Origin of the sequence: Microbacterium terrae (genome assembly GCF_017831975.1) — a bacterium.
GTDB classification, from domain to species: Bacteria; Actinomycetota; Actinomycetes; order Actinomycetales; family Microbacteriaceae; genus Microbacterium; species Microbacterium terrae.
Map to the genome: position 1 here is coordinate 622381 of NZ_JAFDSS010000001.1, position 56310 is coordinate 678690.

54 protein-coding genes, 3 tRNA genes and 1 riboswitch (2 of these 58 cut by a window edge) are annotated in these 56310 nt (G+C 70.2%); of the genes, 35 read left to right on the top strand and 22 right to left on the bottom strand.

All coding sequences use genetic code 11. From position 1 onward, the window contains the following. Positions 1 to 2045: the 3' portion of a glycoside hydrolase family 65 protein gene (locus JOD63_RS02840; protein ID WP_045277363.1), read on the top strand. Its footprint begins 487 nt before the window's first position; the window shows 2045 of its 2532 coding nt (coding positions 488-2532); its start codon lies beyond the left edge, outside the window; the stop codon is at positions 2043 to 2045. A 27-nt stretch (positions 2046 to 2072) separates the two neighbouring features. Here JOD63_RS02840 and thiE read toward each other — a convergent pair whose 3' ends face one another. Further along, on the bottom strand, positions 2073 to 2750 hold the full coding sequence (thiE, locus tag JOD63_RS02845; protein ID WP_045277364.1) for a thiamine phosphate synthase: 678 nt from the start codon (positions 2748 to 2750) through the stop codon (positions 2073 to 2075). After that, entirely contained in the window at positions 2747 to 3649 is a 903-nt protein-coding gene (gene thiM / locus JOD63_RS02850; RefSeq protein ID WP_084613801.1) for a hydroxyethylthiazole kinase, read from the bottom strand. Before thiM ends, thiE begins: the two co-directional genes overlap by 4 nt. Beyond that, positions 3640 to 3734: riboswitch (TPP riboswitch) on the bottom strand. Its footprint overlaps the gene before it by 10 nt. Before the next feature lie 79 nt (positions 3735 to 3813). Here thiM and JOD63_RS02855 point away from each other — a divergent pair. The 3 genes from JOD63_RS02855 to JOD63_RS02865 all read left to right on the top strand — a co-directional run bounded on the left by JOD63_RS02855 (position 3814) and on the right by JOD63_RS02865 (position 7866). Continuing rightward, positions 3814 to 6204, top strand: coding sequence for a DNA polymerase III subunit gamma and tau (locus tag JOD63_RS02855; RefSeq protein WP_045277365.1), 2391 nt, complete (start codon positions 3814 to 3816; stop codon positions 6202 to 6204). A 14-nt stretch (positions 6205 to 6218) separates the two neighbouring features. Further along, positions 6219 to 6812, top strand: coding sequence for a recombination mediator RecR (gene recR / locus JOD63_RS02860; protein WP_045277366.1), 594 nt, complete (start codon positions 6219 to 6221; stop codon positions 6810 to 6812). Between the two features lie 118 nt (positions 6813 to 6930). Continuing rightward, positions 6931 to 7866: a DMT family transporter gene (locus JOD63_RS02865; protein ID WP_045277367.1), complete on the top strand. Its 936-nt coding sequence runs from the start codon at positions 6931 to 6933 to the stop codon at positions 7864 to 7866. Between the two features lie 22 nt (positions 7867 to 7888). Here the strand turns inward: JOD63_RS02865 and JOD63_RS02870 are convergent, their stop codons facing one another. Next, positions 7889 to 9286: a threonine/serine exporter family protein gene (locus JOD63_RS02870; protein WP_045277368.1), complete on the bottom strand. Its 1398-nt coding sequence runs from the start codon at positions 9284 to 9286 to the stop codon at positions 7889 to 7891. Positions 9287 to 9473: 187 nt separating this feature from the next. Here JOD63_RS02870 and JOD63_RS02875 point away from each other — a divergent pair, with 187 nt between their 5' ends. From JOD63_RS02875 to JOD63_RS02890, 4 genes are all read left to right on the top strand, one after another. Further along, positions 9474 to 10760, top strand: a complete 1287-nt coding sequence (locus tag JOD63_RS02875; protein WP_045277369.1) for an aspartate kinase — start codon at positions 9474 to 9476, stop codon at positions 10758 to 10760. 136 nt (positions 10761 to 10896) lie between these two features. Continuing rightward, positions 10897 to 11967, top strand: coding sequence for an aspartate-semialdehyde dehydrogenase (locus tag JOD63_RS02880; protein ID WP_045277370.1), 1071 nt, complete (start codon positions 10897 to 10899; stop codon positions 11965 to 11967). Between the two features lie 142 nt (positions 11968 to 12109). After that, positions 12110 to 13627 carry a malate:quinone oxidoreductase gene (locus JOD63_RS02885; protein ID WP_084613803.1) on the top strand — a complete coding sequence of 506 codons (1518 nt, stop codon included), beginning with the start codon at positions 12110 to 12112 and terminating at the stop codon, positions 13625 to 13627. Between the two features lie 76 nt (positions 13628 to 13703). Beyond that, positions 13704 to 14345, top strand: coding sequence for a thymidine kinase (locus JOD63_RS02890; protein WP_211088032.1), 642 nt, complete (start codon positions 13704 to 13706; stop codon positions 14343 to 14345). Between the two features lie 3 nt (positions 14346 to 14348). On the opposite strand, the gene JOD63_RS02895 is transcribed toward JOD63_RS02890, so the two are convergent. After that, positions 14349 to 15200 (bottom strand): DUF1295 domain-containing protein, encoded by an 852-nt coding sequence (locus JOD63_RS02895; protein WP_045277372.1) that lies wholly within the window; start codon positions 15198 to 15200, stop codon positions 14349 to 14351. A 118-nt stretch (positions 15201 to 15318) separates the two neighbouring features. Here JOD63_RS02895 and JOD63_RS02900 point away from each other — a divergent pair, with 118 nt between their 5' ends. Together JOD63_RS02900 and JOD63_RS02905 are read left to right on the top strand one after the other, a co-directional pair. Continuing rightward, a complete protein-coding gene (locus JOD63_RS02900) occupies positions 15319 to 16032 on the top strand; it encodes a FadR/GntR family transcriptional regulator (RefSeq protein ID WP_045277373.1) in 714 nt (237 codons plus the stop codon). A gap of 23 nt (positions 16033 to 16055) precedes the next feature. After that, positions 16056 to 17348, top strand: coding sequence for an alpha-hydroxy acid oxidase (locus JOD63_RS02905; protein WP_045277374.1), 1293 nt, complete (start codon positions 16056 to 16058; stop codon positions 17346 to 17348). A gap of 166 nt (positions 17349 to 17514) precedes the next feature. On the opposite strand, the gene JOD63_RS02910 is transcribed toward JOD63_RS02905, so the two are convergent. The 4 genes from JOD63_RS02910 to JOD63_RS02925 form a co-directional block, all read right to left on the bottom strand. Then, positions 17515 to 18291, bottom strand: coding sequence for an HAD-IIB family hydrolase (locus JOD63_RS02910; RefSeq protein WP_045277375.1), 777 nt, complete (start codon positions 18289 to 18291; stop codon positions 17515 to 17517). Positions 18292 to 18359: 68 nt separating this feature from the next. After that, a tRNA-Pro gene (locus JOD63_RS02915) sits at positions 18360 to 18433 on the bottom strand. A gap of 63 nt (positions 18434 to 18496) precedes the next feature. Further along, complete coding sequence (locus JOD63_RS02920; protein WP_045277376.1) at positions 18497 to 19435, bottom strand: metallophosphoesterase; 939 nt, start codon at positions 19433 to 19435, stop codon at positions 18497 to 18499. After that, positions 19435 to 22272: a transglycosylase domain-containing protein gene (locus JOD63_RS02925; protein ID WP_045277377.1), complete on the bottom strand. Its 2838-nt coding sequence runs from the start codon at positions 22270 to 22272 to the stop codon at positions 19435 to 19437. The genes JOD63_RS02920 and JOD63_RS02925 overlap by 1 nt, the downstream gene beginning before the upstream one ends. A 109-nt stretch (positions 22273 to 22381) precedes the next feature. Between JOD63_RS02925 and JOD63_RS02930 the strand changes: the two genes are divergently transcribed. Further along, on the top strand, positions 22382 to 22606 hold the full coding sequence (locus tag JOD63_RS02930) for a hypothetical protein (RefSeq protein WP_045277378.1): 225 nt from the start codon (positions 22382 to 22384) through the stop codon (positions 22604 to 22606). Position 22607: 1 nt separating this feature from the next. Next, complete coding sequence (locus JOD63_RS02935) at positions 22608 to 23075, top strand: RidA family protein (protein ID WP_045277379.1); 468 nt, start codon at positions 22608 to 22610, stop codon at positions 23073 to 23075. Positions 23076 to 23144: 69 nt separating this feature from the next. Here JOD63_RS02935 and acs read toward each other — a convergent pair whose 3' ends face one another. Next, a complete protein-coding gene (gene acs, locus JOD63_RS02940) occupies positions 23145 to 25124 on the bottom strand; it encodes an acetate--CoA ligase (protein ID WP_045277380.1) in 1980 nt (659 codons plus the stop codon). A gap of 432 nt (positions 25125 to 25556) precedes the next feature. On the opposite strand from acs, the gene JOD63_RS02945 reads away from it, so the two are divergent. The 9 genes from JOD63_RS02945 (at position 25557) to JOD63_RS02985 (ending at position 35124) form a co-directional block, all read left to right on the top strand. Next, positions 25557 to 26768, top strand: coding sequence for a TadA family conjugal transfer-associated ATPase (locus tag JOD63_RS02945; RefSeq protein WP_084613805.1), 1212 nt, complete (start codon positions 25557 to 25559; stop codon positions 26766 to 26768). Then, positions 26753 to 27721 (top strand): type II secretion system F family protein, encoded by a 969-nt coding sequence (locus tag JOD63_RS02950; RefSeq protein WP_271180705.1) that lies wholly within the window; start codon positions 26753 to 26755, stop codon positions 27719 to 27721. Before JOD63_RS02945 ends, JOD63_RS02950 begins: the two co-directional genes overlap by 16 nt. 114 nt (positions 27722 to 27835) lie before the next feature. Next, the gene (locus JOD63_RS02955; protein ID WP_045274021.1) at positions 27836 to 28069 is read left to right on the top strand and encodes a DUF4244 domain-containing protein; all 234 of its coding nucleotides are present in this window, start codon (positions 27836 to 27838) and stop codon (positions 28067 to 28069) included. Then, positions 28069 to 28437 (top strand): TadE family type IV pilus minor pilin, encoded by a 369-nt coding sequence (locus JOD63_RS02960; RefSeq protein WP_084613289.1) that lies wholly within the window; start codon positions 28069 to 28071, stop codon positions 28435 to 28437. Before JOD63_RS02955 ends, JOD63_RS02960 begins: the two co-directional genes overlap by 1 nt. A gap of 82 nt (positions 28438 to 28519) precedes the next feature. Then, on the top strand, positions 28520 to 28849 hold the full coding sequence (locus JOD63_RS02965) for an Rv3654c family TadE-like protein (protein WP_211088033.1): 330 nt from the start codon (positions 28520 to 28522) through the stop codon (positions 28847 to 28849). A 102-nt stretch (positions 28850 to 28951) separates the two neighbouring features. Beyond that, positions 28952 to 31657: a type I DNA topoisomerase gene (topA, locus tag JOD63_RS02970; protein WP_045275221.1), complete on the top strand. Its 2706-nt coding sequence runs from the start codon at positions 28952 to 28954 to the stop codon at positions 31655 to 31657. After that, the gene (tmk, locus tag JOD63_RS02975) at positions 31654 to 32313 is read left to right on the top strand and encodes a dTMP kinase (protein ID WP_045275220.1); all 660 of its coding nucleotides are present in this window, start codon (positions 31654 to 31656) and stop codon (positions 32311 to 32313) included. The genes topA and tmk overlap by 4 nt, the downstream gene beginning before the upstream one ends. Before the next feature lie 103 nt (positions 32314 to 32416). Further along, a complete protein-coding gene (locus JOD63_RS02980) occupies positions 32417 to 33574 on the top strand; it encodes a DNA polymerase III subunit delta' (protein ID WP_045275219.1) in 1158 nt (385 codons plus the stop codon). 44 nt (positions 33575 to 33618) lie between these two features. Further along, on the top strand, positions 33619 to 35124 hold the full coding sequence (locus JOD63_RS02985) for an alpha/beta hydrolase (RefSeq protein ID WP_211088165.1): 1506 nt from the start codon (positions 33619 to 33621) through the stop codon (positions 35122 to 35124). 21 nt (positions 35125 to 35145) lie between these two features. Here JOD63_RS02985 and JOD63_RS02990 read toward each other — a convergent pair whose 3' ends face one another. The 3 genes from JOD63_RS02990 to JOD63_RS03000 all read right to left on the bottom strand — a co-directional run bounded on the left by JOD63_RS02990 (position 35146) and on the right by JOD63_RS03000 (position 37789). Continuing rightward, positions 35146 to 35805, bottom strand: a complete 660-nt coding sequence (locus JOD63_RS02990) for an ABC transporter permease subunit (protein ID WP_084613451.1) — start codon at positions 35803 to 35805, stop codon at positions 35146 to 35148. Next, complete coding sequence (locus JOD63_RS02995) at positions 35798 to 36832, bottom strand: methionine ABC transporter ATP-binding protein (RefSeq protein ID WP_045275217.1); 1035 nt, start codon at positions 36830 to 36832, stop codon at positions 35798 to 35800. Before JOD63_RS02995 ends, JOD63_RS02990 begins: the two co-directional genes overlap by 8 nt. A gap of 66 nt (positions 36833 to 36898) precedes the next feature. Beyond that, on the bottom strand, positions 36899 to 37789 hold the full coding sequence (locus JOD63_RS03000) for a MetQ/NlpA family ABC transporter substrate-binding protein (protein ID WP_045275216.1): 891 nt from the start codon (positions 37787 to 37789) through the stop codon (positions 36899 to 36901). Between the two features lie 231 nt (positions 37790 to 38020). Between JOD63_RS03000 and JOD63_RS03005 the strand changes: the two genes are divergently transcribed. Together JOD63_RS03005 and JOD63_RS03010 are read left to right on the top strand one after the other, a co-directional pair. Continuing rightward, positions 38021 to 38093: transfer RNA gene (locus tag JOD63_RS03005), tRNA-Thr, on the top strand. A 76-nt stretch (positions 38094 to 38169) separates the two neighbouring features. Next, complete coding sequence (locus JOD63_RS03010; RefSeq protein WP_045275215.1) at positions 38170 to 38568, top strand: hypothetical protein; 399 nt, start codon at positions 38170 to 38172, stop codon at positions 38566 to 38568. A gap of 31 nt (positions 38569 to 38599) precedes the next feature. Here JOD63_RS03010 and JOD63_RS18155 read toward each other — a convergent pair whose 3' ends face one another. Further along, the gene (locus JOD63_RS18155) at positions 38600 to 39553 is read right to left on the bottom strand and encodes an EamA family transporter (RefSeq protein ID WP_045275236.1); all 954 of its coding nucleotides are present in this window, start codon (positions 39551 to 39553) and stop codon (positions 38600 to 38602) included. Positions 39554 to 39607: 54 nt separating this feature from the next. Here JOD63_RS18155 and JOD63_RS03020 point away from each other — a divergent pair, with 54 nt between their 5' ends. Genes JOD63_RS03020 through JOD63_RS03030 form a run of 3 tightly spaced genes read left to right on the top strand, consistent with a single transcriptional unit; the run spans position 39608 to position 43084 of the window. Continuing rightward, complete coding sequence (locus JOD63_RS03020; RefSeq protein ID WP_045275214.1) at positions 39608 to 41980, top strand: MMPL family transporter; 2373 nt, start codon at positions 39608 to 39610, stop codon at positions 41978 to 41980. Then, positions 41977 to 42558: an isochorismatase family protein gene (locus tag JOD63_RS03025; RefSeq protein WP_045275213.1), complete on the top strand. Its 582-nt coding sequence runs from the start codon at positions 41977 to 41979 to the stop codon at positions 42556 to 42558. The genes JOD63_RS03020 and JOD63_RS03025 overlap by 4 nt, the downstream gene beginning before the upstream one ends. Further along, positions 42551 to 43084 (top strand): GNAT family N-acetyltransferase, encoded by a 534-nt coding sequence (locus JOD63_RS03030; RefSeq protein ID WP_045275212.1) that lies wholly within the window; start codon positions 42551 to 42553, stop codon positions 43082 to 43084. Before JOD63_RS03025 ends, JOD63_RS03030 begins: the two co-directional genes overlap by 8 nt. Before the next feature lie 115 nt (positions 43085 to 43199). Here JOD63_RS03030 and JOD63_RS03035 read toward each other — a convergent pair whose 3' ends face one another. The 3 genes from JOD63_RS03035 to JOD63_RS03045 all read right to left on the bottom strand — a co-directional run bounded on the left by JOD63_RS03035 (position 43200) and on the right by JOD63_RS03045 (position 44907). Continuing rightward, a complete protein-coding gene (locus tag JOD63_RS03035) occupies positions 43200 to 43568 on the bottom strand; it encodes a DUF1801 domain-containing protein (protein WP_045275211.1) in 369 nt (122 codons plus the stop codon). Positions 43569 to 43637: 69 nt separating this feature from the next. Continuing rightward, positions 43638 to 43943: a hypothetical protein gene (locus JOD63_RS03040; protein WP_045275210.1), complete on the bottom strand. Its 306-nt coding sequence runs from the start codon at positions 43941 to 43943 to the stop codon at positions 43638 to 43640. 154 nt (positions 43944 to 44097) lie between these two features. Then, the gene (locus JOD63_RS03045) at positions 44098 to 44907 is read right to left on the bottom strand and encodes an alpha/beta fold hydrolase (protein WP_245617958.1); all 810 of its coding nucleotides are present in this window, start codon (positions 44905 to 44907) and stop codon (positions 44098 to 44100) included. Between the two features lie 333 nt (positions 44908 to 45240). On the opposite strand from JOD63_RS03045, the gene JOD63_RS03050 reads away from it, so the two are divergent. Then, positions 45241 to 45447 carry a PLDc N-terminal domain-containing protein gene (locus JOD63_RS03050; protein WP_045275235.1) on the top strand — a complete coding sequence of 69 codons (207 nt, stop codon included), beginning with the start codon at positions 45241 to 45243 and terminating at the stop codon, positions 45445 to 45447. Positions 45448 to 45549: 102 nt separating this feature from the next. Here JOD63_RS03050 and JOD63_RS03055 read toward each other — a convergent pair. Continuing rightward, positions 45550 to 45622 (bottom strand) — tRNA-Lys (locus JOD63_RS03055). Positions 45623 to 45716: 94 nt separating this feature from the next. Continuing rightward, positions 45717 to 46382, bottom strand: coding sequence for a fasciclin domain-containing protein (locus JOD63_RS03060; RefSeq protein ID WP_045275208.1), 666 nt, complete (start codon positions 46380 to 46382; stop codon positions 45717 to 45719). Positions 46383 to 46583: 201 nt separating this feature from the next. Between JOD63_RS03060 and JOD63_RS03065 the strand changes: the two genes are divergently transcribed. From JOD63_RS03065 to JOD63_RS03095, 7 genes are all read left to right on the top strand, one after another. Beyond that, positions 46584 to 48311, top strand: a complete 1728-nt coding sequence (locus JOD63_RS03065) for a cytochrome c biogenesis protein DipZ (RefSeq protein WP_045275207.1) — start codon at positions 46584 to 46586, stop codon at positions 48309 to 48311. 53 nt (positions 48312 to 48364) lie between these two features. Then, entirely contained in the window at positions 48365 to 48967 is a 603-nt protein-coding gene (gene sigK, locus JOD63_RS03070) for an ECF RNA polymerase sigma factor SigK (RefSeq protein WP_211088034.1), read from the top strand. Beyond that, on the top strand, positions 48964 to 49821 hold the full coding sequence (locus tag JOD63_RS03075) for an anti-sigma factor (protein WP_045275206.1): 858 nt from the start codon (positions 48964 to 48966) through the stop codon (positions 49819 to 49821). Before sigK ends, JOD63_RS03075 begins: the two co-directional genes overlap by 4 nt. Positions 49822 to 49954: 133 nt before the next feature. After that, the gene (locus JOD63_RS03080) at positions 49955 to 50302 is read left to right on the top strand and encodes a helix-turn-helix transcriptional regulator (RefSeq protein ID WP_045275233.1); all 348 of its coding nucleotides are present in this window, start codon (positions 49955 to 49957) and stop codon (positions 50300 to 50302) included. An 80-nt stretch (positions 50303 to 50382) separates the two neighbouring features. Beyond that, the gene (locus JOD63_RS03085; protein ID WP_045275232.1) at positions 50383 to 50790 is read left to right on the top strand and encodes a VOC family protein; all 408 of its coding nucleotides are present in this window, start codon (positions 50383 to 50385) and stop codon (positions 50788 to 50790) included. Positions 50791 to 50875: 85 nt separating this feature from the next. Further along, the gene (locus JOD63_RS03090; RefSeq protein WP_045275231.1) at positions 50876 to 51514 is read left to right on the top strand and encodes a hypothetical protein; all 639 of its coding nucleotides are present in this window, start codon (positions 50876 to 50878) and stop codon (positions 51512 to 51514) included. Positions 51515 to 51694: 180 nt separating this feature from the next. Next, positions 51695 to 52582: an aminodeoxychorismate lyase gene (locus JOD63_RS03095; RefSeq protein WP_045275205.1), complete on the top strand. Its 888-nt coding sequence runs from the start codon at positions 51695 to 51697 to the stop codon at positions 52580 to 52582. Between the two features lie 21 nt (positions 52583 to 52603). On the opposite strand, the gene JOD63_RS03100 is transcribed toward JOD63_RS03095, so the two are convergent. Beyond that, entirely contained in the window at positions 52604 to 53053 is a 450-nt protein-coding gene (locus JOD63_RS03100) for a hypothetical protein (RefSeq protein WP_045275204.1), read from the bottom strand. Positions 53054 to 53123: 70 nt separating this feature from the next. On the opposite strand from JOD63_RS03100, the gene JOD63_RS03105 reads away from it, so the two are divergent. Continuing rightward, positions 53124 to 53687 (top strand): TetR/AcrR family transcriptional regulator, encoded by a 564-nt coding sequence (locus tag JOD63_RS03105; RefSeq protein WP_052682468.1) that lies wholly within the window; start codon positions 53124 to 53126, stop codon positions 53685 to 53687. Here the strand turns inward: JOD63_RS03105 and pstB are convergent. The 3 genes in view from pstB to pstC are tightly spaced (at most 40 nt apart) and all read right to left on the bottom strand, a layout consistent with a single transcriptional unit that may run on beyond the window. Then, positions 53663 to 54442, bottom strand: coding sequence for a phosphate ABC transporter ATP-binding protein PstB (pstB, locus tag JOD63_RS03110; RefSeq protein ID WP_045275202.1), 780 nt, complete (start codon positions 54440 to 54442; stop codon positions 53663 to 53665). The genes JOD63_RS03105 and pstB overlap by 25 nt on opposite strands. 40 nt (positions 54443 to 54482) lie before the next feature. Beyond that, positions 54483 to 55589, bottom strand: coding sequence for a phosphate ABC transporter permease PstA (gene pstA / locus JOD63_RS03115; protein ID WP_084613447.1), 1107 nt, complete (start codon positions 55587 to 55589; stop codon positions 54483 to 54485). Between the two features lies 1 nt (position 55590). Next, positions 55591 to 56310, bottom strand: partial view of a phosphate ABC transporter permease subunit PstC gene (gene pstC, locus JOD63_RS03120; RefSeq protein ID WP_045275201.1) — the 3' portion only. Its footprint extends 222 nt past the window's final position; the window shows 720 of its 942 coding nt (coding positions 223-942); its start codon lies off the right edge, out of view — the gene reads right to left on this strand; its stop codon occupies positions 55591 to 55593.

The following is a 56310-nucleotide window of genomic DNA, read 5'->3' on the forward strand; positions in this document are numbered from 1 at the left end:
CACCCGTGACGGTGAGCTGCCAGCTGCTCAACCGGCAGGACGGCGAAGACGTCTACGGCGGCACGCCCACCGCTCCCAAGAAGGCCGGGTTCGATCCGCGCAAGACCGACAAGCTGGCCGAGCGCGTGCTCCAGCCCGAGGAGTACTGGCAGGACGGCCTGCGCTCGGCGCTGTCGTACCGGGTGAACGCGTCGGGCATGACGATCGCTGTCGTCGCCGATCACATCATCGAGACCGACAACGCCTACACGGCGCGGGCGCTCATCGAGCCCGACATCGCCAAGAACGTGTTCCGCGTGCAGGCGAAGGCCGGCGTGCCGATCTCGGTCACCAAGGTCGTGAGCTACCACACGTCGCGGGGCGTCCCCGCCCGTGAGCTGGTCGACCGCTGCCGCCGCACCCTCGACCGTTCGCTCAGCGAGGGCATCGACGCGATCTACCGCACGCAGCGTGCCTGGCTCGACGACTTCTGGGCACGCTCCGACGTGCGCATCGGGGGACACGACGACCTGCAGCAGGCGACCCGCTGGTGCCTGTTCCAGCTCGCGCAGGCGTCGGCCCGCGCCGACGGCCAGGGCGTCCCCGCGAAGGGCATGACCGGGTCGGGCTACAGCGGGCACTACTTCTGGGACACCGAGATCTACGTGCTGCCGTTCCTGGCGTACACGACCCCGCTCTGGGCCCGAAACGCGCTGCGCATGCGGTACCTCATGCTCCCCGCCGCCCGGCGGCGCGCCTTCCAGCTGAACGAGAACGGTGCGCTGTTCCCGTGGCGCACCATCAACGGTGAGGAGGCGTCGGCGTATTACGCGGCCGGCACCGCGCAGTTCCACATCAACGCAGACGTGTCGTTCGCGCTCGCGAAGTACGTGCGCGCCACGGGCGACACCGAGTTCCTCCACCGCGAGGGCGTCGACATCGCGGTCGAGACCGCGCGGCTGTGGACGACGCTCGGCTTCTGGCGCTCGCTCGACGGCGATCGTGACGGCGAGATCGACGGCGAGACGTTCCACATCCACGGCGTGACCGGACCCGACGAGTACACCACCGTCGTCAACGACAACCTCTTCACCAACGTGATGGCGCGCTTCAACCTGCGCTTCGCGGCCCGCACGATCCGTGACATGGCCGAGCTCGACGGCGAGGTGTACCGCAAGATGGTCGACCGCCTCGGGCTCGAGGAGGGAGAGCCCGAGGCCTGGGAGCGCGCGGCGGAGGCGATGCACATCCCGTTCAGCCCGAGCCTCGGCATCCACCCGCAGGATCACGTCTTCCTCGAGCGCGAGATCTGGGACCTCGAGAACACGCCGGCCGACCGCCGGCCGCTGCTGCTGCACTTCCACCCGCTCGTGATCTACCGCTACCAGGTGCTCAAGCAGGCGGATGTCGTGCTCGCGCTCTTCCTGCAGGGCAACCACTTCTCCGATGAGGACAAGCTCGCCGATTTCGAGTACTACGACCCGCTGACCACGGGCGACTCGACGCTGTCGGCGGTGGTGCAGGCGATCCTCGCCGCCGAGGTCGGGTATCAGGACCTCGCGCTGGAGTACTTCCGCCAGTCGATCTTCGTCGACCTCGCCGACCTGCACCACAATGCCGCCGACGGCGTGCACGTCGCCTCGGCGGGCGGCGTGTGGACGGCGCTCGTCTGCGGATTCGGCGGCATGCGCGATCACTTCGGCGAGCTTTCGTTCGACCCGAGGCTTCCGGCCGACTGGCCCGAGATCTCGTTCGTGCTGCACTGGCACGGCACGCGTCTCGAGGTGTCGATCACACGCGATGAACTGCGCGTCGTGGCGGGCGACGGCGACCCGGTCGGGTTCAGCGTGCGGGGCACCGGGTACGTCGTCGGCGCGGGCGAAGAGGTCGTCGTCGCGCTCGCCGACCAGGGACCCGTGCGCGCCGGCCGGCCGACGCTGCGGCAGTTCGCCGACCAGCGCCGCGAAGACGGCTCGCTCCTGTCGGCGTCGGTTCCGACGGTCACGACGTCGATCCCGATCGTCGCGGGATCGGGTGCCGACGTGGAGCACGGCGCGGACGCCTGACCCGCTCGTACGCCGTGCCCGGCTGGCTCAGACGCTGACGGGAGACACTGCGCTGTGCCCGGCATCCGTCCATGCCGAACGGAACGCGCGGGCGGCGGCTTCGGGGTCGGCCGCTCCGCACACCGCCGACACCACGGCCAGCCCGGCCGCCCCCGCGGAGCGGAGCGGTGCGGCATCGGCGACCCCGACTCCGCCGATCGCGACGCACGGCAGCGGGGTGGCGGAGGCGAGCGCGGCGAAGCCGTCGTAGCCGAGCGGCTCGGGGTGGTCGGCCTTCGTCGCGGTCGGCCGGATGACCCCGACACCGATATAGTCGAGCGTGCGCATCGGCATCGCCGCCGCGGAAGCCAGGTGGGCGGGGGTGTTCGCCGTCCACCCGATCAGGGCCTGGGCGCCGAGCAGACGGCGCGCCGTCTCCGGTGGCACGTCGCTCTGCCCGAGGTGCACGCCGTCGACACACGCGCCGGCGTCGCGCGCGGCCAGAACCACGTCGAGCCGGTCGTCGACGATGAGCGCCGCCCGACCGCCGACGACGGCCGACAGGGCGACCGCCTGCGCGATCAGCTCGCGTGCCGAGACGTGCTTCGCGCGGAGCTGCACGACTCCCACGCCTCCGGCTGCGGCGGCGTCGACCACCCCGACGAGTCGCTCGAACGGCAGCCGCTCGTCGGTGACGAGGTGCAGCGACAGATCGTGAACCGTCATCGGATCGCGGCCTCGAGGTCCGCGTGGTCATCGGCGCTCTCGCCGGCCTCGTCGGTCCCGCGATCCACCGGGTATTCGACGACCCGCCCCTCGAGATCCGCCGGCTCGACCGCATCGAGCGCGTCGATGAACGCGACCGCGAACGAACCGGGGGAGCGCGAGACGGATGCCGCACGTTCGGCGGCCGCCGAATGCACGGCGCATCCGGTGACCGCCGCGGTGAACGGATCGGTCACGGCGAGGAAGGCCGCGATCGTCGCTCCCAGCGAGCATCCGCCGCCGGTGACGCGCGTCAGGAGGACGTCGCCGCCGTGCACGCGGGCGACCAGCGCGCCGTCGGTGACGAGGTCGACCTCCCCGGTCACGACCACGACGCCGCCGGTGCGCAGGGCGAGGGCGCGCGCCGCGTCGATCGCGTCGTCGGGGGAGTCGGTCGCATCGACGCCGCGCCCGCCGCGCGAGAGCCCGGCGACGGCGAGGATCTCGGAGGCGTTGCCGCGCACGATCGCTGGGCGATGGTGGAGGAGCTCCTCGGCGAGAGCCGTGCGCACCGGCAGAGCACCGACGGCGACCGGGTCGAGCACCCAGGGCGTGCCCGCCCGCACCGCTTCGCGGGCGGCGTCGCGCTGCTCGGAACGGGGTGTGCCGAGGTTCACGAGCACGCCCCCGGCGACACCGGCGAACATGCCGGCCTCGCCTGGGATGTCGCACATCGCCGGCGAAGCGCCGAGTGCGAGGAGCACGTTGGCGGTGAAGTTCGTCACCACCGCGTTCGTGATGCACTGCACCAGGGGGTTCGCGGCGCGCAGCGCGTCGAGGGCCTCGCCGGGCGTCGCCGGGCCGGCTGCCCGCGCGGAACCGGAGGTGGACAGGGGGTTTTCAGACGTGCCGATGCTCATTGCGACATCCCTTCGCCAGTACGAACTAGATCAGGTTCGACGGGTGTGATCTCAGCCCGCGCGGCGGGCACCCCGTGTCACTCGGGCATGACGCTAGCAGCGGCCGGGTGGGCCGGGCGAATCGCGCCTGCCTCGATGTCGCACGCACGCCGTAGGGTGGACGGGTGACCACCGCTCTGTACCGCCGCTACCGGCCCGAGTCCTTCGCGGAGATGATCGGGCAGTCCCAGGTCACCGAGCCCCTGATGACGGCGCTGCGCGGCGACCGCGTCGGCCACGCCTACCTCTTCTCGGGTCCGCGCGGCTGCGGCAAGACCACATCGGCGCGCATCCTCGCCCGCTGCCTCAACTGCGCACAGGGGCCGACCGACACTCCGTGCGGCACCTGCGACAGCTGCGTCGAGCTCGGTCGCGGCGGCGGCGGCTCGCTCGACGTCGTCGAGATCGACGCAGCCAGCCACAACGGCGTCGACGATGCGCGCGACCTGCGCGAGCGCGCGGTGTTCGCCCCGGCGCGCGACCGCTTCAAGATCTTCATCCTCGACGAGGCGCACATGGTGACGCCGCAGGGGTTCAACGCGCTCCTCAAGCTCGTCGAAGAGCCGCCCGAGCACGTCAAGTTCATCTTCGCGACGACCGAGCCCGAGAAGGTCATCGGCACGATCCGTTCGCGCACCCACCACTACCCGTTCCGGCTCGTCCCGCCGGGCGCGATGCTCGAGTACGTCGAACAGCTGTGCGGGCAGGAGGGCGTCGAGGTCGAGCAGGGCGTGCTCCCGCTCGTCGTGCGGGCGGGTGGCGGTTCGCCGCGCGACACGCTGTCGCTGCTCGACCAGCTCATCGCGGGCTCCGAAGAGGGTGCCGTGCGCTACGAGCGCGCCGTGGCCCTTCTCGGCTACACGCACGCCGAGCTGCTCGACGAGGTCGTCGGCGCGTTCGCCGGCGATGACGCGGCGGCGGCGTTCGCCGCGATCGACCGCGTGGTGCAGACGGGGCAGGATCCGCGCCGCTTCGTCGACGATCTGCTCGAGCGACTGCGCGACCTCATCGTCGTCGCGGCGACCGGGGCGCAGGCTTCGGCGGTGCTGCGCGGGGTCTCGAGCGATGACCTCGCCCGCATGCAGGCCCAGGCCTCCGCCATCGGCGCCGCCCGGCTCTCGCGCATCGCCGACATCGTGATCGCCACGCTCGACGACATGACCGGCGCCACCTCGCCGCGGCTGCAGCTCGAGCTCATGGTCGCCCGTGTGCTCGCGCGCGGCGCGGGCGGCGCGGCTGCCGTGCAGGCTCCGGTCACGGCTGCCGCGGCCGTACCGGCACCGGCCGCGGCTCCCGCTCCCGCCGCGCCGGCAGCCGCTCCCGCTGCGACTCCGGTCGTCGGCGCAGCGCCCGTCACGGCGCCGCCCGCCTCCGCTCCCGAGGTCGCTCCCGCGCGCGCGGAGTCTGCTGCGCAGCCGCCCGCTGCGCCGGCGGCGCCGCCGGCTGCCGAAACCTCGGCGGCTGCGCCCGTCGCCGTTCCGGCCGGACCCGTCACATTCGAGACGCTGCGGGCGGCATGGCCTGCAGTTCTGGCGAGCCTCGAGACCATCAGCCGCTCGTCGTGGATGCTGGCATCGGGGGCGACGGCAGCCGCGTTCGCCGACGACGTGCTCACGCTGACCTTCGCCAGCCAGTCCGACGTCGCGAAGTTCAAGCACCTCGCCGCGGGCAAGGGGCCGAGCGAAGACCTGCGCCAGGCGATCCTCGGCGTGCTCGGCGTGCGCGTCAAGTACATCGCGCGGCACGACCCGTCGCGTGGCGGCAGCGCACGCGAAGGATCGGGCGCGGGCGATGCGGGCGGTGGTTCCGGGGCCTCCGGCACGCCTCGCGCAGCGTCGTCCGACGCGTCCGACGGTCCACGAGCCGCGGCGGGCGCCCCGCCCACCGCTCCGTCCTCCGGCGCACCCCGCGCCGGATCGCCAGACGCCCCGCCGACTGTCGTCGGCTCCGCGCCTGCGCAGGCCTCGCCGCGGCCCTCGACCCCGGCTCCGGCCGGTCGGGGTCCACAGGCGCCGGCGTCTGCCGAGCGTGCACCGGCTCGTTCCGGTGATCGCGCCGCCCCCCGTGCGTCGGCTCCGGCCGCTGCCGCGCCGGTGACCGAGTGGGCGGTCGCAGCGATCCCGTCCGACGACGACGCACCGCCTCCCGGCCCGCCCGAGTCGACATCGTCGCCGCAGCCGTTCGCCGTCGACGACGAGCCGGAAGACGCCGAGCGCGAGGCGATGCACGCCCGCGTCGCCACGGTCGCCCCGCCCCGCGAGGGCGACGTGCTCCCGGCGCGCGAGACCGCGTCGTCGGCCGCGCCCGACGACGACGGCGATGACGCCGACGAGTACCCCGACACGGATGCGGTCGCCGGCGACCTGGCACCGCCGACCGTCGCACCGTCCCTGGCCCCCGCGGTGACGACCCGCAACGACGGTGTTCAGCGCTACGGCGAAGCCGTGGTGCGGCAGGTGCTCGGCGCCACCTTCGTTCGCGAAGAGCCCCACCAGCAGCCCACCCGGTTCAACTAGGAATCCCGACTGGCATGTACGACGGCATCGTCCAAGACCTCATCGACGAATTCGGCCGCCTCCCCGGCATCGGCCCGAAATCCGCACAGCGGATCACATTCCACATCCTGCAGTCGCCGAACTTCGACGTCTCGCACCTCGCCGAACTCCTCGCCGTCGTGCGCGAGAAGGTGCGCTTCTGCGAGGTGTGCGGCAACGTCTCGGAGCAGGAGCGCTGCAGCATCTGCCGCGACCCGCGTCGCAACGTCTCGCTGATCTGCGTGGTCGAAGACGCCAAAGACGTCGCGGCCATCGAGCGCACGCGCGAGTTCCGCGGGCTCTACCACGTGCTCGGCGGCGCGATCAGCCCGATCGCCGGCGTCGGACCCGACGATCTGCGCATCACGCAACTCATGCAGCGACTCGCCGACGGCACCGTGCAGGAGGTCATCCTCGCCACGAACCCCAACCTCGAAGGCGAGGCCACGGCGACCTACCTCAGCCGGCTGCTCCACTCGCTCGAGATCTCGGTGACGCGTCTCGCCTCCGGGCTCCCCGTGGGCGGCGACCTGGAGTACGCCGACGAGGTCACCCTCGGACGCGCGTTCGAGGGCCGCCGCTCGATCTGACGGCGGGGATGTCCGACGTCCGCCGTACATTGGCGGAGTACGCACTCGCCGGCTCGCACGGTGCACGCGAGCATGGACGACGGCGGGATCCGGCATCCCGAGAACAGGGCGGGTCCGCATGAACGACGCACAGCGCTTCGACGCCCGTGCCTGGGTTCTCTTCGCGATCATGGCGGTCCTATGGGGCGTGCCGTACCTGTTCATCAGCATCGCCGTCGAGTCGTACTCCCCGGCAGCCGTCGTCGCCGGGCGCACCCTGCTCGGCGCGCTCCTGCTCCTTCCGTTCGCGCTGCGGCAGCGGGCGCTTCGCCCCGCGTTCGCGAAGATCGGGTGGGTGCTGCTGTTCGGGGCGATCGAGATGGCCGGGCCCTTCCTCCTGCTGGGCCACGCCGAGCAGACGCTCCCCTCGGGCCTCACCGGACTCCTCGTCGCGACCGTGCCGCTGTTCGCGGCGATCATCGCGTTCGGCGGAGGCGACCGCAGCGTTCTCAGCCCCGCCCGCATCATCGGGCTGTGCGTCGGCTTCGCCGGCGTCTTCGTCATCGTGGCCGGGCCGGGCCTCGCGGTGCCCGGCGGGGGCGGACTCCTCGCCGTCGGCGAGGTGCTCCTGGTCGCCGTCCTGTACTCGATCGCACCGTTCGTGATCGCCACGAAGCTCCGCGACGTGCCGTCGCTCGGCACCATCACCCTCGCGCTCTTCGCGGTCGGGCTGTTCTACACGCCGATCGCCTTCCTCACCCAGCACGAGGTGCCGACCGTGCCGAGCACTGTCGCGTTGGTCGCACTCGCAGTGCTCTGCACCGCGCTCGCGTTCATCGTCTTCTTCGCCCTCATCGCCCGGGTCGGTCCGGTCCGGGCACCGCTGTTCACCTACGTCAACCCGGTCGTCGCGATCGCGCTCGGGGCGATCGTGCTGGGAGAGGCGCTCACGACGGGCCTGCTGATCGGATTTCCGCTCGTGATCCTCGGGTGCTGGCTGGCAGCCACCGGCGGCAGGTTCCGGGTGCCGCGCGGCGACCTCGTCGCCGAGCTTCCGGCAGACACCCAGCGCTGATCCGCCGCGGCTGCGCGCGCCGTCATCCTCGCTGGCGCGCGCGGGAGCGGGCCACGCTGTACAGCGACGCGCGCACCGGCTGCCCGAGATAGATGCCGAGCGACGCGCCGACGGCGAGGCTCACGCCGACGATCGCGGCGCTCACGAGGGTCCCGAACCCCAGCAGCAGCTGTGTCGCGCTGTCACCGGACTCGACCACCGTGAGGAGACCGCGGAAGACGGCGGCGCCCGGCACCATGGGAAGGATCGCCGCCGTCGTGATCGCGATCGACGGCACGTGCAGGCGGTAGGCGAGCACGATTCCGACGAAGCTGCCGATGAACGCGCCGAGACCGCTCGCCGCAGCGGCTTCGAAGCCGAGGGTGGAGGCGCCGAGATACCCGACCCACGCCACGAGGCTCAGCAGGATGCTCACGAGCACGATCCGCAGACCCGCTCCGTTGTAGACAGCGACGGCGATCGCGATGAGCGCAGCGCCGACGAGCTGCAGCGGCACCGGGCCGAGCGGCAGAGCGTCGTCGGGGGCGTCGACGCGCAGGCCGATCACGCGCGCCGTCTCGAGCCCGGCGAGGATGCCGAGCACGACGCCGAGCGTGTGGGTGGTGAGCTCGAGGATGCGTCCGCCCGCAGTGAGCGCGAAGCCGTCGATGGCGTCCTGCGCCGCGCCGACCACGGTGAGGCCGGCGAGCATGAGCACGATGCCCGAGGCGACGATCACCGACGGGCGCAGGGTGGCGGCATCCGTGATCCCGACGTACGCGAGCAGCGGCGCCATCGCGGCGACGAGGGTCAGCACGAAGGCGCCCGCGATCTGGCTGAAAAAGAACGGCACGCGGGCGCGTGCGAGCCCGAGCTGCGTGAGGGCGGCGAGGGCGGCCGCCACGAAGGCCAGTGCCGTGACGAGCCAGCTGCTCCCGAACATCACCGCGACACCGACGGCGAGCAGTGCCTGGGCGAGCACGACCACCGTCGGGCGATAGCGGAACGGTGTGCGCCGCAGTACGCGATACCGCGCGACCGCAGCATCGAGGTCGAGTCCGTCCGTGATCGCGGCGACGAGCGCCTGCACACCCTGGAGCTTCTCGTGATCGGGTGCGGCGCCCTTCACGACGCGCAGCAGGGTGATGGGTCTCGGCGCGCCGCTGCGGTAGTACGCGGCGGTGATCGAGTTGTAGGTGACGTCGACCTGCACCGGCTCGAGCCCGTACACCGCCGCCACCCGCACGATCGTGAGCGTCACCTCGCTCGCAGCCGCGCCGGTCACGAGCATCGTCTCGCCGATGCGCACCGCGAGCTCGAGCACGCGCACGGCCACGGCGTCATCGATCACCGGCAGCGCCTGGGTCTCGGTGAGGCCGCCGTCGCCGGAGTGGACCAGGCCGCTCAACGAGCTGAACAGCTTCCGGCGTCGTGCTGCCATGCGACGGCTCACCTTCCCGCGCCCGTGTCGGCGCACTCGGCCGCGCGCGACGCCTCGATCCTAACGGCGGGGTGTCACATGACCCGGCGGCAGGGCGCGGCATCCGTAAGATTGGTGCTCGGGCGCGGCATCCGTCCGCCCCGCATCCACATCCGTGCCGCCCAGGCGGCACCTCCGGGAGTTCCACGTGGCGCTGATCGTCCAGAAGTACGGCGGGTCGTCCGTCGCCGATGCCGAGAGCATCAAGCGCGTCGCCAAGCGCATCGTCGCCAACCGTCGTGCCGGGCACGACGTGGTGGTCGCGGTCAGCGCGATGGGCGACACGACCGACGAGCTGCTCGACCTCGCCGGCCAGGTCGCTCCGATCCCGGCGCCCCGCGAGCTCGACATGCTGCTCTCGAGCGGTGAGCGCATCTCGATGGCGCTGCTCGCGATGGCCATCCACTCGATGGGCTTCGAGGCGCGCTCGTTCACCGGCAGCCAGGCGGGCATGATCACGGATGCCACGCACGGCGCTGCCCGCATCGTCGACGTGACGCCGGTGCGGCTGCGCGAGGCGCTCGATGACGGCGCGATCGTCATCGTCGCCGGCTTCCAGGGGTTCAACCGCGACACGCGCGACATCACCACGCTCGGTCGCGGCGGCTCCGACACCACCGCCGTCGCGCTCGCCGCCGCGCTCGAGGCAGACGTATGCGAGATCTACAGCGACGTCGACGGCATCTACACCGCAGACCCGCGCGTCGTGCCGAAGGCCCGCAAGCTCGGCACCGTCTCGTCGGAGGAGATGCTCGAACTCGCCGCCAACGGAGCCAAGGTGCTCTACATCCGCGCGGTCGAGTACGCGCGGCGCCACGGCGTGCTGATCCACTCGCGCTCGACGTTCTCGTCGGGTGTCGGAACCTACGTGCTCGGCCCGGGGATGAGCGTCCCCGACGGCCAACAGGGAGAGAACATGGAAGAGCCCATCGTCGCCGGCGTGGCCACCGACCTCGGCCAGGCGAAGATCACCGTCATCGGCGTGCCGGATGTCCCCGGCAAGGCAGCCGAGATCTTCAAGGTCGTCGCGAAGTCGGGTGCGAACGTCGACATGATCGTGCAGAACGTGTCGGCGGCCGCCACGGGCCGCACCGACATCTCGTTCACGCTTCCGAAGACGGATGCCGCGACCGCGCTCAAGGCGCTCGCCGGAGACCAGGCCGACATCGGGTTCGAGAGCCTCGTGCACGACGACCAGATCGGCAAGCTCTCGGTCGTCGGCGCCGGCATGCGCACCCACTCGGGCGTCTCCGCGACGCTGTTCGAGGCGCTTTCGGTGGCGGGCATCAACATCGAGATGATCTCGACCTCCGAGATCCGCATCTCCGTGGTCGTGCGCGGCGACGACCTGGCCGCGGCGGCACGGGTCGTGCACACCGCCTACGGGCTCGACGGCGACGACGACGCCGTGGTGCACGCCGGCACCGGCCGCTGACCCCGGGCCCCCTTCACCCCGATCACCGACGCCGCGCGTAACGCCGGGGCGGAGCATCCTTCCCGGGCGGTAGAATCGGGCAACCCCGCGCACCGATGGCGTCTGCGCGCCCGCCTGCAGCACCGAGGACACCGTCATGACCCGCATCTCCGATTCAGGACTCTCCGTCGCCGTCGTCGGCGCCACCGGCCAGGTCGGCACGGTCATGCGCGAGATTCTCGCGGAGCGGAACTTCCCGATCCGCGAGCTGCGCCTGTTCGCCACCGCCCGCTCCGCCGGGACCGCCGTCGAGTTCGCCGGCGAGACGGTGATCATCGAGGATGTCGCCACCGCCGATCCTGCCGGCATCGACGTCGCGCTGTTCTCGGCCGGTGCCACAGGCTCGCGCGCGCATGCCCCCCGCTTCGCCGAGGCCGGCGCCGTCGTCATCGACAACTCCAGCGCGTGGCGCATGGACCCCGACGTTCCGCTCGTGGTGAGTGAGGTCAACCCGCACGCGATCGCGAACCCGCCCAAGGGCATCATCGCGAACCCCAACTGCACGACCATGGCGGCGATGCCGATCCTCAAGCCGCTCGACACCGAGGCCGGCCTCGAGAGGCTGATCGTCTCGACGTACCAGGCCGTCTCCGGCTCCGGGCTCGCCGGCGCGCAGGAACTCCTCGGTCAGATCGAGGCAGTCGTCGCCCAGCCGAACGCCATCGACCTCGTGCACGACGGCTCGGCGGTGGACTTCCCGCAGCCCGAGAAGTACGTCGCACCGATCGCGTTCGACGTCATCCCGCTCGCCGGAAACCTCGTCGACGACGGGCTCAACGAGACCGACGAGGAGAAGAAGCTTCGCAACGAGAGCCGCAAGATCCTCGAGCTGCCCGACCTCCGCGTCGCGGGCACCTGCGTGCGCGTGCCCGTCTTCACCGGACACTCCCTGTCGATCCACGCGGAGTTCGCACGCGACATCACGCCCGAGCGGGCCCGCGAGGTGCTCGCATCGGCGCCGGGCGTCGTCCTCGAGGAGGTCCCGACGCCCCTGCAGGCGGCCGGAAGCGACCCGAGCTACGTCGGCCGCATCCGCGCCGACCAGTCCGCGCCCGAGGGCAAGGGGCTCGTGCTCTTCATCTCGAACGACAACCTGCGCAAGGGCGCGGCCCTCAACGCCGTGCAGATCGCCGAGGTCGTCGCGGCGAACCTGGGCGTCAGCGTCTGACCGCGACCTCCGCGATCACAGCGAGCGGATGCCCGGGTCACCGGCATCCGCTCGCTTTCGCATCCGGAAAGAACTGCCGGACTTTCGGCCTCCGACCTGGGCCTCGGTCGGGACCCGTGCTCGAGCGACTTAGAATCGTCTGGTGACCGAAACGCCCTCCGTGCCCCATCCTGACGACAGCGATCTGCCCGACGGCTCCGTCGATGTGCTGCTCATCGGCGGCGGCGTCATGAGCGCGACGCTCGGAACGCTGCTGCAGGAGCTGCAGCCCGATCTGAAGATCGCCGTGTTCGAGCGTCTCAGCGATGTGGCCCTCGAGAGCTCGAACGCGTGGAACAACGCCGGCACCGGGCACGCAGCCCTCTGCGAGCTGAACTACATGCCCGAAGGTTCGGACGGCTCGGTCGACCCGGCCAAGGCGATCTCGATCAACGAGCAGTTCCAGCAGAGCCGTCAGCTGTGGTCGTCGCTGGTCGATGCGGGGGTGCTCGACGCCCCCTCGACGTTCATCAACTCGACGCCGCACATGACCTTCGTCCGCGGCGAGAAGGATGTCGCGTACCTCAAGAAGCGCTACGAAGCGCTCAAGGACGAGCCCCTGTTCGCCGGCATCGAGTACAGCGAGGACTCGCGCGTCATCAACAAGTGGACGCCGCTGCTCATGCAGAAGCGCCGCGCCGGCGAGCCGTTCGCGGCGACGCGGATGCCGGCAGGCACGGACGTCGACTTCGGTGCGCTCACCCGTCAGCTGTTCGAGAACCTGGCGGCGAACGGCGCCGAGGTTCGCACGAACACCGAGGTGCGCCGCCTCAAGCGTCTCGCCGACGGATCGTGGCGCGTGAAGTACCGCCGCACGCTCGGGCGCACCCCGGGCGAGATCCGTGCGAAGTTCGTCTTCGTCGGAGCCGGCGGCTGGGCGCTGAAGCTGCTCCAGCGCTCGGGCATCCCCGAGATCTCGGGCTACGGTGTCTTCCCGATCGGCGGGCAGTTCCTCAAGACGAGCAACCCCGCGATCGTCGCGCAGCACAAGGCGAAGGTGTACTCGCAGGCTTCGGTCGGCGCGCCGCCGATGTCGGTTCCGCACCTCGACACCCGCGTCGTCGACGGCGAGGCGTCGCTGCTGTTCGGTCCGTTCGCGACGTTCAGCCCCAAGTTCCTCAAGACCGGCTCGTGGTTCGACATCGTCGGCCAGGTGCGCCCGGGCAATCTGGGTCCGATGCTCAAGGTGGCGTGGGACAACCCCAGCCTCATCACCTACCTCGTCGGCGAGCTGCTCAAGAACCACGCCAAGAAGGTCGACAGCCTCCGCGTCTTCATGCCCACCGCGAAGGACGAGGACTGGGAGCTCATCCAGGCCGGTCAGCGCGCGCAGGTCATGAAGAAGGATCCCGAGAAGGGCGGCGTGCTGCAGTTCGGCACGGAGGTCGTCACCGGCGCCGACGGCACGATCGCGGGCCTGCTCGGCGCATCGCCCGGCGCCTCGACCGCGGTGTCGATCATGCTCGGGCTGCTGAAGACCTGCTTCCCCGACCGAATCGAGGCGTGGGAGCCGCGCCTGCGCGAGCTGATCCCGAGCTACGGCGAGACGCTCAACCCACGGCCTGAGGTCGCGCGCGAGTCGCTCGTCGAGACCGCGGACACCCTCGCGCTCACCGCCTGAGCCCTGACGGTCCTCGCCATCCTCGACGCGAGCCGGACGCGAGCGAGGCGGGCGCGGGAGCGACTACGCTCGGTGCGTGGCAAAGCTCTACTTCCGCTTCGGCGCGATGAACTCCGGCAAGTCGACGTCTCTGCTGCAGGCCGCGTACAACTACGAGGAGCGCGGTCAGCACGTGCTCCTGGCGAAGCCCGAGATCGACACCAAGGGTGCCGCGCAGATCGACAGCCGTCTCGGCGTGAAGCGTGCGGTGGACTTCCTGATCGCACCGGGTGACGACGTGCGCGCGCTGTTTGCCGAGCACCGCGCCGCTCTGCGGTCACGGGTGTCGTCGGCGCTCGTGCCGGAGTCCGACCACACCGACGTCGCCTGCCTCCTCATCGACGAGGCGCAGTTCCTCACCCGCGATCAGGTCGACGATCTGCTCCGCATCGTGGTGCTCGACGGCATCCCGGTGCTGGCCTACGGCATCCGCACCGACTTCCGCACGGAGGCGTTCCCGGGCTCACGACGGCTGCTCGAGCTGGCGCACAGCCTCGAGGAGCTGAAGACCATCTGCCGCTGCGGGCGCAAGGCGCTCTTCAACGCGCGGCTCGTCGGCGGGCGCTTCGTCTTCGACGGCGACCAGGTCGCCATCGACGAACTGTCGACCGCGCGGGTCACGTACGAGTCGATGTGCGCCGAGTGCTATCTGCGCGAGTCGGGCGGGCGGCTGGGCTGACGCTCACGCGGGCATCCTGGTGGCGGCGTGCCGTCGGCGGGGGAGCGGGATCAGCATCGACGTGGTGCGGCGGTACTCGGCGTAGGCCGGATACTTCGACGCGGTGATCGATTCGGTGAAGATCGTCGACCCGAGGAACAGCAGCGTGAGCAGTGCGGCGCCGACGATGGTCCAGTTGAACACCCCGCCCCAGACCCCGAGGCCCGCGGTCGCGGCAGCCGTCGCGCCGAGGGCGTAGACCGCCCACCACTGCGCCTGCTCGAAGAAGAAGTTCGGATGCCGGCTGTACGCGAAAAGCCCGGTCGTGGCGAAGCCCGGCGCCAGCGTTCCGCCTGCGCGCCGCTTCGCCTGATGGAATGCCCACTGCTGCTGGTCGGCGACGAACTCTCCGATCAGGAAGCCGGCGAAGAGCACGGCGAACGCGGCATCCCATCCGGTGAACGGCACCGGGTTCTGCCACGCGATGTACGCCGGCACGGTGATCAGCACGAGAAGCGCATTCTGGTACAGCACGATGAAGAACAGGTTGAAGAGCTGGAACTGCCAGGGCTTCATGCGCCCGCGCAGGATCGCCCAGCGGTAGTCCTCCATGCCCGTGTAGCCGCCCTTGCGGGCGAAGTTGAAGGTCAGACGTGCGCCCCATGCGGTGACCAGCACGGCCATCACGATCAGTCGCACCGGGTCGGCACCGGGGCCGTCGGTCGTCGCGGCGACGGCGAAGATCCACACGTAGACCACCGGCACGATCGACCACAGGCGATCGACCCACGACGTGTCTTTCGTGATGAGCGAAGCGACCCAGCAGAACGCGGTCGCGGCACCGGCCACCCACAGCACGACGACGAGGGGATCCATGAGGGGATGCTAGCCGCCATGGCGTACGCCCGATCGGATCAGCGCGCCGTCGCCCGACGCGCTTGCATTGTGGTCTGACCACGCGTTATCGTGGTCAGACCACACCGACGGAGGTACCGTGACGCAGACGTCCACCGCGCGCGCCTGGCGGGTCGTGCTCGAGAGCATCGAGCGCGACCTCCTCGAGGGCGTGCTCCAGCCGGGCGATCGGCTCGCTCCGGAGCGCGAGCTCGCGACGACCCTCGGGGTCGGGCGCTCGAGTGTGCGTGAGGCGCTGCGCGTGCTCGAGGTGATGGGGCTCATCCGCACCGGCACCGGGTCGGGTCCGACCTCAGGAGCCTTCATCGTCGCGAGCCCGCAGGGCGGGCTGTCGGCGCTGCTGCGGCTCCAGGTGGCGGCGCAGGCGTTCCCGCTCGACGACGTCGTGCGCACCCGCGTGGTGCTCGAGTCCGCCGTCGTCGAGGCGATCGCCGCAGATCCGCAGCGGGTGACCGCCGAGGCGCGCGCTGTGCTCGACGCGATGGACGACGCCGACCTCACCCGTGAGGAGTTCATCGCACTCGATGCGCGGCTCCACCAGGCGCTCGCCGAGGCGTCGGGCAACCTCGTCATCGCCGTGACCATGGAGGGCCTGCGCAGCGCCATCGAGTCGTACGTGCAGGCAGGTGCCCAGCGGCTGCCCGATTGGGATGCCACCAGCGAACGGCTCCGCCGCGAGCACCACGCCATCCTCGACGCCGTCGACGCGGGCGACGCGTCGCTCGCCCGCTCCCTCGTCCACGACCACATCACCGGCTACTACGCCGAAGCGGGCTCGTCCCGCGACCTCTGAAACCACGACCGGCAGGAAAGAACATGGTCCAGCGCCAGCTCCCCAACCCGCTCGAACTCCTCGAGCTCATGCAGTTCAAGAAGCCCGAGCTCGACGGGCGCAAGCGTCGCCTCGACGGCGCCCTCACGATCTACGACCTGCGCACCATCGCGAAGCGTCGCACCCCGAAGGCCGCCTTCGACTACACCGACGGCGCCGCCGAGGGGGAGCTGTCGCTCGCTCGTGCGCGTCAGGCCTTCGAGGACGTGGAGTTCCACCCCGACGTGCTCCGCCCCGCCGAGAACGTCGACATGTCGACCGAGATCCTGGGCGGGCCGTCGGCCATGCCGTTCGGCATCGCGCCCACCGGCTTCACGCGACTGATGCAGACCGAGGGCGAGATCGCCGGTGCCGGCGCGGCCGGTGCCGCCGGCATCCCCTTCACCCTCTCGACGCTGGGCACCACGTCGATCGAAGACGTGAAGGCCGCGAACCCGAACGGTCGCAACTGGTTCCAGCTCTACGTCATGCGCGACCGGGAGATCTCGTACAACCTGGCCCGTCGCGCGGCAGCCGCCGGATTCGACACGCTGCAGTTCACCGTCGACACCCCGGTGGCGGGAGCACGCCTGCGCGACAAGCGCAACGGCTTCTCGATCCCGCCGCAACTGACCCTCGGTACGATCATCAACGCGATCCCGCGCCCCTGGTGGTGGTACGACTTCCTCACAACGCCCAAGCTCGAGTTCGCGTCGCTGTCGACGACCGGCGGCACCGTCGGCGAGCTCCTCAATGCGGCCATGGACCCGACGATCAGCTACGACGACCTCGCCGTCATCCGCGACATCTGGCCCGGCAAGATCGTCGTCAAGGGGGTGCAGAACGTCGCCGACTCGAAGCGGTTGATCGACGCCGGCGTCGACGGCATCATCCTGTCGAACCACGGCGGCCGTCAGCTCGACCGGGCGCCGATCCCGTTCCGCCTCCTCCCCGAGGTGGTCCGCGAGGTCGGCAAGGATGCCACGGTAATGGTCGACACCGGAATCATGAACGGCGCCGACATCGTCTCGTCGATCGCCCTCGGTGCGAAGTTCACGCTCATCGGCCGTGCGTACCTCTACGGGCTCATGGCGGGCGGCCGCCAGGGTGTCGACCGCACCATCGAGATCCTCCGCAGCGAGATCGAGCGCACGATGAAGCTGCTCGGCGTCTCGGCCCTCGGTGAGCTCGAGCCCCGTCACGTCACGCAGTTGCAGCGGCTCGTGCCGGTCGGGCAGGCGCAGGCGCCGGCCCGGCGCGCCGCGGCTCCCCGCGCGAAGACCGCGGCCCAGGGCTGACGCGTTTCGTCTCGCTGCGCTCGCTCAACGACCGGGATGTGGGTGCGTTCCGGTCGTTGAGCGAGAAGCGCGGCGACGGGACGAAACGTCGGTGATGCGGGTGCGTTCCGGTCGTTGAGCGAGGAGCGCGGCGACGAGACGAAACATCGGTGATGCGGGGGCAGCCTCAGGCGCGGACAGGCAGGGTGGGGATGAGGCGCTCGAGGAACTCGGCGGTCTCCTCCCACCCGTCGACGGCCTCGCAGGCGACGCCCATCGCGAGCACCGGGTAGTCGTTGCCGTCGGGGTCGAGGCGATCGCCGACGAACAGCATGTCATCGAGCGCGATGCCGGTCTGCTCGGCGAGCTGCCGCATGCCGTAGGCCTTGTCGATGCCGCGTTCGGTGATGTCGACGGACGTCGACCCGCCCGAGCGCACCTCGAGGTCGGGGACGAGCGCCGCGACGGCTGCCCGCAGCGAGTTCTTCTTCTCGCCGGTCGGGTCCCATGCGCTCTTCGCGTGGACCGGAGCTTGCTGGCCGAGGGCCGAGAAGGTGATCTGCGATCCGCGGTCCTCGAGGATGTCGCCCCAGGTCTCGCTCTCCCAGAGGCCCAGGCGTCGGGCCTCGCCCTCGACTGCGGCGAGGGCCCGTGCCTTCTGATCGTCGGTCAGCGTGCGGCGGTACACCGTCTCGATCCCGCTCGCATTGATGCGGTAGTACTGCGTACCGCAGGTGGGGAGCAGATGGAACGCGTCGTGCACCTGGGCCGCGGCATCCGGGAGCCTGTCGACCACCTGAGTCGTGAACTGCGCGAGCTGGCCGCCCGAGATGATCGCGACCTGCACGCGCGCCGCGAGCGCCGTGAGCAGGTCGCCGATGCGGGCGTCGATCGCCGACTTCGACGGCGCGAGCGTGTCGTCGAGGTCGAATGCCACCAGAAGGGGCGAGGCGTTGTCCGTCATGGTGTCTCCATCCGAGTACGACCCTGGTACGACAAGAGGCTCCGCCTCACGGCGGAGCCTCTTTGCGGTCGGGGTGACAGGATTTGAACCTGCGGCCTCTTCGTCCCGAACGAAGCGCGCTACCAAGCTGCGCCACACCCCGTCGCCGCTCCCGCGGCAACCCCACGAGTCTACCTGATCGCGGGCGATGCTCCGAACCGCGCTATCATCGCCGGCCGGCGCGCAGCGTGATCAGCGACGCCTCGGGGCGGCATCCGAATCGCACCGGCGCGTAGATCGAGTGACCGAGGCCGGCGCTCACGTTGAGGGGCACGGTGCGTCCCTGATGGGTCCAGGAACTCAGGCCGCGTGCCTGGTCGAGCGGGATGTCACAGTTCGCCACGAGTGCCGATCGCGAGCCCGGGATGCGCACCTGGCCCCCGTGGGTGTGGCCCGCGAGGATCACGTCGGCGCCGAAGCCCGTGAACGCGTCGAGGACACGGCGGTACGGTGCGTGAGAGACGCCGAGCGTGATCGCCGCGCTGCCGGTCGAGCGCTGAGCCGCGAGGAGGTCGGGGAGGACTTCGAGACGGTCCCACCCGCGATGGGCGTCGCTCACGCCGAAGGTGTCGATGCGGAGGCCCGCGACCTCGAGAGACCCGACGGCGTTGTTGAGGTCGAGCCAGCCGAGCTCGTCACCGAGGTATGAGTCGAGCGCTGTCGTGTCGAGCGGGTCCTCCTCGCGGACGACCTTCGACGGGCCGGAGAAGTATTTGAGCGGATTGCGCGGCGACGGGGCGGCGTGGTCGTTCGATCCGTGCACGAACACGCCCGGCACGCCGCGGAACGCGTCGAACGCCGCGCGCAGGCCGCGGAGTCCGTCGGGGTGGCCCATGTTGTCGCCGGTGTTGACGATGAGGTCGGGAGCGAGGCGCTCGAGGCCGGCGATCCAGTCCTGCTTGCGGTGCTGCCAGGGCGCCATGTGGGCGTCGGACAGATGCAACACGCTGACGCTGGGGGAGCCGGGCGGCAGGACCGCGAGGTCGTGCTCGCGCACCGTGAACAGGTAGCGCTCGATGCCGATGCCCCACACCGCTGCCGCCGCGCCGACCGCCCCCACCGTGCCGAGCACGGTGAGGGCGGTGCGCTGAGAGCCGCGGGGCACTAGTCGTCGCTGCCGTCGGAGCCGCCGCCTCCGGCGCCGCAATCACGACTGGTGTAGTCGACGGTGATCGACGTGTTCCGGTTCACGACCGACCCGGCGGCCGGGCTGGTCACGGTCGCTCGGTCCGCGCGGCCCCCGTCCTCGTCCTGGACGCAGGTGCCGGCCTGAACGCTTCCGAATCCGGCATTGCGCAGCATGCTCAGCGCTTTGTTGAGTTCGCGGCCGGAGACGTCCGGCACGGTGACTCCCTTGCCGTTGCTCGGACTGATCGTGACGGTGGCCCCGCCCGAGACCTTGCCGGGAGCCGGGTCCTGCTCGGCCACGATGCCCTTGTCTTCGGACGAGCTCACCGCGCTTCCGACGGTCACCGTGAAGCCGGCGTCCGTGAGGATCTTGGTGGCCTCCTCCACCGTCTTGCCGACGACATTCGGCAGATCGGTGAGCACCTGACGGCTGAGGTTCGTGTCGGGGGCCGGGAAGGCGGTGCCCGCATAGCGCGCGTTCGCGGCGGCCTGCGTCGCCTTCGCGATGCTGTAGCGGATATCGGAGAGGCGGTAGCCGCTGTCGGTCCAGGTGCGGAAGACGTCACCGTGACCGTAGACGTTGCCGGCCCATGTCGCCGTGGCAACCTTCGTGCTCGACTCGACGAGCCACGTCTGCCACGCCTCGTGGGTGCCCGTCTTGCCGATGAGTGCGGTGCCGTCCCACGTGTTTCCCTGCGAGCCGGTTCCGCCCGAAGCCATGACGCCCTGCAGCGCGTACGCGGCGGTCGCGGCGACCTTCGGGTCGATCACTTGCGTGCAGGAGCGCTCCGGCACGGCCATGTCCTCGCCCTCGGCATCGACGATCGCGTCGATGACCTGCGGCTGGCAGTAGACGCCCTTGTTCGCGACGGTCGCGTAGGCACCGGCGATCGAGATGGGGGAGACCGTATTGGTGCCGATGATCGAGGCGAGCGTCTTCATCTCGACCTCGTTGCCGTTGGCCTGGGTGACGCCCATCTTGGTGGCGACCTTCTTGATGTCGCAGAGGTCGAGCTTCTCCGCCATCGCGAAGTAGCCGGTGTTCAGCGACGACGCGGTGAACTGCATCGGCGTGCCGATGCGGCCCGGGGCCTTGGCGAAGTTGTTGACGACGGTGTTCGACTCGTTGTACCAGTCGCCGTCGCACGAGTTCGTGAGCTTGGGGAAGACCCGCAGCGACCCGTTGAGCACCTGATTGACCGAGTTGCCCTTCTCGAGCCAGTCGACGAGCGTGAAGAGCTTGAATGTGGATCCCGCGTTGAAGCCGGTCGATCCGCCGAACGTCGTGTCTCCAGCGAAGACGAGGGACGAGAAATCGGGATCGTCGGCGACGGAGGCGTCCTCGCTGAACTTCGTGTTCTGCGCGATCGCCAGGATGCGGCCGGTGTCGGCCTCGATGCTGACCGTCGTCGAGCCGAACCGTCCCGTCGATCCGCCCTCCGAGGTGGGCATCGAGATCGAGGTCGGCGCGTACGTCGACGTCGCGACCTCGGCCGCCTTCTGGACCGTGGTGTCGAGGGTCGTGTAGATCTTTAGACCGCCCTGGCGGAGCGCCTTCAGACGGTCGTCCTCGGTCTCGCCGAACGCGGGGTCGTTCTTGATGACCTCCACGACGTACTGGCAGTAGTATGCGGCGGCGCCGGTCGAGGCGCATCCGTCCTTCGGCCGGGTGATCTCGGGGGTGATCGGCGCAGCGGCGGCGGCGACGTATTCCTCGCGGGTGATCTTGCCGTCTTCGAGCATGCGGCTGAGCACGTAGAGCTGGCGGACCTTCGTCGAGGTGTAGCCGTCAGCAGCCTCGAGGCGCTGCTCGTCGGTGATCTCACCGGACTCGACCAGCGAGTCGAGCACGCGCAGATCCGCACCCTCGTCGATCACGCCGTCGGGTGCCTTGTTGTACGAGTTGCCCTCGTTGTCGAAGATCGACCCGTCCTTGAGGTCGATGCGGTAGCTGTTCGGGTTCTGCACGATGCCGGCGAGGATCGCCGCCTGGCCGACCGAGAGATCCTTCGACGCGACGTTGAAGTAGTACCGCGCCGCGGCGTCGATGCCGTAGGTCGTGCCGCCGAAGTTCGCGATGTTGAGGTAGCCGAGGAGGATGTCCTCCTTGGAGTACTTCTTCTCGAGCGAGATCGCATAGCGCATCTCCTGCAGCTTGCGCTGGATGCCGTCGTTGCCCTTCGCGGTCGTCGCAGCCGACCAGCAGTTCGCGTTGACCTGATCGCGACGCGCGTTGATCTCGTCCGCCGTCGGGGCGACCGGGTCGACGCCCTCCTTCTTCGCGGCCTCTTCGGCTTCGGCGGTGAGCTCCTCGATGGCCGTCGTCTTGGCCGTCGCCTCGCAGCGCTGCACGAGGATGTTCTTCACGTACTGCTGGCTGATCGACGAGCCGCCCTGGGTCTCGGCGCCGCCCTTGATGTTCGAGAGCACCGCGCGGGTCGTGCCGATGAGGTCGATGCCGCCGTGCTCGTAGTAGCGGGGGTCTTCACTCGAGAGGATCGCGTCGTACATGACCGGCGAGATCTCGTCGTAGGTGACCGGTGACCGGTTCTGGTCGTAGAACTGGGTGAGCACCTTGGTCTCACCGGTCTGAGCGTGCTTGTAGTAGATCGTCGTCGGCAGCATCAGCTTGTCGATCTCGAGTTCGCTCGGGAGGTTGTCGAACATCGTGATGGCGCTCGACGCGGCGGCGCCGGAAAGGGCGATCGCGGGGGTGATCGTCGCGGTCACGAGCACACCGGCGACGGCGCTGAGGCCGACCAGGCCCGCGAGTCCGCCGAGCACACCGGTAGCCGTCCGTTTGGTATCAGGCATAGGCTTGATCGTAGGGGAGATACCTGGGCGATTCCCTGACGGGCATGCCCGCATCGGGGTGTTTCCCAGTCACCGTCAGCGCTCACGCGCCATCCCCTGAGGAGTCCGAATGACGACGTGGGAGTACCTCACCACGCCCCTCCTGATCCACAACACCGCAGCGATCCTCAATAACTGGGGCAAGCAGGGGTGGGAGCTCGTACAGGTCGTGACCGGCCCCGAAGGTGGGCTCGTCGCGTACTTCAAGCGCCCGGCCGGCGGCGGCGACAGCGCCGCGTCGAACGCCGGGCTCGGGGCAGCTGCCGAGGCAGCCAAGCAGTTCGAGGGGAACTGACGTGGGCGTCGCGGACCGTCTCGCCGAACTCGGCATCGATCTTCCCGACGTCGTCCCGCCCGTCGCGGCGTACGTGCCGGCCAAGGCGCACGGCGACCTGGTCTACACGGCGGGGCAGCTGCCCATGGTCGCCGGCGCCCTCCCCGCGACCGGCAAGGTCGGCGACGGGGACGGGCTCGTCCCGGCCGCCGACGCGAACGCCTACGCGCGTCAGTGCGCGCTCAACGCGATCGCCGCGGCCGCGGCCGCCGTCGGAGGAGTGGACCGCCTCACCGGGGTGCTGAAGCTCACCGGTTTCGTCGCCTCCGTCCCCGAATTCACCGGCCAGCCCGGCGTGATCAACGGCGCGAGCGAGGTGCTCGGCGAGATCTTCGGCGACGCCGGCAAGCACGCCCGCTCGGCTGTCGGCGTGCCGGTGCTCCCGCTCGACTCGCCCGTCGAGGTCGAGGTCGTCTTCACCGTCGCCTGACGAACGGAGGAGAGGCGGATGCCGCGGCCCCGGGCCACGGCATCCGCCTCTCGCGTCGGTGCCGACGCGCTACTTGACCTGCGCCGAGATCACGCTCATCACGGCGGTGTCGGCGAGCGTCGTGGTGTCGCCGACCTCGCGGCCTTCGGCGACGTCGCGGAGGAGTCGCCGCATGATCTTTCCGGAGCGGGTCTTGGGCAGCTCGCCGACGATGTAGACGTCGCGGGGGCGTGCGATCGGGCCGATCTGCTCGCCGACCCAGCCGCGCAGGGTCTGACCGAGGCCTTCGACGGGGTGCGCGTCGAGATACGACTGCTTGATGATCACGAATGCGACGACGGCCTGACCGGTGGTCTCGTCCGAGGCGCCGACGACGGCGGCCTCGGCGACGGCGTCGTGGCCGACGAGCGCCGACTCGATCTCGGTGGTCGACAGGCGGTGCCCCGACACGTTCATGACGTCGTCGACGCGGCCGAGGAGCCACACGTCGCCGTCGGCGTCGAGGCGTGCGCCGTCGCCCGCGAAGTAGTAGCCCTGCTTCTGGAACTTCTCCCAGTAGGTCTCGACGAATCGCTCCGGGTCGCCCCAGATGCCGCGCAGCATGCTCGGCCACGGCTCGGTGATCACCAGCAGCCCGCCGTTGCCGTTGCCGACGTGCGCGCCGTCCTCGTCGACGACGTCGACCGAGATGCCGGGCAGGGGAACCTGGGCCGAGCCGGGCTTCGTCTCGGTCACGCCGGGGAGGGCCGAGATCATCATCGAGCCGGTCTCGGTCTGCCACCAGGTGTCGACGATCGGCGCGCTCTTGTCGCCGATCACCTTGCGATACCACATCCACGCCTCGGGGTTGATGGGCTCGCCCACCGAGCCCAGCAGGCGGATGCTCGACAGGTCGTACTGCGCGGGCACCTGACGGCCGATCTTCATGAACGAGCGGATCGCCGTCGGAGCGGTGTAGAAGATCGTCACGCCGTACTTCTGGATGATCTCCCACCAGCGGCCGGGGTGCGGTGTGTCGGGGGTCCCCTCGAACATCACCTGCGTGGCGCCGTTGGCGAGCGGGCCGTAGGTGACGTACGAGTGGCCGGTGATCCAGCCGATGTCGGCCGTGCACCAGTACACGTCGGTCTCGGGGTGGATGTCGTGGACGACCTTGTTCGTGAACGCTGACTGGGTGAGGTACCCGCCCGAGGTGTGGAGGATGCCCTTCGGCTTCCCGGTCGTGCCCGAGGTGTAGAGGATGAAGAGCGGGTTCTCGGCGGGGAACGGCTGGGCGATGTGATCGTCGGATGCCGCAGGCACGACGTCGTGCCACCAGAGGTCGCGCCCCTCGGTCCACTCCACCTCGTTCTCGCCGCGTCGGACGACGAGCACGTGTTCGACGGTCTCCTGCACGCCCGCGCCGCGATCGGCGAGGGCCTGGTCGACTGCAGGCTTCAGCGGCGAGACCTTGCCCTTGCGGTACCCGCCGTCGGCGGTGATTACGAGCTTGGCGCCGGCGTCGTCGATGCGGGCGCGCAGGCTGTCGGCCGAGAATCCGCCGAAGACGACCGAGTGGATCGCCCCGATGCGCGCGACGGCGAGCATCGCCGCGACGGCCTCCGGGATCATCGGCAGGTAGATCGCGACGCGGTCGCCGTGCCCGACCCCGAGGCCCTCGAGCACGTTGGCGAGGCGCTTGACCTCATCGGTGAGCTCGGCGTAGGTGACGCGCCGGTCGTCACCGGGCTCGCCCTCCCACAGCAGCGCCACACGGTCGCCGTTGCCGGCTTCGACGTGGCGGTCGAGGCAGTTGTAGGCGACGTTGAGCTCGCCGTCGGCGAACCACTGCGCGAACGGCGGGTTGGTCCAATCGAGTACCTGGGTGAATGGGGTGTGCCAGTGGAGATCCCGGGCGCGGTCGGCCCAGAAGCCCTCGCGGTCGGCGGCGGCCTGGGTGTACAGGTCCGCCTGCCCGACGGCGTTCGCGGCGAATTCGGACGACGGGGCGAAGCGGCGCGTCTCGTCGAGGAGGTGGTCGATCTGGCTGCTCGGCGACTGGATGCTCATCTGAGCACGCTCCTTTGCGGGCTGGGACAGGGTGTTCGCGGACAGGTCCGGCGAGTCTGTCGAGAACGGTACCCAGCCTCCCCGACACGCACTACCCCCGATAGTGGGGAGTCGCATCCGGTCGCTCCGAGAGGACCGTGGATCGGACACAACCGATATATCGGTTGGAAGAGGCGCTTTTCGGTGGTGGGAGCGCATTCATTCGCATATGCTCATCAGCGGCCGAACATCGATTCTGGCATTGCGGCGCCCCGTTCACCCCCCGAAGTGAGGCGTCGCGCACGGCGGCATCCCATTCCCCCCATGGGATGCCGCCTCCTATTTTCCGGCGGCGCGACATCCGCTCCTCCCCACCCGGGTGTCGACGGGAAGCGCTCCACAGCGGCCGCGTTCGTCGTCTGGTGACCGGATGCCTCCGCCTAGCTTCGGGGCATGCCCGAGCCGTTCCTCGTCCAGCCTCGTCGCCCGCGCGCGGCGGTCGCGGGGGAGCGCGTGCGGATCCGCGCCGTCGGGGCGCTCGACGACACTCGCCACGTCGGTCCGCGCGGAGCGGAGTCGACCGGGTTCGCGCCGGGTGCGGCATCGACCGGGTTCGTGCCGCGGGCGGTACGTGCGGCAGCCGTCGACGACGGCGGGCCGACTCCGCGAGACCGCAGCCCCGAACGGACGGAGCCCGGCGAGCGCGTACCCGCGCGGTCGTGGACGGATCACGCGCTGCTGCAGCCGCTCCGCGCGTACCTCGAAGACCCCGCCGTCACCGACGTGTTCGTCAACGGATCCGCGGGTCTCTTCGTCGACCGTGGTCGGGGTGCGGAGCCGGTTGCGCAGTGGCGAGCGGCCGAGGCCGATGTGCGCGAGCTCGCGATCGCGCTGATCGCGCTCGGCGGCCGGCACCTCGACGATGCCGCGCCCGCCGTCGACGTGCGCCTCGACGGAGGCGCGCGCGTCCACGCGGTGCTCCCGCCGGTCTCAGCCGGCGGAACCGCGATCTCGATCCGCGTGCCGCGGCTCGACAGGGTCGATCTCGACGCCCTGGACCGCGCCGGGATGTTCGCCGCCGGCATTCGCTCCGTGCTCGACGACGCGGTCCGCCGCCGGGTCAACCTGCTGGTCACCGGCGCTGCCGGCGCCGGGAAGACGACCCTGCTCGCCGCCCTCCTCGGCGCAGCAGCGCCGGGCGAGCGGATCGTCACCGTCGAGGACGTCGCCGAACTGCGCATCGACCATCAGCACCACGTCCGACTCGAGGCTCGGCAGGCCAATCTCGAGGGCGTCGGCGCGATCGACCTCGCGCGCCTCGTCCGCGAGGCGCTGCGCATGCGTCCCGACCGCCTGGTCGTGGGGGAGTGCCGGGGCGCGGAGGTGCGCGAACTGCTGTCGGCGCTCAACACCGGTCACTACGGCGGCGCCGGCACGCTGCACGCCAACAGCCTGCGCGATGTTCCGGCCCGGCTCGAGGCTCTCGGCGCGCTCGCCGGCCTCGACGATGCGGCTCTCGCGCGCCAGGCTGTCGGCGCAATCGGGCTCGTCGTGCATGTCGAGCGTCGAGAAGACGGCGCGCGGCAGGTCGCCGGCATCGCCCGTCCGTTCATCGACGACGGCGGGCGGCTGAGCGTGGAGGATGTGCCGTGCTCGGCCGGCTGATCTCGGCCGGTCGCGCGACGCGGACGACGGATGCCGCGGCAGCAGCGGACACCGTGCTGCGGCTGGCGGTGCTGCTGCAGGCCGGCATCGCCCCGGCGCGGGCGTGGCAGCACCTGGCGGAGAACGGCGATCCGGCGGCGACCTCGGTGCGTGATGCGATGGCCGAGGGAACCTCGATGATCGACGCCATCTCCCGAGCGGGGGATGCTCCACACGGCGGGGGAGGGCGGGCAGTCGGGCCGACGACGACGGCTCGAGTACGCGACTCGACCGCGCCCTGGGATGACGTCGCAGCGGCCTGGCGGGTGGCGACCGTCGTCGGCGCGCCGCTCGCGGCGAGCCTGCGCTCTCACGCATCGGCGCTGCGCGACGCACAGGAGACCGCCGACGACGTGCGCGCCGCGCTCGCCGAACCGGCCGGCACCGCGCGCCTGCTGTCGTGGCTTCCGCTGGTGGCGGTGGGCCTCGGTGCCGCGCTCGGCTTCGATACGTTCACCGTCCTGCTGACATCGCCGGTGGGGTGGGGATGCATCGTCGCCGGCGGCGCCCTCACCGTCGTCTCCCACCGGTGGACGCGGCGTCTGGTCCGCGCACAGGCCGCGCCCGACTCCTTTCCGGGGCGGACGGCGGAGCTGCTCGCGATCGCGCTCGGGTCGGGGGTCTCGGTCGACCGCGCCCTCGACCTGGCAGGGCAGGCGGGCGCTGAGGCCGACGCCGAGTGCACCCGCGTGCTCGCGCTCTCGCGGGAGGCCGGCGTGCCCGCCGTCGAACTGCTCCGCGCGCACGGCGCCTACGAGCGGCACCGGGCGCGGGTGGAGGGGCGGCTGCGTGCCGCGCGTCTGTCGTCTCGACTGCTGCTGCCTCTCGGCGTCTGCACCCTGCCCGCATTCCTCCTGCTGGGGGTGGCTCCGCTGTTCCTCGGTGTGCTGGCGTCCACGCCGCTCATCATCTGACGGTGCGCCACATGCCCTCCCTCCGGATCTCGTGCCCACCCCTCGTGCCCAGTCGAAACCGACACCGACCGCTCCGCTGCATCCGCGGCGAAGCGCAAACAGATAGGAGCAGCGATGAACATCCCCGGATCGAGAAGCCGTGAGGTGATCCCGCGTCTGACTCGCCGTCGCGCCGAGCGCCTCTTCCTCCATCGAGACCCCGATGACGTCGGCGCCGCGACCGCGGAGTACGCCATCGCGACGATGGCGGCGGTCGCCTTCGCCGGACTGCTGGTCGTCATCATGCGCAGCGACGAGGTGCGCGGCATCCTCACCGACCTCGTCCGCCGCGCACTCACGGTGGCCTGATGCGGCGACTCGGCGGCGGAGGAGCCTGGGGCCTCGGCGCGGGTGATCGTCCCGACGATCGGGGTGCGGTCGCCGCCGAGTTCGCCGTGGCGCTGCCCGTGGTCGCGCTCGTGCTCGTGTTCGGGGTGACGATGCTCGGGGTGAGCTCGGCGCAGGTGCGCCTGCAGGATGCCGCGGCCGATGCCGCGCGACTCGCGGCCCGTGGCGAGAGCGCCGCCCGCGTGCTCGACGCCGTCGAGTCCGCTGTGGCCGGAGCCCAGGGAGACATCGAGCAGCGGGGCGACCTCGTCTGCGTGATGGCGCAGGCGCCGACCCGCCTTCCGCTGCGGATCGCCGCGACGAGCTGCGCGCTCGCGGGCGGGTTCTGACCCGAGATGCCCGTGACCCTGCGGTGCTCGCGACCGTGCGGCACGAGTGACTCCGACCAAGCGCTATGAGAGGAGGTGAATCATGGCAGGAGCGGTGGCCGCGGTCGGAGTGATCGCCTGCGCGGGCGCCGTCGGGTTCGCGCTCGCGACGGCGGGGGCGGCATCCGTCTGCAGCCAGCGGGTCGCCGCAGCCGCCGACGCCGCCGCCCTGGCGGCGGCCGACACGGCAGCCGGCGCGGCCGTGGGCGTCCCCTGCGAGCGGGCCGCCGAGCTCGCCGAAGCGGGCGGCGCCCGACTCGTCGCGTGCGATCTCGACGGGCTCGTCGCGACGGTGGAGGTCGCCGGCGACTTCGGTCCCTTCGAGGTCGCCGCCCGTGCCCGCGCTGGTCCTCCGCCCACGGGAGGACCATGAAAGGGGGTGCTGCCGAGGCGGTGCGCAGTGGTGGCCGAGTGCCCTCACAGCGCCGGTCCGGTCGGTGGAGTGTATGGTTTGCGACGAAGAAAGGATGGCCCGGTGACAGAAGGCAAGAAGCTCGTCATCGTCGAGTCACCGACGAAGATGAAGTCGATCCAGGGCTACCTCGGCGATGGTTACGAGGTGCTCAGCTCGGTCGGGCACATCCGCGATCTCGCCGACAAGAAGGACATCCCGGCGGAGAAGAAGAAGGCGTACGGCAAGTACTCCATCGACGTCGAGAACGGCTTCGATCCCTTCTACGTTCCGAGTGAGCGCGGCAAGAAGACCGTCGCCGAACTCAAGCGCGCGCTCAAGAACGCCGACGAACTCCTGCTCGCGACCGATGAGGACCGCGAGGGCGAGGCGATCGCCTGGCACCTGCTCGAGGCGCTCAAGCCCAAGGTTCCCGTCAAGCGCATGGTGTTCCACGAGATCACCAAGGACGCCATCCAGGCCGCCGTCGGCAACACCCGCGAACTCGACCTCGCGCTCGTCGACGCGCAGGAGACCCGCCGCATCCTCGACCGCCTGTACGGGTGGGACGTCTCGCCCGTGCTGTGGATGAAGGTGCAGCAGGGCACGTCCGCCGGTCGCGTGCAGTCGGCGGCCACGCGTCTCGTCGTCGATCGCGAGCGCGAGCGCATGGCGTTCGTCTCGGCCTCGTACTGGGACATCGAGACGCAGGCGTCGTCGGGCTCAGAGTCGTTCGCGGCGCGCCTCGCGCGCCTGGACGGAGCGGCCCTCGCCCGCGGAACCGACTTCGACGACCGTGGAACGCTGAAGAAGGCCGTCGTCGTCTTGAGCGAGGCCGAGGTGCGCGAGCTCGCGACAGCGATCGAAGCCGCCGGCGAAGCATCCGTCACCGCACTGGAGGCGAAGCCCGGCACCCGCAGCCCCAAGCCCCCCTTCACCACCTCGACCCTCCAGCAGGAGGCGGGGCGCAAGCTCTCGATGAGCGCCAAGCACGCCATGAGCGTCGCGCAGCGTCTGTACGAGAAGGGCTTCATCACCTATATGCGCACCGACTCGACGGCGCTGTCGACGCAGGCCGTGACCGCGGCGCGCGCGCAGGCGGTCGCGATGTACGGCGACAAGGCGGTGCCCCCGAACCCGCGCACCTACCGCAACAACGCGAAGAACGCGCAAGAGGCGCACGAGGCGATCCGCCCGTCGGGCGACATGTTCCGCACCCCCTCCGAGGTGTCGAAGGAACTCGACCGCGACGAGCAGCGGCTGTACGACCTCATCTGGAAGCGCACCATGGCGAGCCAGATGTCCGACGCGAAGTACGAGACCACAACGGTCACCCTCGCCGTCACCGCCGCCGGGCGGCGCGCGGAGTTCACCGCCTCGGGCACCGTCTACACCTTCAAGGGCTTCCTCGAGGCGTACGAGGAGGGCAGCGACGAGAAGCGCTCCGACGCCGATCGTGCCGAGAACCAGTCGCTCCCGATCGTCGCGGTCGGCGATGTGCTCCGCCTCGACGAGGTCGAGCCGAAGGGGCACAGCACGAGCCCCAAGCCCCGCTACACCGAGGCCTCGCTGGTCAAGGCGCTCGAGGAGAAGGGCATCGGGCGCCCGTCGACCTTCGCGAGCATCATCGACGTGATCATCAACCGCGGGTACGTCACCAAACGCGGCCAGGCCCTCATCCCGAGTTGGCTCGCCTTCAGCGTGGTGCGGCTGCTCGAACAGCACTTCGCCGACCTTGTCGACTACGACTTCACCGCGGCGCTCGAAGACGACCTCGACGCCATCGCACGCGGCGAGCAGAAGCGCCAGGACTGGCTGCAGGAGTTCTACTACGGCTCCGAGGGCCACGTGGGTCTGCGCAACATCGTGGACAACCTCGGCGAGATCGACGCCCGCGCGCTCAACTCGACGCCCATCGGCGACGTCGCGACCCTGCGGTTCGGCAAGTACGGTCCGTACCTCGAGATCCCGGATGCCGAGAACCCCGACGCGGAACCGCGCCGCGTGAACATCCCCGAAGACCTGGCGCCCGACGAGCTCACGCCCGCCCGCGCCCAGGAGCTGATCGATGCTCCGGTCGCCGGCGACCGCGTGCTCGGCGAGAACCCGGCGAACGGCAAGATCGTCGTCGTGAAGGACGGCCGGTTCGGCCCCTACGTGCAGGAGACCGATCCGCCCACCGTCGAGGACGCCGACGAGTCCACCGGCGAGATCGTCGAGGAGCCTCCCGCGACGAAGAAGCGCGCTGCCGCGAAGAAGGCGCCGGCCGCCCCGAAGCCGCGCACCGCGTCGCTGTTCAAGTCGATGTCGGTCGACACGATCGACCTCGAGACCGCGCTGCGCCTTCTCGATCTGCCGCGCACGGTCGGCATCGACCCCGAGACCGAGGTGCCGATCACGGCGCAGAACGGCCGCTACGGCCCGTACCTCAAGAAGGGCACCGACTCGCGCACGCTGCAGAGCGAGCAGCAGCTGTTCGACATCACCCTCGAGGAGGCGCTCGCCGTCTATGCGCAGCCGAAGTACGGCAACCGCGGTGCATCGAGCGCACTCAAGGAGTTCGAGGCCGACCCCGTCAGCGGCAAGCCGATCAAGGTGAAGGACGGCCGATTCGGCGCGTACGTCACCGACGGTGAGACGAACGTCACGATCCCGCGCGGACAGACGCCCGACGACATCACCTTCGAGATCGCGGTGCAGATGCTCGCCGACAAGCGCGCCAAGGGTCCGGCTCCCAAGCGCACCACGCGGCGTACGACGACCACCCGCAAGCCCGCGGCCAAGAAGTGACGGCGGGAGCCGAGCGCGCGAGCGCGCCGGGGCTCTTCGTCACCTTCGAGGGCGGCGACGGCGTCGGCAAGACGACCCAGTCGACGCTGCTGGAGGAGTGGCTGCGCGGGGCCGGGCACTCGGTGGTGCGCACCCGCGAACCCGGCGGCACCGAGGTGGGTGTGCTCATCCGCGACATCGTGCTCCACCACCGCGGCGAGGTCGCACCGCGCGCGGAGGCGCTGCTCTACGCGGCCGACCGCGCGCACCACATCGAGTCGCTGGTGCGCCCGGCGCTCGCCCGCGGCGAGGTCGTGATCCAGGACCGGTACCTCGATTCGTCCGTCGCCTATCAGGGGGCGGGACGCGTGCTCGGGCGCGACGAGGTGCGCGATCTCTCGCTGTGGGCGACGGGCGGACTCCTCCCCGATCTCACCGTGCTGCTGGACCTCGATCCGGCGGCCGCCCGCGCCCGCCTCGACGCCGACGACAAGCCGTTCGACCGGCTCGAGTCCGAGCGCGAGACCTTCCACGCCCGGGTCCGCGACGAGTTCCTGTCGCTCGCCGCAGCCGAACCCGACCGCTTCCTCGTGCTCGACGCCTCGCGCCCCGCGCACGACCTCGCCGGCGACATCCGCACTCGGGTCCGCGCTCTGCTCGACCTCGACGCCGCATAGTCGGCTCGAGGGCGCGAGCAGATGTTCCGCAGTACAGCGCTGCGGTCCGTTCGGGCTCTGCGCCCGCACCGGAGCGTCGGAGCGGGCGATTAGGCTGGTCGGCATGGTGGCACCCTCCGACGTCGCGAGCCCGCCGTGGAACGACGTCTGGGGCCAGGACGACGCCGTGGAGGCGCTGCGCGGCGCGGCATCCGATCCCGCCGCCCTCGCCCACGCCTGGCTCATCACCGGCCCGCCGGGCTCCGGGCGCTCGACGCTCGCCTACGCCTTCGCCGCCGCGCTGATCGCCGAGCCGGGAGACGAGGCGGCGATGAACCAGGTTCTCGCCCGTACGCATCCCGACCTCACCTCGCTGCGCACCGAGGGCGTCATCATCTCGATCAAAGACGCGCGCGCTCTCGTGGAGCGGTCGTACTTCGCGCCGTCGCTGGGTCGCTACCGGGTGATCGTCATGGAAGACGCCGACCGCATGGCCGAGCGCACCTCGAACGTGCTGCTGAAGGCGCTCGAAGAGCCGCCGGAGCGCACGGTCTGGGTGCTGTGCGCGCCGAGCGACGCCGATCTCCTCCCCACGATCCGCTCGCGGGTGCGCACGCTGCGCCTGCGCGAGCCCGAGATCGACGATGTCGCACGGCTCATCACCCAGCGCACGGGTGTCGACGCGGCCACCGCCGAGCAGTCGGCGCGGCACGCGCAGCGGCATATCGGCATGGCGCAGCGACTGGCGACGGATGCCGCGGCCCGCGCGCGCCGCGACGACATGCTGCGCGCCGTCCTCGCGGTCCGCGGCGTCGGCGGCGCGGTCGAGGTGGCGGGTCGCATCGTCCAGGCGGCCACCGACGACGCGAAGGCTCTGACTGCGGAGCGCGACGAGGCGGAGCGCACTGGGCTGCTCCGCACGCTCGGCATCGTCGAGGGCGCCGCCGTGCCGCCCGCGGTGCGCTCGCAGCTGTCTGCACTCGAAGACGATCAGAAGCGGCGCGCGACGCGCAGCCTCCGCGACGGCATCGACCGCGTGCTCACCGACCTCGAGTCGATGTACCGCGACGTCGTCATGCTCCAGTACGGACGAGACACCGACCTGATCAACCGGGAGCTCGAGCCTGACCTCCGCGCCCTCGCCGCGGCGTGGACTCCCGAGCGCACGCTCGTCGTACTCGAGGCGATATCTCTCACGCGAGACAATGTCGAGCAGAACGCCGCGCCCGCGCTCGCCCTCGAGAGCATGCTCATCACCGTGGCCAGCGGAAGGACCCTGTGAACGACTCCCCCCGCAGGCGCACGCGCGTCGGCGTTGCCCTCGGCATGCTCACCGCTGCCGCGCTGCTCCTCACCGGCTGCCTGTACTCGCTCATCCCCGAGGAGTCGCCGCGGTCCACCGCCAGCGCCGCACCCGTCACCGACGGCGTGTCGCCCGACTTGCTCCCGTTCTACTCGCAGACGCTCGACTGGGCGCCGTGCAGCGGCAGCTTCGAGTGCACGACGGTCACGGTTCCGCTCGACTGGACCGACCCCGCCGCCGGCGAGCTCGACATCGCCGTCACCCGCAGCCGCGCCGAAGGCGGCGAACCGCGCGGCTCGATCCTCACCAACCCCGGCGGCCCCGGCGCCAGCGGCATCGACATCGTCCAGTCTTCGCTGTCGTTCATGGTCGGCGATCCGGTCCGGGCCGTTTACGACACGATCGGATTCGACCCGCGCGGGGTCGGGCAGTCCACGGCGGTGCGCTGCCTCGACGCCGCCGAGATGGACGACTACCTCTACGACATCCCCGCCGCAGAACGCGGCACCACCGCATGGGAGGACGAGCTGCTCGATCGCCATCGCGACTTCGCCGAGGCGTGCGATGCGTCGAGCGACGGCATCCTCCCGTTCATCACCACCGAGAACGCCGCTCGAGACATGGACGTGCTGCGCGCCGTCCTGGGCGACAGCGAGCTGACCTACCTCGGCTACTCGTACGGAACCTTCCTCGGCGCGACGTACGCCGAGCTGTACCCCGACCGCGCAGGCCGGCTCGTGCTCGACGGCGCCGTCGACCCGTCGATCTCGGGGCTCGAGGTCGGCACCGTGCAGGCGGTCGGGTTCGAATCGGCGCTCCGCGCCTACATGGCCGACTGCTTGACCGACGACGCCTGTCCGTTCCGCGGATCCGTCGACCAGGCGATGGCCGACCTCGGCACGCTCCTGGCAAGCGTCGACCGCGACGCGCTCCGCAATGGCGACGGGCGGATGCTGGGCGCCGACGCCCTCATGACGTCGATCATCTCGCCGCTGTACGCGGAGTGGAGCTGGCCTGCACTCACGCAGTCGCTGACGGCGGTGCTCGCGGGCGACCCGACATTCGCGTTCGGCCTCGCCGACGAGTACTACAACCGCGTCGACGGCGTGTACGTCGACAACCAGACCGAGGCGTTCCGCGCGTACAACTGCCTGGACTACCCGGTCGAGGTCGACCCCGAAGACACCGCTGCGGCCGAGGCGCGGATGGAGGCCGAGGCTCCCACGATCGCCCCGTACTGGTCCGGACCGGATCCGTGCTCGGTGTGGTCCTACCCTCCGACCGGGCAGCGCGGGCCGATCGCCGCCGACGGCGCGCCGCCGATCGTCGTCGTCGGCACCACGAACGACCCGGCGACGCCGTACGAGTGGGCGGTCTCGCTCGCCGATCAGCTGTCGTCGGGAGTGCTCGTCACCCGCGTCGGTGAGGGGCACACGGGCTACAACAAGGGCAACGAGTGCGTCGACACGGCCGTCGAGGACTACCTCGTCGACGGCATCGTTCCCGAAGACGGTCTCACCTGCGAGTAGTGCCGGGGGCGCGCCGCCGCTTCAGCGGCGCAGCACGCGACGAGCGAGGGCGTTGCCCACGAACTGCACCACCTGCACGATGACGATGATCACCAGCACCGCCGCCCACGTCACCCACGGGTTGAACTGCTTGAACCCGTAGACGATCGCGAATTCGCCGAGGCCGCCCGCCGCGACAGCTCCCGCGATCGCGGTCATGTCGACGAGGGCCACCACGATGAAGGTGTAGCCGAGGATCAGAGGCCCGAGGGCCTCGCGGGGCACCAGCCGCAGGAGGATCCGGCCGCGACCGGCACCCGCGGCCCGCGCGGCTTCGATCACGCCCGGCTTGACCGTGAGCAGGTTCTGCTCGACGATCCGGCTGATCGCGAAGAGCGATGCGACGCTGATCGCGAAGATGCCGAACTCCGGGCCGATCCCGGGGATGCCGACACTGCGGGCGATCGGCTGCACGGCGGCGAGGAGGATGACGAACGGGATCGGGCGGAAGAAGTTGACCGTCACGTTGAGGGCGCCGAACACGACGCGGTTCGGGAAGATGCTGCCGGCACGGGTGGCGTACAGCGCGATGCCGAGCAGCAGTCCGCCCGCACCGCCGAGGATGAGGGCGAACGAGACGACGTACAGGGTCTCGAACGTGGCCGCCCACATCTCGGGCAGCAGGTCGACGAGCCTATCCACGGGGGTCCTCCTCGATCAGGGGTGCGAACCGCGATGCGGCGACGATCGCCGCATCCACGCTCGCGTCGTCACCCGTGAGGGCGAGCGTCAGGTGTCCGAAGACGCGTCCGCGGATGTCGTTGATGCCGCCATGGATCAGTTCGAATCGCGCGCCGTTCGCCGCGAGCGCCGCGAAGACGTCGCCCTGCGCGCGGTCGCCGTCTCGGATCTCGAACGTGACGATGCGGCCCGGATGGCGGTCGCGGAGCGTCCGCAGCTGCTCGCCGCGCGGGACGTCCTCGATGATGCTCGCGACGAAGCGGCGGGTGGCGGGATGCTGGGGGGCCGAGAGCACGTCGAACACGGCGCCCGACTCGATGACGCGGCCGGACTCCATCACCACGACGCGATCGGCGAGCGTGCGGATCACGTCCATCTCATGGGTGATGACGAGGATCGTCACACCGAGCTCGACGTTGACCCGTTTCAGCAGCGCGAGGACTTCGGCGGTGGTGTCGGGGTCCAGAGCGCTGGTGGCCTCGTCGGCGAGAAGGATGCGGGGGCTCGTCGCGAGCGCCCGGGCGATGCCGACCCGCTGCTTCTGTCCGCCCGAGAGCTGCTCCGGGTAGCTGCGCGCCTTGTCGGCGAGTCCGACGAACGCGAGCAGTTCGCTCACGCGGGCCGAGATCTCGGCACGAGGTCGCCGCGCGATCTCGAGCGGATACGCGATGTTGCCGGCAACGGTCCGCGAGTCGAACAGGTTGAACTGCTGGAAGATCATGCCGATGTCGCCGCGCAGAGCCCGCAGCTCGCGTTCGCGGAGGCGCGTGATGTCCCGACCGTCGACCTCGACGGTGCCCGCGGTGGGTGTCTCGAGCGCGTTGACCAGCCGGAGCACGGTGCTCTTGCCGGCGCCGGAGTATCCGATGATGCCGCACACCTCTCCCGCGGCGATCTCGAGCGACACGTCGTCGACGGCGACGACGGCAGGGCCATCGGAGGTCGCCGGGAAGGTCTTGCTTGCGCCGGTGAGGCGGATGAGCGTCATATCGCTCCTTCTGGGAACGCGCAGGTGCGGCCCGCTCCTCGGAACGGGCCGCACCTGCGTCGGGGCTTACTGGTTCGCGCGGATGTCGTCCTCGACCTCGGCGAGCGAGGTGGCGAGGTCGGCCGCGGGCGTCTTCACGAGGACGGCGGTTCCGCCCGAGGCCTCGATCACGCCGTCGGTCACGGTCTGGGTGTCCTGGTAGATCTCGATGAGCTTCAGGTACGTGGGGTTGTCGGCATCCTCCGCGCGCGCCGCGAAGATGTTGATGTACGGCACCGCGTTGGGGTCGGAGGGGTCGTCGACGGCGATGGCGTCGTCGAACTCCAGCCCGGCGTCGGCGACGAAGTCGTTGTTGATGATGGCAGCCGCCACATCGGGCAGCGAGGTCGCCGTGAAGGCGGCATCCAGCGCCTCGACGGTGACCTTCGACTCGGGCAGCACGTCCGCGACGGTGGAGAAGATCGAACCGCCGTCCTCGAGTTCGATCAGTCCGGCGGACTGCAGCACGAGCAGGCCGCGAGCCTGGTTCGACTCGTCGTTCGGCACGGCGACGGTGGAGCCCTCGGGGATCTCCTCGACCGAGCCGTACTGCGTCGAGTACAGGCCGAGGGGGTAGATCGCCGTCGAGCCGAGGGCGACGAGGTCGTCGTCGGCCTGCACGTTGTAGGTCGCCAGATAGATGACGTGCTGGAACTGGTTCAGGTCGAGCTCGCCGGCCGCCAGTGCCGGGTTCGGCTGGGTGTACTCGGTGAAGTCGACGATCTCGACCTCGATGCCCTCGGCCGCGGCGGCTTCGGTGTAGGTCTCCCAGTACGGGTCGCCAGCGCCGACGACGCCGATGCGGACGACCTCGTCGGCCGCGTCGCCGGACGCGGCGCTCGAGCCGCCGGCGCACCCGGCGAGGGCAAGGGACAGGGGGAGGACGATCGCTGCTGCGGCGATGAACTTCTTCGACATGCGGTGCTCCTGTGGTTCAGGGCCCGGCCTCGGTCTCGCGCGGCCGTGCGGAGAACCGCAGGAGTGGACCGCGCTCGCCTCGACGCGGTGCCGATACGACCGTACGGCGCCGGTCGACGATCGCGAAACATCCCCGTAACACGTCGACACCGCCGGGCGGATGCGGCGTGGTTCGCGCGGCGTCCCGCGACCCTGTAAGATTGCTCATCGTGCGTCGCGCAAGCGGAGTACGCCACCTTAGCTCAGTCGGCAGAGCGATTCACTCGTAATGAATAGGTCAAGGGTTCGATTCCCTTAGGTGGCTCCGAACCGGAAGCGGCCGCTGCAGGCGGCCGTTTTCCGTATCCGGGCTCGCCCGGCAGGGCGGATGCGGAGGAACGGTGGCTGAGCAGGCTCTGGACGCCATCCTCGAGATCTTCGCGTGGATCGGCGTCGGCACGGGGCTCTTCGTCCTCACCTTCGCCCTCATCCTGCGACTCGCCGACGGAACCTGGTTCGCCGCCCGCGCGGTCGTCGAGGAGTCCGACTCGGGCAGGCTCGTGCGGTGGTTCGACCACGAGGGCGGCGTCGGCGAAGCGGCTCTCTCACACGACCAGGATCGCCAGATCGGCACCGACGACATGGCCGACATCTTCTACCGGCAGGGCGTCCCCGGGCGGATGCGTCTCACCCGGCACTCGCCGGCGGTGCGCGCGGTCATGCTGCTGGGCCTCGGCCTCGTCGGCGTCGGAGTCCTCGCGTTCGCGGCATCCGTCGTCGTGCTCTTCATCCGAGGCTGAGCCGCGCGGCGCGCCGACGCAGCCGATCGGGTCAGCCCAGCGCGAGCATTCCGCCCGCGACGAGCGCCAGCGCGAGGCCGAGCCACTGCACCGCCGCGACCCGCTCGCGCAGCACGACCGCCGCGAGGAGGATCGTGCCCGCCGGGTACAGGGCCGTGAGCGCCGAGACGACAGACAGGTCGCCCTCGCGCAGCGCGATCAGCGCCAGGGCGTTGGCGGCGGCATCGAGCACGCCGCACACCAGGGCGAACCGCCAGGCGCTCCCCGGCGTCACGCGCACGGCGATCGGCCCCGTCGCGTGCTCGAGGTCGGCATGACCGGTCGGCGTGGCGCCGACGGATGCGCCGTGTGCGCCGAAGACGGATGCCGCGCCGCGGCCGGCACGCGCCGCGCCCACGGCCAGCGCGCCGATGATGCCGGCGGTGATGACGACGGTCGTCGCCCGGCTCGCGACGAGCGGCACCAGCCCGCTTTCGGCGCTCGTGAGATCGATCACGATGAGGAAGCCGCCGATCGCGAGCCCGGCACCCCCTGCCATCACCACGCCTCGGATGCTCGGACGCACGACGCCGTCGCCGGGGATGAAGCCGACGAGCACCACCGCGATCAGCGCGACCGCGAGGCCGGCGTAGCCGACGGGGGAGAGCGAGTCGCCCTTCACGAGGAGTCCCCACAGCATCGGGGCGATCGCCGACACCACGGCGGTGAGCGGCGAGAGGATGCTCATCGGGCCGATGGCGAGGCACGCGTAAAGGAGGGCGATCGCCACGACGCCGAAGGCGCCGGCGAGCACGCCCCAGGCGATGTCGACGCCGATCCAGGCGCCGCCGACGAAGGGGAGCGCGATGACGAGGGCGACGAGACCCGATGCTGCGGCGGCCGAGGTGACGACGACCGAGCGGAGTCTTCGCGCGGAGAGACCGCCGAAGAAGTCCGCCGCGCCGTAGACGAGGGCGCCCGCGAGGGCGATGAAGGCGGCGAGCACGAGTCTCAGCATACGAAACTCGCGAATCGCCATTTCGCTAGATAAGCTAGCGAAATGGCGAACCCTCACCACGCGCGCAGGCAGCCCACCCGATGGCTGCGCGTCGGCATCCCCGCGCTCCTCGTGCTCGTCTGGCTGGTCGGCGGATCGCTCGGCGGCCCGTACTTCGGCAAGGTCGACGAGGTCTCGACCAACGATCGATCGTCGTTCCTGCCCGAGAGCGCCGACGCCACGCAGGTCAATGAGCGGCTCGCCCACTTCCTCGGCGATGACACGATCCCCGCGGTGGTCGTGGTCGAATCGGACTCGGCGCTCACCGATGACGAGCTCGCCGACCTGCAGACTCTGGCCGACGACATCGCAGCGATCGACGGCGTCGAAGACGGCGTGTCACCGCCCATCCCGTCCGACGACGGAGACGCCGCGCAGATCTTCGTGCCGGTCGATGCCTCGGGCGAAGTCGATGCGATCGTCGGCGAGGTGCGGCAGGCCGTCGAATCCGGGCTCCCCGACGGTCTGGAGGGCTGGGTGACCGGTCCTGCCGGGTTCACCGCCGACCTGGTCGAGGGCTTCCTGGGCATCGACGGACTGCTGCTGGCGGTCGCCCTCATCGCGGTGTTCATCATCCTGGTGATCGTCTACCGCTCGCCGCTTCTGCCCGTGCTCGTGCTCATGACGAGTATGTTCGCCCTCTGCGTCGCACTCCTCACGGTGTGGTGGCTGGCATACGCGGGCATCGTGGTGCTCAACGGTCAGGTGCAGGGCATCCTCTTCATCCTCGTGATCGGCGCCGCCACCGACTACGCGCTCCTGTACGTGGCACGCTTCCGCGAGGCGGTCGCCGACGGGGATCGTCGATGGGATGCCACGCTGCGCGCCTGGCGCGGCGCGTTCGAGCCGATCCTCGCCTCGGGCGGCACGGTCATCGCGGGGCTGCTGTGCCTGCTGCTCTCCGACCTCGCCACCAACCGTGCGCTCGGCCCGATCGCCTCGATCGGCATCGCGTTCTCGGTGCTCTCGGCCCTCACCTTCCTGCCGGCGCTGCTGGCCATCTTCGGCCGCGCGGCCTTCTGGCCGTTCATCCCGAAGGCGCCGATGGCGAGCATCCCCGACGACCTGACCGAGCCGGTCACCGGTCTCTGGCCGCGGCAGGCGCGCTTCGTGGCGCGCCACGCGCGCACGGTGTGGATCGCGTGCACGCTCGTGCTGCTCGTCGGCGCCCTCGGGATCACGCAGCTCAAGGCCGACGGCGTGCCCACCAGTGATCTGGTGCTCGGTGCATCTGAGGCGCGCGACGGGCAGGAGGTGCTGGCCGAGCACTTCCCGGCGGGCTCCGGATCACCCGTCTACGTGATCGTGCCGGAGGACGAGCTCGCCGCGACCGCGACGGTGCTCGAGGATCAGGACGGCATCGACTCAGTGGCCGTGGCCTCGGATGACTCGCCGACAGGCCAGGCCGCGGTCGAGGTCGAGGGTGGCGAAGCCGTGCTGACGGCGGTCGGCCCGCCCGGAACTCCGGCGCCGGAGCCCACCGTCGACGACGGCGATGTGCTGGTGGTCGGCACCCTCACCGATGCCGCCGACTCGGTCGCCGCGGAAGACACTGTGCGGGAGCTCCGCGTCGCCCTCGACGACGAGTTGGGAGCGGGTGTCGCGATCGTCGGCGGAGAGACGGCAACCGACATCGACACCAACGACACGTCGATCCGCGACCGCACGGTGATCATCCCGGTGATCCTCGCGGTGATCTTCGTCATCCTCATGCTGCTGCTGCGCTCCATCGTGGCGCCGGTGCTGCTCATCGCGACGGTCATCCTGTCGTTCGGCACCGCGCTCGGCGTCAGCGCGCTCGTCTTCAACGGCGTGTTCGGCATGCCCGGCGCCGACCCTGCGGTGCCGCTCTACGGATTCGTCTTCCTCGTCGCCCTCGGCGTCGACTACAACATCTTCCTGATGTCGCGAGTGCGCGAGGAGTCCCTGATCCACGGCACGCGGCCGGGCATCCTGCGCGGACTCGTCGCGACCGGAGGCGTGATCACCTCCGCCGGTCTGGTGCTGGCCGCGACGTTCGCCGCACTCGGCGTGATCCCGATCCTGTTCCTCGCTCAGATCGCCTTCATCGTCGCGTTCGGCGTGCTCCTCGACACGTTCGTGGTGCGGTCGCTCCTCGTGCCCGCGCTGTCGTACGACATCGGCCCGGCGATCTGGTGGCCGTCGAAGCTGTGGCGGGGCGATGTCGCAGGCCGCAACTCCGCCGGTGGTGCGGCTCCGGTCACTGACGCGCCGGGTTCCGCTGCCGAGGCCGACGCGGCAGGAGGAGTCGTGGCACACGCCGAGGCGCTCCCCGCCGAGACCGACCCCGAGCTGGTCGCCGACGACGGGCATCCGCTGACGCGCGACGAGTATCGTCGTACGCTCGACACATGACCAAGGCGCTGTTCATCGTCGACGTCCAGAACGACTTCACCGAGGGCGGAGCCCTCGGCGTGGCGGGAGGGGATGCCGTCGCCGCGGCGATCTCGCGCTATCTCGTCACCCACGCCGAGGAGTACACGGTCATCGTCGCCTCGCGCGACTGGCACGACGGCGACACCGACAACGGCGGGCATTTCGCCGCCGGCGAGCCGGACTTCGTCGACAGCTGGCCGGTGCACTGTGTGAGCGGCACGCCCGGCGCGGAGTACGACCCCGGCCTCGACACGGGCGCGGTCACCCACCACGTGAAGAAGGGGCAGGGCAAGCCCGCGTACTCGCTCCTCGAGGGCACGACGGATGCCGGCGAGACGGTGTCGCACCTGCTCGACGCGCACGGCGTGGTCGATGTCGACGTGACGGGTATCGCGACCGACTACTGCGTGCGCGCATCCGCTCTCGACGCCATCGAGCACGGGCGCCACGTGCGCGTGCTCACCGACCTGATCGCCGGTGTCGCGGAGCAATCGAGCGAGGCGGCGCTCGCCGAACTCGCGCACGCGGGCGCCGAGCTCGTGGAGTCCGGTGCCTGACGCTCACGTGCGTCGCGTGTTCGCGACCGACGGCGGGCGCCTGCGCGCGCTGCGGCTCGAGGCGCTCGGCGACCCCGCGGCGGGAATCGCCTTCCTCGAGACCCACGACGACGCCGCGGCTCGCCCGAGCAGCTTCTGGGACGAGCGGGCCGCAGGGGCTGCGCTGTCCGCGTCGGCGGCTCAGTTCATCGCCGAGGTGGGCCCGACGTGGGTGGGCACGGTGACGATCCTCATCCCCGAACCGGGCTCCGCCGACTACTTCGGTCGCATCCGTCAGGCGGGCACGGCGCTCGCGGTGGCCGTGTACGTCTCGCCCGCGCATCGGGGCCAGGGCATCCTCGACGACCTGTTCTCGGCCGCGGCGGAGTGGGCGCGCGCGCAGGGCTGCGACACGCTCATCCTCGACGTGCACACCGAGAACGCCCGTGCGCAGGCCGCCTATGCGCGACTCGGCTTCCGCGCGACCGGCGGCATGATCGACGGCGACAACGGCCGCGAGATGGAGCTGGCCCGCGCACTCGCCTGACGGTGCGGGTGCGGTGACGCTGTGGTGCTGGGTGGGCCCGTAGGACGTCGCTCGCGACCAGGTACAAGCGGCGCGGGGATCCATACCCGACTGCTCGAGGCAGCTCACGCATTGCTTACCGTGAGGAGCTGTCCTTTTCGCGGACCCACGCTCGCACGAGCTCCTGAAGGGCGGGGGTCTTCTTCGCGAGCTCCGCGGCATCTGCGAACTTCGCGACGCGAGATGTCGCGCCCTCCCCGTCGAGGATGCCTTCGGGGTCGGGGAGCGACGCGCCGGTGTGGAACATCAGGCTCACGTGCGCCAGCGACTTCGGAAAGAAGGACGCGATGTTTCCCCGGTACATGAACGTCGGCGCCCGCCACTTGATGGTCTCGGTCACGCGATCGTCGGTGTCGAGGACGACCCGCCTGACCGCGTCGACCAGGTCCTTCTGGGGATTGTCGTACTCCTCGAACCAGGCATCGACGATCTCAGATGTCGGCATCGGCAAACACCGTGGTGGATCACTCGATGGATGCCGGCCAGCGGACCGTCCGCAGTGGCAGTCGTCCCACTAGTCGCGCGGCACGTCTCTCGCCGGTGCGGGCTCCCGGACGATTCGGCGGGCGATCTCGGCAACTCCAGCGAGCACGACCGCTCCGACGAGAGCGACGATCCCCGCGGTGACGGCGACGTCGGTCCACGCCGTCAACGCAGCTACGAGTGCGTCATCACCGGGCTCGTCCCACGTTCGCGTCGTGACGCCGTTGGCCACCGACGTGAGCACGGTCGCCATAGCCAGCCCCGCAAGCCCGATGACGACAAGGGCGATCGTGTGCGGAAGCATGCGAGCTTCGGTCTTGATGGCGATGTCTGCCATGCGCGCCCTTCGACGGAGGTAAGGGAAAGCTACACCTGACCTCCACGCCGACGCGACAGCGCTCACGGGGGCAGCTGGCCAGCTCGAATGACGGTCCGCTTTCCTGGCGCGATTTTGGGACCGACGGAGCGCTCTTGTCCTCTCAGATCGGTCCTCATCGGTTCTCGTCGCCGAAACTGAGTCGGCGTGCTGCCGCTGTGCGGCCGCCGGTGACGGGCGCGGCCTTCAGGAAGTCGGCCAGCAGTGTCGCCACGCGGTCGGGAGCGTTCTCCATGGGTATGTGGCCGGCGTTCGGAATGCGGGCGAGCGTGGTGTGCGGGATCTCTGATGTGAAGCGTTCGGCGTATTCGACTTTCTGGAAGGTGTCGTCCTCGCCCCAGATCAGCAGCTTGGGTGTGGGTGACTGCTGCAGTGCGGGCACGAGGTCGAGCGTGTACCTGCTGTCGGCGGCCCCGGCGAGGTTCATCCATGAGCGGCAGACCCGCACGTCGGACCATGGTTCGAGGTACTCGCCGACCAACGGCTCGGTGGCGGCGCCGGCAAGCGCGGCCGTCACCGCCAAGCGTCGCGCGCCGAGGATCTCGTCGACGGTGGTCGCTGCGACAACCGCCGGGTCTCGGTACTTGGCCACACCGGGCACTGGCCACGAGTCGTAGGTGACCGAGTTGACGAGGGCGAGCGCTGAAACCTCCCGAGTGCCGCGGACGAGGAGGTGCTGCGCGACGGCGCCGCCGATGTCGTGCCCAGCGACCGCGATCGGGCCGTCGAGCTCGAGCGCATCGGCGAATCGACTCACCCACTCTGCGAGTGCGGGAACTGCGGCTGATGCCAGGGTGAGTTCCCCGCCGGATCGGCCGAGCCCGGGAAGGTCGACCGCGATCGGACGCAGTCCAGCATCCGCCAGTCCTTGGAGCACGGGAAGCCAGACCCGGCTCCAGTAGGTACCGTGAAGCAGTATCGCCACCGGCCCATCCTGCTCAACGGTGAGATAGCTCGCCGGCTGGTGGTCGATCAGGACCGTGGCCCGTGACACGTTCGTCGCTCGAGGTGAATGCATGGGAGCAACGATGACGTGGCGGCCCCCAAGGCTCCAGGGTCGGGAACGACACAGGGAGCACGATTCCGGCCATCCTCACCTTTCCCGCTGCAAGCTCTATCGCCGCGCTCGGGTCCTCCACCGTTCGGAATCGGCGCCGAATGCAAGTGGGGATGGATGAGCTGCTCGATCGCAGACCGGATCGCGCACGCGCATGTGGACAAGTCGTCCCTGCCCTACGCGAGTGCCAGACTGAAGCCCATGCATGGGAACCTCAGCGGATGGCACCTGATCATCCTCGCCGTCATCTGGATCATTCCGTTCGTCGTCACTGTCGTCAGCATCGCTCGCAATCGTGTGGCGTCCGGAACTGCGAAGGCTGTCTGGGTTCTCATCGCGCTGCTCGTCCCGTGGATCGGACTCATCCTCTGGTTCACGATCGGTCGTACGCCGGCGCCGGCGGACTGAAGCGACCTGATTCACCAGGCCGAACGTCACGTTCCTTGAAACAGTGCGAACGAAACGCCGCGACCCTCGTCAAGAGAAGGGATCGCGGCGATCAGAATGCGGTGGGCCCCGTGGGGCTCGAACCCACGACCCGCGGATTAAAAGTCCGATGCTCTACCGACTGAGCTAGAGGCCCGCGACGATCAAGCCTAATCGGAGTCGCAAGACCTGGCGAACGACAGCGACCGCCGGTGCGGTCTGCACCAGCGGTCGCTGTCGGTGAAGCGAGGTCACATCGAGGGCATCAGCACCGCGTCGATGAGGTAGACCGTCGCGTTGGCGGTCTGCACGCCGCCGCAGATGACGTTGGCGTCGTTGACCATCCACTCCTCGCCCGAGCCGGTGACCTCGAGGTCGGTGCCCTGGACGGTGGTGTGGGTACCCGCGATGTCGGCCGGCTCGATCTGGCCGGGGACGACGTGGTACGTGAGGATCGACGACAGCGTCTCGGAGTCGGTCTTCAGCGACTCGATCACGGCCGGGTCGATCGCGGCGAACGCCTCGTCGACCGGGGCGAAGACGGTGAACTCGTCACCGTTGAGCGTGTCGACGAGGTCGACGTCGGGGTTGAGCTGGCCGCTGACGGCAGCGGTGAGCGTCGTGAGCAGCGGGTTGTTCGAAGCGGCGACGGCGACCGGGTCGGCCGACATGCCCTCGATCGAGCCGGAACCGTCGGGGACGGCCTCGGCGTACGCCTCGCAGCCCGGGCCGACGAGGTTCGCCGCCGGGTCCATGGTGTCGGCGCCGTCGTCCATGGGCTCTTCCGAGGCCATCGACGAGTCCTCGGTGGGCTCTGCGGTGGTGGTCGCTCCCATCGAGCAGGCCGACAGGGCGAAGGTGGCTGCGACTGCGAGGGCGAGTCCCGCCGAGAGGCGCTTCCTGGTGATGCGTGACATGACTTCCTCCGTGGTGACTGGACGCGCCGCGGGGTGCGGCGTCAACAGGTCCTTCGGAGTGGTCGAGGGATCGGATTGCGGACGGATCGGAAATCTTCTCCACGCGGTGCCCGAGAAGAGAGCGGATGCGCCGGCCGGCCAATCCGATGCGGGGTCGGAGGCGAACAACACCGGTACACACCCGGACCCGTCGGAGGCATCATGTCGCTCGTGATCATCGGCCTGCTCGGCGGACTCATCACCGGAATCTCGCCCTGCATCCTTCCCGTGCTGCCCGTCGTCTTCCTCACGGGAGGCGCGCAGTCGGCCACGTTCGACGGCGAGGATCGAGGTGTCGCACCCGCCTCGCGCTGGCGGCCGTTCCTCGTCATCGCCGGACTCGTCTTGAGCTTCACGATCGTGACGCTCGCCGGAACGCTGATCCTGGGGGCGCTCAACCTGCCTCAGGACGTGCTGCGCTGGGCCGGCATCGCCGTGCTCGTCATCATCGGGATCGGGATGCTCGTGCCGCGCTTCGAGCAGCTGATCGAGCGTCCCTTCCAGCGGCTCACCTCTCGACGCGAGGTGAAGAACCGGGGGAGCGGCTTCGGCGTCGGCCTCGCGCTCGGCACGGTGTTCGTGCCGTGCGCCGGACCCGTTCTCGCGGCGATCATCGTCGCCGGCTCGACCGGCCGCATAGGTCCCGACACGATCCTCCTCACCGTCTCGTTCGCGATCGGTGTGGCCATCCCGCTCCTCGCCTTCGCACTCGCCGGTCGCGGTCTGGTGCAGCGCATCCGCGTGTTCCGCACGCACGAGCGCGGCATCCGCATCGCTGCGGGCATCGCGATGCTCGCGCTCGCCGTGGGTCTCGTCTTCAACGTGCCGCAGCTGCTTCAGCGCCTCGTGCCCGACTACACCGCGAACCTGCAGCGCGACCTCACCGACAGCGACGAGGCCCGCCGCGCCCTCGACCTCGGCGGCCTTGTCAACGACGAGAACGCCGAGCTCGACCAGTGCTCGAACGGCGCCGTCGAGCTCGAATCGTGCGGCACGGCGCCGAGCATCCGCGGCATCGAGGGTTGGCTGAACACGCCCGACGGCGAGGGGCTCGATCTCGACGACCTGCGCGGCCAGGTCGTGCTGATCGACTTCTGGGCCTACTCCTGCATCAACTGCCAGCGCAGCATCCCGCATGTGGTCGCCTGGGATGAGACCTACCGCGACGCGGGGCTGCAGGTCATCGGCATCCACTCGCCCGAGTACGCGTTCGAGAAGGATGCCGCGAACGTCGCAGCCGGCGCCCGTGACTTCGGCATCGAGTACCCGGTCGCCCTCGACAACACCCTCTCGACCTGGACGAACTACCGGAACCGCTACTGGCCCGCGCACTACCTGATCGACGCCGACGGCGTGGTGCGTCACATCGCGTTCGGCGAGGGCAACTACGCCGCCACCGAGAAGCTCATCCGCGAGCTGCTGGAAGACGCGCAGCCCGGCATCGGCCTTCCCGGCTCCACAGACGTCGAGGACGAGACGCCCGACGCCGCCGACCGCACGCAGGAGACGTACCTGGGCTCGGCGAAGGACGTGAACTTCGGCGGCGACGAGGACTACCGCGCCGGCGAGGGCGAGTACGCCTTCCCCGACGACCAGCCCGCCGACTCGTTCGCGCTCGACGGCGCGTGGCGCCTCGAGACGCAGTACGCCACACCCGCGCCCGGCGACAGCGCGAGCATCCGTCTCGACTATCGCGCCCGCGAGGTGCGCCTGGTGGCGGGCGGGAGCGGCACCGTCCAGCTCGTTCGCGACGACGGCAGCCGCGAGACGATCGCCGTCGACGGCACCCCGCGCTCGTACGCCCTGCTCGAGGGGGCCGACGGCGAGGCGGGAGTCCTCGAGATCGAGGTGTCGTCGGGGGTCGAGGCGTATTCGTTCACGTTCGGGTGAGCGCGCAGGGGGCGTTCGGCGGTGCGTGAGGCGATCGGGGAGAGGAGTAGGGCATGCTGGTGGACATGGTCATCGACGGCATAGACGTGCCGGAGCACGCCGAGACGCCGAGCGATCACGTCGGCGAGCTCCTCGTGCGCGTCGCCGACGGCGACCAGAACGCCTTCGCCCGCGTCTACGACATGCTCTCGCCGCGCGTGTTCGGCCTCATCCTGCGCGTCCTCGTCGACCGTGCGCAGAGCGAAGAGGTGCTCCAGGAGGTCTTTCTCGAGATCTGGCAATCCGCCGGCCGCTTCGCTCCGAACAGAGGCCAGGGGAGATCGTGGGTCCTCACGATCGCACACCGCCGGGCGGTCGACCGCGTGCGGGCTTCACAGTCCAGCACCGATCGTGACATCCGCGCGGGGTTCCGAGACCTCGACGTGGCTCACGACCAGGTCGCGGAGCAGGTGGAGCTGCGGATCGAGGGGACGCGCGTGACACAGGCTCTCGCGGGCCTCCCGGAACCACAGCGCGAGGCTCTCACCCTCGCGTATTACGGCGGTTACAGTCAGAGCGAGATCGCGGCGCTGGTGGGGGCGCCGCTCGGAACGATCAAGACCAGGATGCGAGACGGCTTGTCTCGCCTGCGCAGCGAAATGGGGGTGACGGCATGAACGAGCAGGAATTCGCGGAACTCTCCGCGGGGCACGCGCTGCATGCGCTGTCGCCCGACGAAAGCGCCGCTTTCGAGCGCGCGCTCGCCGAGCACCCCGAGTGGCAGTCGATCGCCGACGCCGACGGCGAGACCGTCGCCGCGCTCGCCGCCGCGACGACCGAGGTCGCGCCGCCGCTGACGCTGCGCTCGACCCTGCTGTCGACCATCGCGATCCTGCCGCAGGGCGACCGGGACGACGCCGGACCGGAATCCTCGGAGGATGCGCCCGTCGAGGTACCCGACGAGCCCGATGCCGCCGCTCCCGAGCCGGAGACGGCGACGGATGCTGCGCCCTTCGTCGAGCCGGCGCCGACCACGTCGACGATCCAGGCCGTCGAGCGGCGGAACTGGACGCGGGGGCTCCTCGCGCTCGCCGCATCCGTCGTCCTCCTCGTCGTGCTGGGGTTCGGCGCGGCGACGGTCAACGAACTCGTCAACCGCACTCCGGCGCAGGTCGCCCTCGCCGAGATCGAGTCGGCCCCCGACGCCCAGTCGTCGGCGGCGGTGCTCACCGACGGTGGAACGGCGACCGTGCACTGGTCGGAATCGGTCGGCAAGGTCGTGCTGACTTCTGCGGGTCTCCCCGCGATCGCCGACGACGAGGACTTCGAGCTCTGGTACGTACGCGGCGATGAGCCGATCTCGGCGGGCACGTTCGACGCGGCGGCGTCGGGCCAGACCGTGGCGCTGCTCGACGGCGCGATGGAAGCCGGAGACGCGATCGCCGTCACGGTCGAGCCCGCGGGTGGGTCGCCCACGGGGGCGCCGTCGACGGAGCCCATCGTCGTCGTGCCGACGGGGCCCGCGGCCTGATTCGCCGCCTGCGGCGGGGCCAGCGGCCCTCACTCGCCTCCTGCGGCGGCGCTCGCCCGGGTAGCCTGGGCGCGTGGCATCCGCGAAGCAGACGACGCAGACACTGGCGCATCTCCGCCGGGCACGCGACCTCATGGACCGCGCATACGCTGAGCCGCTCGACGTGCCGACGATGGCAGCGCAGGCGCTGATGTCGCCGGCGCACTTCTCCCGCGAGTTCAAGGCGGCGTATGGCGAGACCCCGTACGCGTACCTCATGACGCGCCGCATCGAGCGGGCCATGGCGCTGCTGCGCGCGGGTTCGTCGGTGACGGATGCCTGCACCGCGGTCGGTGCGACCTCGCTCGGCTCGTTCTCGTCGACGTTCACCGAGATCGTGGGGGAGACGCCGAGCGCGTATCGAGCACGGCCCCATGAGGCTGCCGAGGTCATGCCGCTGTGCGTCGCGAAGATCCTCACGCGGCCGGTGCGCTACGCCTGACGCCCGACGCGCCCCGTGCGCGACGGAAGCGAGCAGGATCGGAGAAGCATGCCGGGAAGCCGCGCCGTAGCGTGGCAGGCATGTCAACGATCGCGCTCTCCTACTGCCCCATCACCGTCGACGACGTCGACGCCGCCCTGCCGTTCTACCGCGACGGTCTCGGTCTCGAGATCGTCAACGACGTGTCGTACGACGGTCACCGCTGGGTGAGCTTCGGGTTCGCCGGCCAGCCCGGGCTCGCCGCCGTGGTGTCCGACCCGTCCGCCGGTCGCTCGCCCGAAGACGCCGAGGCGCTCCAGCGCCTCATCGTGAAGGGGTCGGGCCCCGGGCCCTACGTCTTCACCGCCTCCGATCTCGACGCCGTCTTCGAACGGCTCCGTGCGTCGGGCGCCGAGGTGCTCCAGGAGCCCATCGCGCAGGATTGGGGTCCGCGGGACTGCGCGTTCCGCGACCCGGCGGGAAACCACATCCGCATCAACCAGGCGTGACGGATCGACCATGTGCCTGCCGTGGGAGGCGGCGGCGAGGATGCGGCGGGAGCCCGCCCTCGTCGCCGCGGGTACCCTGGATTCGATGAGCGACGGTTCGAGAGAGTTCCACAAGCCGGTTCGGCGCCCCGCCGAACTCTTCGATCGCCTGTTCTCCGCCGAGGATCCTGCCGAGGTCTCGCGTGTCGCGCATTCCACGGCGCACGCGCTGCTGTCGCGGGTGCGGGAGCAGCCCGACGGCGAGGTGGTCGACCGCCTCGTGGCCTTCACCGACGAGAACGGCATCGACGACGTCGCCGAGCTGTGGTCGCGCTCGCCCGCGAAGACCCTGCCGGGGGCGCTCTGGCGCCTGTATCTGCTGCAGCTGATGATCCACGACGACGCCCAGACGGCGGCGCTCCTGTACGAGCGCGGTCGGGTCGAGCTGGCATCGGCCGACGCCGTGGTGGCCGGCGCGCCCGTGCCGGCCGGTCCCGATGAGCTCGTCACCCTCATCGACGCGATCTTGCGCGGCGTGTTCGTGGGCGACTTCGCCGTGGCGCTCGACCGGGCTGCCGCGTTCTGCCGGGTGCAGGCATCCGGCGCTACGCACCTGGCCGACGACTACGAGCAGACCGAACCCGATCGTGCGTCGGCGTTCACCACGCGCGCCCTGCGGCTGTCGGACTACGCCGGAGATCTGGCGGCCTGCGCCGCCCTCTGGCGCCGCGACGCCCTGACCTGACGATTCGCCGGTGTGGTCGACCCGACCCGCGCCGGAGCAAGAAGATGCCGGGCCGCAGAACGCCTCTCGGCGCGGTGCCGCTCGTAGCGGCAAATTTTGGAGCCCGGGGTTACTGCGGCCCGGCCGATCCAGTGTAACGGACACGGGCGCCGTGGCATTCCCGAGCCCTAGGCTCGGAGCATGACCTGGCGATTCGCGCTCGTGATCGAGCCCGCGGCATCCGACGACTCGCGCACCGACTTCGGGGGCACGTTCACCGAGATCGACCCGTCCGCGCCGGCGCTGAGCGTGGGGGAGCTCAGCACGCAGCGCGGCGACGGCATCTTCGAGTCGATCGGGGTGATCGACGGCCACGCGCAGGAGGTCGATGCACACCTCGACCGGCTCGCGCATTCCGCGTCGATCTGCGATCTTCCCGCGCCGAGCGCTCGGCAGTGGCGCCAGGCGATCGACATCGCGGCGACGCACTGCCCCGCCGACGCGGAGGCCGTGATCAAGCTCATCCTGAGCCGCGGCGTCGAGCATGGGCCGACCCCGACCGCGTGGGTGACGGCTGCGGAGGCGGCCGACAACACTCGCGCGCGCACCGAGGGCATCACCGTCGTCACCCTCGACCGCGGTTACGGCATCGACGTTCCGGCTCGCGCGCCGTGGCTGCTCCTCGGGGCGAAGACGCTCTCGTACGCGGTCAACATGGCCTCGATCCGCGAGGCGAAGCGGCGGGGCGCCGACGACGCGGTGTACGTCACCAGTGACGGGTTCGTGCTCGAGGCGCCGACCGCGTCGCTCATCCTCCGAGTCGACGGCCGTTTCGTCACTCCGGCGCCGAACGGCGGCATCCTGCACGGCACCACCCAGCTCAGCCTCTTCGAACATCTCGAGGCGCTCGGCGAGGAGACATCGTACGAGACGGTTCCGGTGTCGATGCTCGGCGAGGCGGATGCCGCGTGGCTGGTGTCGAGCGTGCGACTCGCCGCGCCGATCCGACGGATCGACGGGCGCGACCTCGCGCTGGACGCCGAGGCGACGGCATCCTTCAACCGCCACCTGCTGAGCCCGCGCGACTGACCGCAGCAGAGCCGGTGCGGCTCAGCGCGTGACGCCCGACAGGTGACGTCGTGCGCGTGCGATCATGCCGCGCATGAGCACCGCCAGCCCGAGCCGCGCGGGCAGCGTCCACAGCCGCGAGCCGCCGCCTTTGAAGCGCATCGCGCTCACGACGCGGATGAGGGCGTGCTCTTCGTCGACGCCGATGCCGAAGCGCACGTCGACGCGGCGCGCGTCGATGCCCACGAGCGCTTCCCCGGACTGCACCCGGCGTACGTCGAAGGTCGTGCAGTGCCCGGCGCGGCGGCCGAGCGTCGCGACGGCGACGGCCGACGCGACCCAGCGGGGGAGCGCTGCGGTCGAGAACAGGTTGCGCGCCCAGGCTGCGGGGTCCGCGGTCGCATGAGCGGGAAGCACGTCGAGCCAGACCTGGGTGTAGTCGGGGTCGGCGATGTCTTCGAGTGCGAGCGACCAGAGCATCGGCTGTGCCATCGTCTGCCTCCAAAGGTGCATACGCATGCGTATGGTTCTGAGGAGCCAAACTATACGGTACGGTACGGACATGGCAAGGCTCGCGAGGTCCGACTGGGTTGATGCGGCCTACGCCCGCTTCAGCGAAGACGGGATCGGCGCCGTCGCCGTCGAGCCGATCGCGCGGATGCTGGGATCGACGAAGGGCTCGTTCTACTGGCATTTCGCCGACCGGGGCGCACTCGTCGACGCGGTCCTCGAGAGGTGGCGTGAGCTCGAGACCGAAGACCTCATCCGCGATGTCGATCGCATCGAGAACCCGAAGGAACGCCTCGCCGCACTCCTCGATACGATCGCGCACCGTACCGCGATGCGCTCGGGGGAGCGGACGCTCTATGCCGATGCTGCGGCGGCCGAGGTGAGCGCTGCGGTCGCCGCGGTCACCGACCGGCGCGTGCAGTATCTCGAGGAACTGCTCGTCGCGACAGGTATCGCCGCGTCGGAGTCGCACCGCCGGGCCGTGATCGTGGTCGCCGCGGTCATCGGCTTCCAGCAGCTCGTCGCGAGCGGATGGGATGCCGGGGCGGACCCGCGGTCACTGGTCGAGACGCTGTTCGCGCTCGCGACGGATCACCCGAAGCGGCCCGAGACGTAGTCCTCGGTCGCCTGCACCGACGGCGTGGTGAAGATCGTGGTGGTGTCGTTGTACTCGATCAGCTTGCCCGGCTTGCCGGTGCCGGCGATGTTGAAGAACGCCGTCTTGTCGGAGACGCGCGACGCCTGCTGCATATTGTGCGTGACGATGACGACGGTGTAGTCGTTCTTCAGCTCGCCGATCAGCTCCTCGATCGCGTAGGTCGAGATCGGGTCGAGCGCCGAGCACGGCTCGTCCATCAGGATCACCTCGGGCGACACCGCGATGGCGCGCGCGATGCACAGGCGCTGCTGCTGGCCGCCCGACAGACCCGAGCCGGGCTTGTCGAGGCGGTCCTTGACCTCGTTCCAGAGGTTGGCGCCGCGCAGCGACTTCTCGACGAGCGCGTCGGCGTCGGACTTCGCGATCTTCTTGTTGTTGAGCTTCACGCCCGCCAGAACGTTCTCCTTGATCGACATCGTCGGGAACGGGTTGGGGCGCTGGAAGACCATGCCGACCTGGCGGCGCACGAGCACCGGGTCGACGTTCGCGCCGTACAGGTTCTCGCCGTCGAGGAGGACCTCGCCCTCGACGCGTGCTCCGGGGATGACCTCGTGCATGCGGTTCAGGGTGCGCAGGAACGTCGACTTGCCACAGCCCGACGGGCCGATGAAGGCGGTGACGCTGCGGGGCTCGATGTCGAGCGCGACGCCCTCGACGGCCAGGAAGTCGCCGTAGTAGACGTTGAGGTCGTTGACTTCGATGCTCTTGGACATGGTTCCTGTCGGTTCCTTCGGGTGGAGAGAAGTAGGGGCGTCAGCGGCCGAGCTTGGGCGAGAAGACCTTCGCCACGATGCGGGCGATGAGGTTGAGCAGCATGACGAGGACGATGAGGACGAGCGCGGCGGCCCAGGCGCGGTCGATGTAGGCCTGTGCGGGGATGCCCTGGTTCATGTACTGCGAGTACGCGAACACCGGAAGGGTCATCATGCGGCCGTCGAAGAGGTTGTAGTTCATCGACGTGGCGACCCCCGCGGTCAGCAGCAGCGGCGCGGTCTCGCCGATGACGCGCGAGATCGACAGCATGACGCCCGTGGTGATGCCGGCGATCGAGGTGGGGAGCACGACCTTGGCGATGGTGAGCCACTTGGGCACACCCAGCGCGTACGACGCCTCACGCAGCTCGTTGGGCACGAGGCGCAGCATCTCCTCGGTCGAGCGGACGACGACGGGGATCATCAGCACCGAGAGCGCGATGGAGCCCATGATGCCCATGCGGATGCCGGGCTCGAAGAAGATCGCGAACAGCGCGTAGGCGAACAGACCGGCGACGATCGAGGGGATGCCCGTCATCACGTCGACGAGGAAGGTGATGCCGCGCGCGAGCCGGCTGTCGTTGCCGTATTCGATCAGGTAGATCGCGGTGAAGATGCCGATCGGGATCGAGATGATGGCAGCGGCCAGGGTGATCAGCACCGTGCCGACGATCGCGTGGAGTGCTCCGCCGCCCTCGCCGACGACGTTGCGCATCGACGAGGAGAAGAACTCGGCCGAGAGGCCCGCGACGCCGTTGACCACGACGGTGATCGCCACCGAGACGAGGGGCACCATCGCGATCGCGAAGGCCGTCGCGACGACACCCGTGACGAGGCGGTCGACCCCCTTGCGGCGACCCTCGACGAGCGAGGAGATGACGGTGATCAGCACCAGGTAGGCGATCGCGGTGAGCACCGCCCAGCCGCCGATGTTGAACTCGCCGGCCGAGATGGCGAAGATGCCGATCACGACGGCGGCGATCGCGGCGCTCGCGGCGAGGATCGCCCAGGGAGCCCATTTCGGAAGCCGGCCACTAGTGAGGCGCAGTGCCTGGCTCGGGCGGATGACGGGGGGCGTGGTGCCCGCGGGAGCAGTCGTCGCAGTCATGTCAGTTGGCTCCCGAGAATTCCTTGCGGCGACTGACGATCCAGCGTGCGATCGCGTTCACGGCGAAGGTGACGATGAAGAGGATGAGGCCCGTCGCGATGAGGACGTTGATGTTGAGGCCGTAGGCCTCGGGGAACGTGAGGGCGATGTTCGCGGGGATGGTGCCCGGGTTGTCGGAGGTGAAGAGCTCGAAGGTGATGCGGTTCGAGATCGACAGCACCATGGCGACGGCCATGGTCTCGCCGAGGGCGCGGCCGAGACCGAGCATCGAGGCGGAGACGATGCCGCTGCGGCCGAAGGGGAAGACGGCCATGCGGATCATCTCCCAGCGCGTGGCGCCGAGGGCGAGGGCGGCCTCCTCGTGGAGGACCGGGGTCTGCAGGAAGATCTCGCGGCAGATGGCGGTGATGATCGGCACGACCATGACGGCGAGCACCATCGCCGCGGTGAAGATCGTGCGCCCGGTGTTCGACACCGTGCCGCCGAAGAGGGGGATCCAGCCCATGTTCTCGTTCAGCCAGGCGTAGACCGGCTGGACGGCGGGGGCGAGCACCATGATGCCCCAGAGGCCGAAGACGACCGACGGAACGGCCGCCAGCAGGTCGACGACGTAGCCGAGGCCCTGCGCGAGGCGGCGCGGCGCGTAGTGCGAGATGAACAGCGCGACCGAGACGGCGAGGGGGACGGCGAGGAGGAGTGCGAGGAACGACGCCCACACCGT

What these genes read in the sequence shown, in the direction of transcription:
- thiE (WP_045277364.1), bottom strand. Translation starts at nt 2,750, where the DNA reads ATGACGGTTCACGATCTGTCGCTGCACCTCGTCACCGACGAGCGGCTG.
- thiM (WP_084613801.1), bottom strand. Translation starts at nt 3,649, where the DNA reads ATGAGCATCGGCACGTCTGAAAACCCCCTGTCCACCTCCGGTTCCGCG.
- recR (WP_045277366.1), top strand. Translation starts at nt 6,219, where the DNA reads ATGTACGACGGCATCGTCCAAGACCTCATCGACGAATTCGGCCGCCTC.
- JOD63_RS02865 (WP_045277367.1), top strand. Translation starts at nt 6,931, where the DNA reads ATGAACGACGCACAGCGCTTCGACGCCCGTGCCTGGGTTCTCTTCGCG.
- JOD63_RS02870 (WP_045277368.1), bottom strand. Translation starts at nt 9,286, where the DNA reads ATGGCAGCACGACGCCGGAAGCTGTTCAGCTCGTTGAGCGGCCTGGTC.
- JOD63_RS02880 (WP_045277370.1), top strand. Translation starts at nt 10,897, where the DNA reads ATGACCCGCATCTCCGATTCAGGACTCTCCGTCGCCGTCGTCGGCGCC.
- JOD63_RS02895 (WP_045277372.1), bottom strand. Translation starts at nt 15,200, where the DNA reads ATGGATCCCCTCGTCGTCGTGCTGTGGGTGGCCGGTGCCGCGACCGCG.
- JOD63_RS02905 (WP_045277374.1), top strand. Translation starts at nt 16,056, where the DNA reads ATGGTCCAGCGCCAGCTCCCCAACCCGCTCGAACTCCTCGAGCTCATG.
- JOD63_RS02910 (WP_045277375.1), bottom strand. Translation starts at nt 18,291, where the DNA reads ATGACGGACAACGCCTCGCCCCTTCTGGTGGCATTCGACCTCGACGAC.
- JOD63_RS02925 (WP_045277377.1), bottom strand. Translation starts at nt 22,272, where the DNA reads ATGCCTGATACCAAACGGACGGCTACCGGTGTGCTCGGCGGACTCGCG.
- JOD63_RS02930 (WP_045277378.1), top strand. Translation starts at nt 22,382, where the DNA reads ATGACGACGTGGGAGTACCTCACCACGCCCCTCCTGATCCACAACACC.
- acs (WP_045277380.1), bottom strand. Translation starts at nt 25,124, where the DNA reads ATGAGCATCCAGTCGCCGAGCAGCCAGATCGACCACCTCCTCGACGAG.
- JOD63_RS02945 (WP_084613805.1), top strand. Translation starts at nt 25,557, where the DNA reads ATGCCCGAGCCGTTCCTCGTCCAGCCTCGTCGCCCGCGCGCGGCGGTC.
- JOD63_RS02955 (WP_045274021.1), top strand. Translation starts at nt 27,836, where the DNA reads ATGAACATCCCCGGATCGAGAAGCCGTGAGGTGATCCCGCGTCTGACT.
- JOD63_RS02960 (WP_084613289.1), top strand. Translation starts at nt 28,069, where the DNA reads ATGCGGCGACTCGGCGGCGGAGGAGCCTGGGGCCTCGGCGCGGGTGAT.
- JOD63_RS02965 (WP_211088033.1), top strand. Translation starts at nt 28,520, where the DNA reads ATGGCAGGAGCGGTGGCCGCGGTCGGAGTGATCGCCTGCGCGGGCGCC.
- JOD63_RS02980 (WP_045275219.1), top strand. Translation starts at nt 32,417, where the DNA reads ATGGTGGCACCCTCCGACGTCGCGAGCCCGCCGTGGAACGACGTCTGG.
- JOD63_RS02985 (WP_211088165.1), top strand. Translation starts at nt 33,619, where the DNA reads ATGCTCACCGCTGCCGCGCTGCTCCTCACCGGCTGCCTGTACTCGCTC.
- JOD63_RS02995 (WP_045275217.1), bottom strand. Translation starts at nt 36,832, where the DNA reads ATGACGCTCATCCGCCTCACCGGCGCAAGCAAGACCTTCCCGGCGACC.
- JOD63_RS03000 (WP_045275216.1), bottom strand. Translation starts at nt 37,789, where the DNA reads ATGTCGAAGAAGTTCATCGCCGCAGCAGCGATCGTCCTCCCCCTGTCC.
- JOD63_RS03020 (WP_045275214.1), top strand. Translation starts at nt 39,608, where the DNA reads ATGGCGAACCCTCACCACGCGCGCAGGCAGCCCACCCGATGGCTGCGC.
- JOD63_RS03025 (WP_045275213.1), top strand. Translation starts at nt 41,977, where the DNA reads ATGACCAAGGCGCTGTTCATCGTCGACGTCCAGAACGACTTCACCGAG.
- JOD63_RS03035 (WP_045275211.1), bottom strand. Translation starts at nt 43,568, where the DNA reads ATGCCGACATCTGAGATCGTCGATGCCTGGTTCGAGGAGTACGACAAT.
- JOD63_RS03040 (WP_045275210.1), bottom strand. Translation starts at nt 43,943, where the DNA reads ATGGCAGACATCGCCATCAAGACCGAAGCTCGCATGCTTCCGCACACG.
- JOD63_RS03050 (WP_045275235.1), top strand. Translation starts at nt 45,241, where the DNA reads ATGCATGGGAACCTCAGCGGATGGCACCTGATCATCCTCGCCGTCATC.
- JOD63_RS03060 (WP_045275208.1), bottom strand. Translation starts at nt 46,382, where the DNA reads ATGTCACGCATCACCAGGAAGCGCCTCTCGGCGGGACTCGCCCTCGCA.
- JOD63_RS03065 (WP_045275207.1), top strand. Translation starts at nt 46,584, where the DNA reads ATGTCGCTCGTGATCATCGGCCTGCTCGGCGGACTCATCACCGGAATC.
- sigK (WP_211088034.1), top strand. Translation starts at nt 48,365, where the DNA reads ATGCTGGTGGACATGGTCATCGACGGCATAGACGTGCCGGAGCACGCC.
- JOD63_RS03075 (WP_045275206.1), top strand. Translation starts at nt 48,964, where the DNA reads ATGAACGAGCAGGAATTCGCGGAACTCTCCGCGGGGCACGCGCTGCAT.
- JOD63_RS03080 (WP_045275233.1), top strand. Translation starts at nt 49,955, where the DNA reads ATGGACCGCGCATACGCTGAGCCGCTCGACGTGCCGACGATGGCAGCG.
- JOD63_RS03085 (WP_045275232.1), top strand. Translation starts at nt 50,383, where the DNA reads ATGTCAACGATCGCGCTCTCCTACTGCCCCATCACCGTCGACGACGTC.
- JOD63_RS03090 (WP_045275231.1), top strand. Translation starts at nt 50,876, where the DNA reads ATGAGCGACGGTTCGAGAGAGTTCCACAAGCCGGTTCGGCGCCCCGCC.
- JOD63_RS03095 (WP_045275205.1), top strand. Translation starts at nt 51,695, where the DNA reads ATGACCTGGCGATTCGCGCTCGTGATCGAGCCCGCGGCATCCGACGAC.
- JOD63_RS03100 (WP_045275204.1), bottom strand. Translation starts at nt 53,053, where the DNA reads ATGGCACAGCCGATGCTCTGGTCGCTCGCACTCGAAGACATCGCCGAC.
- JOD63_RS03105 (WP_052682468.1), top strand. Translation starts at nt 53,124, where the DNA reads ATGGCAAGGCTCGCGAGGTCCGACTGGGTTGATGCGGCCTACGCCCGC.
- pstB (WP_045275202.1), bottom strand. Translation starts at nt 54,442, where the DNA reads ATGTCCAAGAGCATCGAAGTCAACGACCTCAACGTCTACTACGGCGAC.
- pstA (WP_084613447.1), bottom strand. Translation starts at nt 55,589, where the DNA reads ATGACTGCGACGACTGCTCCCGCGGGCACCACGCCCCCCGTCATCCGC.